55 protein-coding genes and 1 pseudogene (1 of these 56 only partly in view) are annotated in these 50338 nt (G+C 53.0%); 41 read left to right on the top strand and 15 right to left on the bottom strand.

Annotated features, from left to right (window positions below; all coding sequences use genetic code 11):
* The 13 genes from ACT3TJ_RS04690 to ACT3TJ_RS04630 form a co-directional block, all read left to right on the top strand.
* On the top strand, nucleotides 1–460 hold a 460-nt coding region (locus tag ACT3TJ_RS04690; protein WP_444622538.1), incomplete at its 5' end, for a PfkB family carbohydrate kinase.
* A gap of 512 nt (nucleotides 461–972) precedes the next feature.
* Nucleotides 973–1845 carry a transketolase gene (locus ACT3TJ_RS04685; protein ID WP_193054764.1) on the top strand — a complete coding sequence of 291 codons (873 nt, stop codon included), beginning with the start codon at nucleotides 973–975 and terminating at the stop codon, nucleotides 1843–1845.
* A 1-nt stretch (nucleotide 1846) separates the two neighbouring features.
* On the top strand, nucleotides 1847–2854 hold the full coding sequence (locus tag ACT3TJ_RS04680; protein WP_444622539.1) for a transketolase family protein: 1008 nt from the start codon (nucleotides 1847–1849) through the stop codon (nucleotides 2852–2854).
* Between the two features lie 60 nt (nucleotides 2855–2914).
* Nucleotides 2915–3895 (top strand): TRAP transporter substrate-binding protein, encoded by a 981-nt coding sequence (locus ACT3TJ_RS04675; protein ID WP_193054766.1) that lies wholly within the window; start codon nucleotides 2915–2917, stop codon nucleotides 3893–3895.
* A 19-nt stretch (nucleotides 3896–3914) separates the two neighbouring features.
* Nucleotides 3915–4478, top strand: coding sequence for a TRAP transporter small permease (locus ACT3TJ_RS04670; RefSeq protein WP_193054767.1), 564 nt, complete (start codon nucleotides 3915–3917; stop codon nucleotides 4476–4478).
* A complete protein-coding gene (locus ACT3TJ_RS04665) occupies nucleotides 4475–5734 on the top strand; it encodes a TRAP transporter large permease (RefSeq protein ID WP_444622540.1) in 1260 nt (419 codons plus the stop codon). Before ACT3TJ_RS04670 ends, ACT3TJ_RS04665 begins: the two co-directional genes overlap by 4 nt.
* 8 nt (nucleotides 5735–5742) lie before the next feature.
* Nucleotides 5743–6645, top strand: a complete 903-nt coding sequence (locus ACT3TJ_RS04660; RefSeq protein WP_444622541.1) for an NAD(P)-dependent oxidoreductase — start codon at nucleotides 5743–5745, stop codon at nucleotides 6643–6645.
* 8 nt (nucleotides 6646–6653) lie between these two features.
* Nucleotides 6654–7493, top strand: a complete 840-nt coding sequence (locus ACT3TJ_RS04655) for a sugar phosphate isomerase/epimerase family protein (protein ID WP_444622542.1) — start codon at nucleotides 6654–6656, stop codon at nucleotides 7491–7493.
* A gap of 15 nt (nucleotides 7494–7508) precedes the next feature.
* Nucleotides 7509–8261 (top strand): SDR family NAD(P)-dependent oxidoreductase, encoded by a 753-nt coding sequence (locus tag ACT3TJ_RS04650; RefSeq protein WP_193054771.1) that lies wholly within the window; start codon nucleotides 7509–7511, stop codon nucleotides 8259–8261.
* A gap of 59 nt (nucleotides 8262–8320) precedes the next feature.
* A complete protein-coding gene (locus tag ACT3TJ_RS04645; RefSeq protein WP_444622543.1) occupies nucleotides 8321–9040 on the top strand; it encodes a FadR/GntR family transcriptional regulator in 720 nt (239 codons plus the stop codon).
* 231 nt (nucleotides 9041–9271) lie between these two features.
* Nucleotides 9272–10327, top strand: coding sequence for an AbrB family transcriptional regulator (locus tag ACT3TJ_RS04640; RefSeq protein ID WP_444622544.1), 1056 nt, complete (start codon nucleotides 9272–9274; stop codon nucleotides 10325–10327).
* A gap of 18 nt (nucleotides 10328–10345) precedes the next feature.
* Nucleotides 10346–12214, top strand: coding sequence for an ABC transporter ATP-binding protein (locus ACT3TJ_RS04635; protein WP_444622545.1), 1869 nt, complete (start codon nucleotides 10346–10348; stop codon nucleotides 12212–12214).
* A 56-nt stretch (nucleotides 12215–12270) separates the two neighbouring features.
* On the top strand, nucleotides 12271–13278 hold the full coding sequence (locus ACT3TJ_RS04630; RefSeq protein ID WP_444622546.1) for a zinc-dependent alcohol dehydrogenase family protein: 1008 nt from the start codon (nucleotides 12271–12273) through the stop codon (nucleotides 13276–13278).
* A gap of 62 nt (nucleotides 13279–13340) precedes the next feature.
* On the opposite strand, the gene ACT3TJ_RS04625 is transcribed toward ACT3TJ_RS04630, so the two are convergent.
* On the bottom strand, nucleotides 13341–13607 hold the full coding sequence (locus ACT3TJ_RS04625) for a hypothetical protein (RefSeq protein WP_172117262.1): 267 nt from the start codon (nucleotides 13605–13607) through the stop codon (nucleotides 13341–13343).
* Nucleotides 13608–13770: 163 nt separating this feature from the next.
* Here ACT3TJ_RS04625 and ACT3TJ_RS04620 point away from each other — a divergent pair, with 163 nt between their 5' ends.
* Nucleotides 13771–14079, top strand: coding sequence for a hypothetical protein (locus ACT3TJ_RS04620; protein ID WP_444622547.1), 309 nt, complete (start codon nucleotides 13771–13773; stop codon nucleotides 14077–14079).
* On the opposite strand, the gene ACT3TJ_RS04615 is transcribed toward ACT3TJ_RS04620, so the two are convergent.
* Nucleotides 14015–14746 (bottom strand): YebC/PmpR family DNA-binding transcriptional regulator, encoded by a 732-nt coding sequence (locus ACT3TJ_RS04615; protein WP_444622548.1) that lies wholly within the window; start codon nucleotides 14744–14746, stop codon nucleotides 14015–14017. The two genes, ACT3TJ_RS04620 and ACT3TJ_RS04615, sit on opposite strands and share 65 nt — an antisense overlap.
* A gap of 201 nt (nucleotides 14747–14947) precedes the next feature.
* On the opposite strand from ACT3TJ_RS04615, the gene ACT3TJ_RS04610 reads away from it, so the two are divergent.
* Entirely contained in the window at nucleotides 14948–15571 is a 624-nt protein-coding gene (locus tag ACT3TJ_RS04610; RefSeq protein WP_444622549.1) for a LysE family translocator, read from the top strand.
* A gap of 102 nt (nucleotides 15572–15673) precedes the next feature.
* Nucleotides 15674–16159, top strand: a complete 486-nt coding sequence (locus ACT3TJ_RS04605; RefSeq protein ID WP_444622550.1) for a glutathione peroxidase — start codon at nucleotides 15674–15676, stop codon at nucleotides 16157–16159.
* A gap of 38 nt (nucleotides 16160–16197) precedes the next feature.
* Here the strand turns inward: ACT3TJ_RS04605 and ACT3TJ_RS04600 are convergent, their stop codons facing one another.
* Nucleotides 16198–16581, bottom strand: coding sequence for a DUF7079 family protein (locus ACT3TJ_RS04600; RefSeq protein WP_444622551.1), 384 nt, complete (start codon nucleotides 16579–16581; stop codon nucleotides 16198–16200).
* Nucleotides 16582–16738: 157 nt separating this feature from the next.
* On the opposite strand from ACT3TJ_RS04600, the gene fabV reads away from it, so the two are divergent.
* From fabV to ACT3TJ_RS04575, 5 genes are all read left to right on the top strand, one after another.
* Nucleotides 16739–17947, top strand: coding sequence for an enoyl-ACP reductase FabV (gene fabV, locus ACT3TJ_RS04595; protein ID WP_444622552.1), 1209 nt, complete (start codon nucleotides 16739–16741; stop codon nucleotides 17945–17947).
* Nucleotides 17948–18151: 204 nt separating this feature from the next.
* Nucleotides 18152–18403 carry a hypothetical protein gene (locus tag ACT3TJ_RS04590; protein ID WP_444622553.1) on the top strand — a complete coding sequence of 84 codons (252 nt, stop codon included), beginning with the start codon at nucleotides 18152–18154 and terminating at the stop codon, nucleotides 18401–18403.
* Nucleotides 18404–18562: 159 nt separating this feature from the next.
* Nucleotides 18563–19126 carry a PRC-barrel domain-containing protein gene (locus tag ACT3TJ_RS04585; RefSeq protein ID WP_444622554.1) on the top strand — a complete coding sequence of 188 codons (564 nt, stop codon included), beginning with the start codon at nucleotides 18563–18565 and terminating at the stop codon, nucleotides 19124–19126.
* 225 nt (nucleotides 19127–19351) lie between these two features.
* Entirely contained in the window at nucleotides 19352–19699 is a 348-nt protein-coding gene (locus ACT3TJ_RS04580) for a hypothetical protein (RefSeq protein WP_441678889.1), read from the top strand.
* Nucleotides 19700–19851: 152 nt separating this feature from the next.
* Nucleotides 19852–20691 carry a PRC-barrel domain-containing protein gene (locus ACT3TJ_RS04575; protein WP_172117255.1) on the top strand — a complete coding sequence of 280 codons (840 nt, stop codon included), beginning with the start codon at nucleotides 19852–19854 and terminating at the stop codon, nucleotides 20689–20691.
* 168 nt (nucleotides 20692–20859) lie between these two features.
* Here the strand turns inward: ACT3TJ_RS04575 and ACT3TJ_RS04570 are convergent, their stop codons facing one another.
* Nucleotides 20860–21447, bottom strand: coding sequence for a bactofilin family protein (locus tag ACT3TJ_RS04570; RefSeq protein WP_172117254.1), 588 nt, complete (start codon nucleotides 21445–21447; stop codon nucleotides 20860–20862).
* 201 nt (nucleotides 21448–21648) lie between these two features.
* Here ACT3TJ_RS04570 and ACT3TJ_RS04565 point away from each other — a divergent pair, with 201 nt between their 5' ends.
* From ACT3TJ_RS04565 to astB, 7 genes are all read left to right on the top strand, one after another.
* Nucleotides 21649–22209, top strand: a complete 561-nt coding sequence (locus ACT3TJ_RS04565; RefSeq protein ID WP_444622555.1) for a bactofilin family protein — start codon at nucleotides 21649–21651, stop codon at nucleotides 22207–22209.
* A gap of 199 nt (nucleotides 22210–22408) precedes the next feature.
* The gene (locus ACT3TJ_RS04560) at nucleotides 22409–23383 is read left to right on the top strand and encodes a GlxA family transcriptional regulator (protein ID WP_193054780.1); all 975 of its coding nucleotides are present in this window, start codon (nucleotides 22409–22411) and stop codon (nucleotides 23381–23383) included.
* A 175-nt stretch (nucleotides 23384–23558) separates the two neighbouring features.
* Nucleotides 23559–24773 carry an aspartate aminotransferase family protein gene (locus tag ACT3TJ_RS04555; RefSeq protein WP_193054781.1) on the top strand — a complete coding sequence of 405 codons (1215 nt, stop codon included), beginning with the start codon at nucleotides 23559–23561 and terminating at the stop codon, nucleotides 24771–24773.
* Between the two features lie 38 nt (nucleotides 24774–24811).
* Entirely contained in the window at nucleotides 24812–25894 is a 1083-nt protein-coding gene (locus tag ACT3TJ_RS04550; RefSeq protein ID WP_193054782.1) for an arginine N-succinyltransferase, read from the top strand.
* Nucleotides 25894–26922 (top strand): arginine N-succinyltransferase, encoded by a 1029-nt coding sequence (gene astA, locus ACT3TJ_RS04545; protein ID WP_087106373.1) that lies wholly within the window; start codon nucleotides 25894–25896, stop codon nucleotides 26920–26922. Before ACT3TJ_RS04550 ends, astA begins: the two co-directional genes overlap by 1 nt.
* A 17-nt stretch (nucleotides 26923–26939) precedes the next feature.
* Nucleotides 26940–28412, top strand: coding sequence for a succinylglutamate-semialdehyde dehydrogenase (gene astD, locus ACT3TJ_RS04540; protein WP_193054863.1), 1473 nt, complete (start codon nucleotides 26940–26942; stop codon nucleotides 28410–28412).
* Nucleotides 28409–29776 carry an N-succinylarginine dihydrolase gene (gene astB / locus ACT3TJ_RS04535; protein WP_287077661.1) on the top strand — a complete coding sequence of 456 codons (1368 nt, stop codon included), beginning with the start codon at nucleotides 28409–28411 and terminating at the stop codon, nucleotides 29774–29776. The genes astD and astB overlap by 4 nt, the downstream gene beginning before the upstream one ends.
* A 45-nt stretch (nucleotides 29777–29821) precedes the next feature.
* On the opposite strand, the gene ACT3TJ_RS04530 is transcribed toward astB, so the two are convergent.
* Both ACT3TJ_RS04530 and ACT3TJ_RS04525 read right to left on the bottom strand, forming a co-directional pair.
* On the bottom strand, nucleotides 29822–30418 hold the full coding sequence (locus ACT3TJ_RS04530; RefSeq protein ID WP_193054783.1) for a putative adenosine monophosphate-protein transferase Fic: 597 nt from the start codon (nucleotides 30416–30418) through the stop codon (nucleotides 29822–29824).
* The gene (locus ACT3TJ_RS04525) at nucleotides 30418–30582 is read right to left on the bottom strand and encodes a YhfG family protein (RefSeq protein WP_193054784.1); all 165 of its coding nucleotides are present in this window, start codon (nucleotides 30580–30582) and stop codon (nucleotides 30418–30420) included. Before ACT3TJ_RS04525 ends, ACT3TJ_RS04530 begins: the two co-directional genes overlap by 1 nt.
* A 175-nt stretch (nucleotides 30583–30757) precedes the next feature.
* Here ACT3TJ_RS04525 and ACT3TJ_RS04520 point away from each other — a divergent pair, with 175 nt between their 5' ends.
* Entirely contained in the window at nucleotides 30758–30949 is a 192-nt protein-coding gene (locus ACT3TJ_RS04520; RefSeq protein ID WP_444665480.1) for a hypothetical protein, read from the top strand.
* An 18-nt stretch (nucleotides 30950–30967) separates the two neighbouring features.
* Nucleotides 30968–31183, top strand: coding sequence for a GNAT family N-acetyltransferase (locus ACT3TJ_RS04515; RefSeq protein ID WP_444665481.1), 216 nt, complete (start codon nucleotides 30968–30970; stop codon nucleotides 31181–31183).
* Nucleotides 31184–31213: 30 nt separating this feature from the next.
* On the opposite strand, the gene ACT3TJ_RS04510 is transcribed toward ACT3TJ_RS04515, so the two are convergent.
* The gene (locus ACT3TJ_RS04510; protein WP_193054786.1) at nucleotides 31214–32140 is read right to left on the bottom strand and encodes a DMT family transporter; all 927 of its coding nucleotides are present in this window, start codon (nucleotides 32138–32140) and stop codon (nucleotides 31214–31216) included.
* A gap of 100 nt (nucleotides 32141–32240) precedes the next feature.
* Between ACT3TJ_RS04510 and ACT3TJ_RS04505 the strand changes: the two genes are divergently transcribed.
* A complete protein-coding gene (locus ACT3TJ_RS04505; protein ID WP_319022151.1) occupies nucleotides 32241–32738 on the top strand; it encodes a MarR family winged helix-turn-helix transcriptional regulator in 498 nt (165 codons plus the stop codon).
* A gap of 18 nt (nucleotides 32739–32756) precedes the next feature.
* Here the strand turns inward: ACT3TJ_RS04505 and ACT3TJ_RS04500 are convergent, their stop codons facing one another.
* On the bottom strand, nucleotides 32757–33635 hold the full coding sequence (locus tag ACT3TJ_RS04500) for a LysR family transcriptional regulator (RefSeq protein ID WP_193054787.1): 879 nt from the start codon (nucleotides 33633–33635) through the stop codon (nucleotides 32757–32759).
* Between the two features lie 88 nt (nucleotides 33636–33723).
* Here ACT3TJ_RS04500 and ACT3TJ_RS04495 point away from each other — a divergent pair, with 88 nt between their 5' ends.
* Both ACT3TJ_RS04495 and ACT3TJ_RS04490 read left to right on the top strand, forming a co-directional pair.
* Nucleotides 33724–34476 carry an NAD(P)H-dependent oxidoreductase gene (locus ACT3TJ_RS04495; RefSeq protein WP_193054788.1) on the top strand — a complete coding sequence of 251 codons (753 nt, stop codon included), beginning with the start codon at nucleotides 33724–33726 and terminating at the stop codon, nucleotides 34474–34476.
* Between the two features lie 99 nt (nucleotides 34477–34575).
* Nucleotides 34576–35025 (top strand): GNAT family N-acetyltransferase, encoded by a 450-nt coding sequence (locus ACT3TJ_RS04490; protein ID WP_193054789.1) that lies wholly within the window; start codon nucleotides 34576–34578, stop codon nucleotides 35023–35025.
* Between the two features lie 90 nt (nucleotides 35026–35115).
* On the opposite strand, the gene ACT3TJ_RS04485 is transcribed toward ACT3TJ_RS04490, so the two are convergent.
* On the bottom strand, nucleotides 35116–35958 hold the full coding sequence (locus ACT3TJ_RS04485; RefSeq protein ID WP_193054790.1) for a PhzF family phenazine biosynthesis protein: 843 nt from the start codon (nucleotides 35956–35958) through the stop codon (nucleotides 35116–35118).
* Nucleotides 35959–36061: 103 nt separating this feature from the next.
* On the opposite strand from ACT3TJ_RS04485, the gene ACT3TJ_RS04480 reads away from it, so the two are divergent.
* Nucleotides 36062–36994 carry a LysR substrate-binding domain-containing protein gene (locus ACT3TJ_RS04480; protein WP_193054791.1) on the top strand — a complete coding sequence of 311 codons (933 nt, stop codon included), beginning with the start codon at nucleotides 36062–36064 and terminating at the stop codon, nucleotides 36992–36994.
* A 131-nt stretch (nucleotides 36995–37125) separates the two neighbouring features.
* Here the strand turns inward: ACT3TJ_RS04480 and ACT3TJ_RS04475 are convergent.
* Nucleotides 37126–37777, bottom strand: a pseudogene (locus tag ACT3TJ_RS04475) (transposase).
* Between the two features lie 383 nt (nucleotides 37778–38160).
* On the opposite strand from ACT3TJ_RS04475, the gene ACT3TJ_RS04470 reads away from it, so the two are divergent.
* From ACT3TJ_RS04470 to ACT3TJ_RS04450, 5 genes are all read left to right on the top strand, one after another.
* Nucleotides 38161–38433, top strand: coding sequence for a hypothetical protein (locus ACT3TJ_RS04470; RefSeq protein WP_226912097.1), 273 nt, complete (start codon nucleotides 38161–38163; stop codon nucleotides 38431–38433).
* A 6-nt stretch (nucleotides 38434–38439) separates the two neighbouring features.
* Entirely contained in the window at nucleotides 38440–39168 is a 729-nt protein-coding gene (gene bluB / locus ACT3TJ_RS04465) for a 5,6-dimethylbenzimidazole synthase (RefSeq protein WP_193054792.1), read from the top strand.
* Between the two features lie 92 nt (nucleotides 39169–39260).
* The gene (locus ACT3TJ_RS04460) at nucleotides 39261–39734 is read left to right on the top strand and encodes a GNAT family N-acetyltransferase (RefSeq protein ID WP_193054793.1); all 474 of its coding nucleotides are present in this window, start codon (nucleotides 39261–39263) and stop codon (nucleotides 39732–39734) included.
* A 170-nt stretch (nucleotides 39735–39904) separates the two neighbouring features.
* A complete protein-coding gene (locus tag ACT3TJ_RS04455) occupies nucleotides 39905–40132 on the top strand; it encodes a hypothetical protein (protein ID WP_192527844.1) in 228 nt (75 codons plus the stop codon).
* Nucleotides 40125–41630, top strand: coding sequence for a sodium:solute symporter family protein (locus tag ACT3TJ_RS04450; protein ID WP_193054794.1), 1506 nt, complete (start codon nucleotides 40125–40127; stop codon nucleotides 41628–41630). The genes ACT3TJ_RS04455 and ACT3TJ_RS04450 overlap by 8 nt, the downstream gene beginning before the upstream one ends.
* A 97-nt stretch (nucleotides 41631–41727) precedes the next feature.
* Here ACT3TJ_RS04450 and ACT3TJ_RS04445 read toward each other — a convergent pair whose 3' ends face one another.
* The 3 genes from ACT3TJ_RS04445 to ACT3TJ_RS04435 form a co-directional block, all read right to left on the bottom strand.
* Nucleotides 41728–43518, bottom strand: a complete 1791-nt coding sequence (locus tag ACT3TJ_RS04445; protein WP_193054795.1) for a GGDEF domain-containing protein — start codon at nucleotides 43516–43518, stop codon at nucleotides 41728–41730.
* A 360-nt stretch (nucleotides 43519–43878) separates the two neighbouring features.
* Entirely contained in the window at nucleotides 43879–44937 is a 1059-nt protein-coding gene (locus ACT3TJ_RS04440; RefSeq protein WP_193054796.1) for an SPFH domain-containing protein, read from the bottom strand.
* A 2-nt stretch (nucleotides 44938–44939) separates the two neighbouring features.
* Complete coding sequence (locus tag ACT3TJ_RS04435; protein ID WP_441678920.1) at nucleotides 44940–45434, bottom strand: nodulation efficiency, NfeD-like protein; 495 nt, start codon at nucleotides 45432–45434, stop codon at nucleotides 44940–44942.
* 160 nt (nucleotides 45435–45594) lie between these two features.
* On the opposite strand from ACT3TJ_RS04435, the gene ACT3TJ_RS04430 reads away from it, so the two are divergent.
* Nucleotides 45595–46308, top strand: a complete 714-nt coding sequence (locus tag ACT3TJ_RS04430) for a trimeric intracellular cation channel family protein (protein WP_172117241.1) — start codon at nucleotides 45595–45597, stop codon at nucleotides 46306–46308.
* Here the strand turns inward: ACT3TJ_RS04430 and ACT3TJ_RS04425 are convergent.
* Nucleotides 46305–49259 (bottom strand): hypothetical protein, encoded by a 2955-nt coding sequence (locus tag ACT3TJ_RS04425; RefSeq protein WP_444621842.1) that lies wholly within the window; start codon nucleotides 49257–49259, stop codon nucleotides 46305–46307. The two genes, ACT3TJ_RS04430 and ACT3TJ_RS04425, sit on opposite strands and share 4 nt — an antisense overlap.
* Nucleotides 49260–49367: 108 nt before the next feature.
* Between ACT3TJ_RS04425 and ACT3TJ_RS04420 the strand changes: the two genes are divergently transcribed.
* On the top strand, nucleotides 49368–50075 hold the full coding sequence (locus ACT3TJ_RS04420; protein WP_172117239.1) for a DUF3581 family protein: 708 nt from the start codon (nucleotides 49368–49370) through the stop codon (nucleotides 50073–50075).
* 127 nt (nucleotides 50076–50202) lie between these two features.
* Here the strand turns inward: ACT3TJ_RS04420 and ACT3TJ_RS04415 are convergent, their stop codons facing one another.
* Nucleotides 50203–50338, bottom strand: partial view of a potassium/proton antiporter gene (locus ACT3TJ_RS04415; RefSeq protein WP_444621841.1) — the 3' portion only. The gene runs 1604 nt beyond the window's last position; 136 of the gene's 1740 nt are visible here — the last part of the coding sequence; its start codon lies off the right edge, out of view — the gene reads right to left on this strand; the stop codon is at nucleotides 50203–50205.

Below are 50338 nucleotides of genomic sequence, written 5' to 3'. Positions count from 1 at the left end.
CCGTGGTTGTAACGTTATATTTAATCCCGCACCCATGACCGCAGATATATCAAAACTACCCTTGGATCAATGCAAGTTACTTTTTTTTAATCGCACTGAAGCCGCTTCTTTATTAGAAATGCCGATAAAGTCGAGCGCATCAGATTTGCTCAGAAAGTTAAGGGATAAATTGGGCAGTACCGAGATAGTACTGACCTTGGGAAGCGAGGGCGCATGGTATTCATATAATAGTAAAACTTATTTTCAAGCCGCTTTACCGGTGAGAGCTATTGATACCACAGCGGCAGGTGATACCTTTGTGGGCTATTTTCTCGCAGCTCGCCAGGCGGGCGCTGAGCCACTTGAGTGCCTCAAAAGAGCAACGGCAGCCGCCGCGTTAGCCGTTCAGTACCGAGGTGCTGCCAGCAGTATTCCAAGGGCAGAAGAAGTCGATCGGTTGATGCGGCAAGAAGGGATATAAAGTGCTTTTTTAATATTTTGATGGCTAAGATTTATCCGCCCTGTGCACACGTAGGGATGCGGTTATTATGTGTATTGATGGCTAACATTAATTGGATGCGATGATATTCCGCTCGTTGGCTTTTTATTTTTTTCGCTGATCTTCCGGTCTTTTTCTTCCTCTCAGTATTTCCACATCCTGGGTTTGAGTGTGTGTTTATCTCGTACATGCTCAGACCTTGAGAGCACCCTGCCTTTCTCTCTGCGCTTCGCCATTGGTTGACCATTTGTCCATGGTTTTATTTATATTGCCTGCGGCTGTTGATACGGCATTGATTTGGCGCGTCTGTTTTATATAGTAAGGCAGTGTTTTTCGTTTATCTTTTTGTTTTTGTTGGGCTTTTATATGGTTTTTTATTGTTCTGTTTTTTATATTTATTAAATTTAATGTTATTTATCATAGACTAAAGTTCTGTTTCGAGGAATATAAATTGCCTTTATCTTCAATTGGTCAACCAATTGGAGGTGACTTGCATGAGTCAAACAGCTACCGCATCGAAAGCCAGTACCGTAAAAGCGCTTCGACAGCGGGCTTATAGTATTCGCCGCCACGCTCTTCGTATGGGCGAAGTGCAAGGTCAGGGCTATGTGGGTCAAGCTCTGGGAATCGCCGATGTGCTGGCCGTTTCCTACTTTCACGCTTTAAAAATCGACCCTAAAAATCCTGAATGGGAAGAGCGGGATCGCTTTCTGCTGTCCATTGGCCACTATGCCATCGCTCTTTATGCCGCTCTGATTGAGGCAGGCGTTATCAGTGAAGACGAAATTGAAGACTACGGCAGTGATGACAGCATCCTGCCCATGTCCGGCATGGCTGCTTATACCCCGGGCATGGAAATCACCGGCGGCTCCTTGGGGCACGGTTTAGGTATCGGTGTTGGCATGGCGCTTGGACTTAAGCGCAAACAGAGCACTTCACGGATTTTTAATCTGTTATCCGATGGTGAGTTGAACGAAGGCTCCACTTGGGAAGCGGTAGCCTCAGCGGCGCACTGGAAGCTGGATAACCTGATTGCCATCGTTGATGTTAACGACCAGCAAGCCGACGACAAGTCTTCAATGGTGCTTAATTACGAGCCCGTCGCAGATAAGTGGACGGCGTTTGGCTGGGAAACCTACCGCGTTGATGGCAACGATCTTGAAGCCGTACTTGAAGCCTTCGATAGCGCCTTGGCAAGTAACTCCGACAAGCCCCGCGTGATCATTTGCGACACCTTGATGGGCCGCGGCGTGCCTTTTTTGGAAAAACGGGATAAGAACCACTTTATTCGTGTGGATGAAAACGAATGGAGCGTGGCGCTCAAAGAGCTTGATGACGTTTACGGTATCCAGTCAGGGGAGAAATAAGATGAGCGCCAAGAAGAAGCTTAAAACATCGGCCATGATCGCCTCCATTGCGGGGGAAGACCAGCCGACTACCTCGGCGCCGTTTGGCCACGCGCTGGTCGAGGCCGCCGGTAAAAACGACAAGATCGTCGGTATGACCGCGGACTTGGGCAAGTACACCGACCTGAATATTTTCGCCAAGGCCTACCCGGATCGTTATTACCAGATGGGTATGGCCGAGCAGCTTTTGATGATGGCCGGTGCCGGTATGGCTCGCGAAGGCTTCATTCCCTTCGTGACCACCTATAGCGTATTCGCCTCGCGCCGCGCCTATGATTTTATCTGCCTGGCGATTGCCGAAGAGAATCTTAACGTCAAGATCGTCGGCGGCTTGCCTGGCCTGACCACCGGCTACGGCCCGAGCCACCAGGCCACCGAAGATGTTGCCATCTTTCGCGGCATGCCGAACCTGACGATCGTCGACCCGTGTGATGCGGTCGATATCGAGCAGTCCGTTCAGGCGATGGTGGATTTCAACGGCCCGGTATATCTGCGCCTGCTGCGGGGCAAGGTGCCGCGAGTGCTGGACCGCTTCGAAGGTTACAAGTTCGAAATTGGCAAGGCCAAGCAACTGATCGACGGTAAAGACGCCCTGATTATCTCCTCAGGCCTGATGACTATGCGGGCTATCGAGGCTTCCGACGAGCTCAAGGAGAAAGGCAAAGAGGTGGGCGTGCTGCACTGTGCCACCATCAAGCCGCTGGATACCCAGACTATTCTGGAAGAAGTGCGCCGCCACCCGGACCGCCCCGTCTTCGTCGCCGAGAACCACTCGGTAGTAGGCGGCTTGGGTGAAAGCGTGGCCTTGCTTCTAATGAAAGAGGGTGTGGCCGTCAAGTTCTACCAGATCGGCCTGCCGGATGAGTTTTTGGATGCCGGTGCGTTGCCCACCCTACATGACCGCTACGGTATTTCTACCAAGGAGGTAGTCAAAACCATTGAGCAACATGTTGCTGTAAACGTTAATTGATTCAGAAGCTTAATACGCTAGTTACAACTTACAACAAATAATCGAATTGAGAGAAACGTCATGAAAAAAACTGTTCTTGCTACTGCCATCGCCGGCGCTGTTTTCTTTGCAGGCAGTGCCACCGCCCAGCAGACCCTTCAGTTAACGCATAATGCGGCAGAGGGAAACCCCAAATGGGAGGCATCCGAGCTTTTTGCCGAATTGGTTGAGGAGAAAACCGATGGTGAGTTGATAGTTGATGTTGGTGGTAATGCCCAGTACGGTGACGATATGGAAGCCTTGACGCTCATGCGTATGGGGACTCTGGCGTTCAGTACCAATAGCCAAGGCGCAACCTCCAGCGTAGTGCCTCAATTCTCCGTGCTGGGTCTGCCTTTTCTCTTCGACTCGCTGCCCGCCGCTTGGGAGGTCATGGATGGTGAAGTGGGTGCGGAGCTGAAACGCTTGGCCGAAGAGCAGAACCTGGTACTGCTTGGGCTGTGGGATAATGGAATTCGTCACGTCAGCAACAACGTACGCCCGATTGAGACCCCGGAAGACCTGCGAGGCTTGAAGATTCGCACGCCGCCGGATGAAATGACGGTGGATATCTTTGAGGCGTTGGAAGCCAATCCTACCCCCATGAATTTCTCCGAGCTTTACATCGCGCTTGAACAGGGTGTGGTAGACGGCCAGGAAAATCCTTTGATGAATACCTACTCGTCAAGGCTCCATGAAGTTCAGGATTATATCTCGCTGACCGGGCATAAATATGAGTCCACACCACTTCTGATGAGCAAGATGATGTGGGACATGCTCTCTGCTGAGCAGCAGCAGGCGGTCCAGGAAGCGGCTGACGAGGCAGGTGAATTCAATCGCCAGGCTTCTCTTGAAGCGGATGAGCGGCTTCGTAGCTTGATCGAAGATGCCGGTGTGAATATTAATGAGGTTGATAAGGCGCCTTTTGTCGAAGCGACCTCCTCTGTTTACGATCTGTGGCGGGAAGAATATCCAGAGCTTGTGGATATGGTAGTTAACGCCGCTCAAAACGAGCAGCAGTAACGAACCGGAGGGGTTTTTCATGACGCTCTCAGACGAGAGCCGCAACAGCGAAGCCGGCTTACCGGCTTCGCTGTTAATCGGCTCGAAGAACTTGATTTATCAAGTATCCAAGTGGTTGGCGATCATTTCGATCGTGACCATTTTCGTGTCCCTGCTCTCTGGGGTGGTCGTTCGCTATCTTTTCTCGACAAACCTTGGCTGGGCGACGGAAATTCCCAACCTGTTCTTTCCTTGGTTAACGATGGGCGCCATTGTGGCGGCTGCGGCTAGAAACGAGCATATCGGGATTGAGCTGGTGGTGGAGAAGCTACCAAGGCTACCCCGGAAAGTTGTGACACTCACTGTGAATGTGATCGCGCTGGTGGCCTTCAGCACTATGGCTTATCACGGCTTGAATGTGGTGGAGATTGCAGGCGGACAGCGCTTTCCCATTACGCGTCTTGGCATGTCTTGGGCGTATTGGTCGGTGGTTGCTGGGTTTGCAGGGCTCGCGCTTGTCTCGCTGATCAATAGTGCATTGGTTCTGGTGGGCGGTGAGGAGCAGTCCGACCCGCAGGTATCGCACGGGGAGGAAGGAATATGACAGTTCAAATGCTAGTGGCGTTTGTTCTTTTCTTGCTGATGGCAATGCCCGTGGGGTATTCGCTAGTCATTAGCGGTTGGGCGGCATTGTCGGTCTTCGGGCCCATGCCTTCCAGTATGGCGCTGATGAAGATTTTTCAACCAACGCAGAGCTTCCCACTTCTGGCGATTCCTTTCTTCATTCTGTCCGGTAGCCTGATGATGTCGGGCAAACTCGGCCAGAAACTGGTCGGGTTGGCTTCGATGCTGGTGGGCAAGTATCCTGGCGGGCTGGGCCAAGTCAGCGTAGTTGGTTCGACGGTGTTCGGCGGGGTATCCGGCTCGTCCGTAGCGGAAGCTTCGGCGCTGGGTTCAATGCTCATTCCTTGGCAGAAACGCGAAGGCTACCCCGGTGCGTTCGGCGCAGCGGTCACCTCGGCTTCCTCGGTCATCGCCGGGCTAATGCCTCCGTCGATTCCACTGATTCTGTTTGCCACGGTGTCCAACAGCTCGATTGCCTCATTGTTTATTGCCGCTGTGATTCCCGCCCTGATGCTGGCGGCCGGTATGATGCTGGCTTGTTATTTTGTGGGCAAGCGCCGTGGGTTTCCTCGTCTTAAGCTCAAGCACACGCGTGCCGAGATGCGCAGCACGCTGTTTACCGCACTACCTGCACTGTTGATGCCTGTTTTTATTGTCGTACTGCTAAGAGCCGGTATTGCCACGCCCACCGAGGTCAGCATTATCGCTGTGGCTTACGCGCTGATGGTCAGCGGTATCATCTATCGCGACTTGACCGGCGAGCGGGTGATGGCCGCACTGGCCAATACGGTGATCACCACCGGTATCGTGATGCTAATAATCGCGGCGGCCAATATCATCGCCTATATCTTGACCTCGGGTGGTGTGCCGCAAGCCGTGGCCCAGTGGGCCGTCGAGTATCTTCAACATCCGATTCTGATCATTTTGGCGATCAATTTGCTCCTGCTGTTAATCGGCATGTTCTTGGATCTACCCGCTGCGATCCTGCTACTGGGACCCACGCTCGTTTCCATTGCCAACGCGATCGGCCTGGATCTGGTGCAGCTTGGCATCATGATGTGCGTGAATCTGAGTATCGGTCTGTTTACACCGCCCATCGGCACTACGCTGTTCGTCTCAGCGGCGATTGCCCGTGAGCGCATCGGCGCGGTCGTCAAGGAGCTCGCTCCGTTCTATCTGGTGGCCATTATCGTGCTGTTGCTGGTCTCTTATGTACCGGCACTGATCATCTACTGAGGTTTGGCATGCATAACATTGCTTTTGCAGGACTCGGCGCCATGGGGCGCCCCATGGCCACGAACTTGAAAAACGCCGGTTTCAGCGTGTTGGGGGTCGATGCCTTCGAGCAGGTGGAAACCGTCTTCAACGGCCAGGCCACGACAGATGAGACGAAGCACCGCCACTTGAGCGAAAGCGAGGCGCTTTTCATCATGGTGGTAAACGCCGAACAGGTACGCGCCGTGCTGTTCGGTAACCCAACGGATGACGAAGCTTCGAGCGTGATGAGTTCGCTGAAAGAGGGCGCCTGCATCGTGCAGATGTCGACCATCGCGCCGGACGACGCCGCGGGTATCGCCAGCGAAGTGGCGGCGGTGCGTCCAGACCTTCACTACGTCGACGCGCCGGTGTCCGGTGGCGTGGTGGGCGCTCAAGCCGGCCAATTGACCATCATGGCCGCTGGCAGCGAGGAAGCTCTTGGCCGATGCTCGAAAGCGTTTGATGTGCTGGGAAAGGCGGTGTTCGTCGCCGGGCCCACGCCGGGCCAAGGTGCGGCCATGAAAGCCGTCAATCAGCTGCTGTGCGGCGTGCATATTGCCGCGGCCGCCGAGGCGCTGTCGCTTGCTGAAAAGAGCGGCATCGAGGTGTCGGTCATGCTTTCGATGGTGCAGGGCTCGGCCGCTTCGAGCTGGATGCTGGGCGACCGCGGCCCACGCATGATTGCCGAACCCGGCGAGGTCACCAGCGTCGTCGATATCTTCTGTAAGGACATGGGCATTGTCTGCGACTCCGCCAAGGGCGCCAAAGCGTTCACGCCGCTGGCGGAAACCGCCCGGCAGATGTTCGTGGCAAGCTCCGAGCGGGGTGAGGGCAAGCTTGACGATAGCCAGGTCATCCGCACCTACCGACTGCTCAACGGCAAGGGATGAGGCGACCCATGGCAACGAGTTTTATATCCGTCAGTACCGCTGCCTACGATGGCTATGGGTTCGATGTGATCCTGCCTTCGCTTGCGCGGTGCGGGGTGACAAATATCGAGTTCGCGTTTATCGATGGGTACGTAGAGGCGTTTACTGATAGCGACTTTACCGAGTCATTTGCCAACGATTTGAAAAACGAAATGTGCCGCTATGGTCAGCAGTGTCATTACTTCTCAGGCCATATTGATCTTGGGCTTGAAAACGCGGCTGCCAGGCTCGAAGCGCGCTGCCGTTTTGCGGCTTCGCTAGGCGCGAGTTTTGTCATTACTAACGCGGCCACGTGTGAGCATGAAAGCACGTTCTTTAAGCAGGCCGCTACACTGGCCGCCATAGCGCGTGAGTATGGTGTGCGTATTTTGCTTGAAAACCCCGGTAACGGGGTGCCCAACGTGTTCGATAGCTCGGCGGATGCGTTGGCGTTACTTGAACGGTTGGGTGATGAGGCCTTCGGTATTAACTACGATATGGGGAATTTGCTCTCACACTGCCCTGGGCAGAATGCCCTTGTTGATGCCCGAGCGGCCATGCCTATCGCCGATCACTTTCATCTCAAGCCCTGTGCTCGACGCAGTGATGGGTTTGATTTTGTTTCATTTGGCGAAGGTGATACAGACGACAAAGCACTCGCTGCTGTGCTGCTTGACCAAGACAAGCCGTTCTCTCTGGAGCTTCCATTTCGACTGCATCGCGATGCTGGCGCTCAGCCGTGGCGCGATGAACAACCACTGCCGCTCGATAGAATCGAATCGCAGATTTTACGCTCCCTTGAGGAGCTGGCTTTACTTACCCAATATTAATAAAAGGAAAACGTCATGCTGCTTAAAGGTAAAGTATGTATCGTGACTGGTGCTGCAGGTGAAAAAGGCATTGGCCTTAGAACGGCGCGTCTCTTCTACGAGCACGGTGCTTCCATTGTTATTTCCGACATCAATGAGGCAGCCTGCGAGAAGGTACGCAGCGAGTTTGATGCTGACCGCTCGATGGTCGTAACAGGTAACGTGGTAAGCCGTGATGACTGCTTCAGCCTAGCGAAAGCCGTGATGGAAAGGTTTGGCAGAATTGATGTGTTGGTCAATAACGCTGGTATCACTCAGCCGGTTAAGTTTGAAGAGATTACGCCAGAAGATTACGACCGTATTTTGGACGTTAACCTGCGTGGCATGATGTATATGTCGCAAGCTGTCGTGCCGCACATGAAACAGAGCGGAGCTGGGTCTATCATCAATACATCATCGGTTTCTGCACAGCGAGGCGGAGGTATCTTCGGTGGCCCACATTATAGTGCGGCCAAAGCCGGTATGCTGGGGCTTGGCAAAGCCATGGCGCGCGAGCTCGGTGCATCTGGCATTCGCGTTAACTCCGTAACGCCTGGCTTGATTGCCACCGACATTACTGCTGGCAAACTTGATGATCAAATGAAGGCTAAAATTCTGGAAGGTATTCCGCTAGCTCGCTTGGGTGGGCCTGCCGATGTTGCCAACGCTTTCCTTTTCCTGGCAAGCGATCTCTCAAGCTACATGACAGGGACAACCCTGGATGTGAACGGCGGTATGCACATTCATTGACTATGATAAGCTACCCTTATGCTTAAAATACGGTATAGGGGTAGCACTTGGATGACGCTATGAGCCAAATGGATCCGAATCTTTTGGATAGGCTTAAGGAGTTTGTTTCTGTCTCCGAACTTTCCCGGGATGGCCGGTTAAAGATCCCGCCAGAAAGAGCGCTCTGTGAGCACTTTGATATGCATCGCTCATCGGTACGGAATGTACTTTCAGTGCTGCATAGCCTTGGGTTCATTGAACGCAAGCAGGGCAGTGGTACCTTCCTCAAAATGCCGGAGCCGGTGTTTATGCAGCTCTACTTTGAGCTGGCACTAAAGCTTAACTATATCTCTGTTGATCATCTGGAAACTGCCCGGGAAATGTTTGAAAAAGAGATTGTCCAGGCAGCCGCTGTCAACCATCAGGCCCATGAGCTAGAGCAGCTTGAAAGGCTCTGTAGCAAGATCGTTAATTCCACCGATGTACTTGAAGGTATTCAGGCGGATTACGAGTTCCATGAGCTGTTGGCGATTATGGCCAAAAATCCCGCTGTGTTGATTATTTTTCAAGGGCTGTCATCGGTGCTTAAAAAAGTACTCCATCAGCGCAGAGTTCTTGCCAGGCAGTCAAAGGGTGCACAAAAGAAAACCAACGAGACCCATATCGCGCTTGTTGATGCTGTTAAAACCCGTGATCGCGAGTTGGCACGCCAAGCCATGCACGACCATTTTGAGACTTGGAATCAGCAGACATTACGCTCCTTCCCCCAAGAGAAAGCGTCTGCTTTTTCGATAGAGTAAGCACTTATATTCCAAGGCGGCGGAGCTGTTTTGATAGCCAGCGTAGCGTTGCTGCCTGTCTGATACACGTCAGTGTCAGTCTCCACAGCGATGGCACTGGCAATTCTGCAAGCAGCTTCGGTCTCCTGGTTATTGGTGTCCTTGTATAGCCCAGTCAGTGATAAACTATCGATATATTTAGCGGGTTAACAAACCAACCCGCTGGGGTAGGTTGCGGTAGCGAGGGCTGGTGTGAAAGGTGTTGTAAGTACAAGAAGTGCAAAAGGACTGTTAACGTCGCTCATCGTTGGCGCGATAGGCGGCACGATTTTTCAACTTACCGGTTTACCGCTTGCCTGGATGCTTGGCCCTCTGGTTGCCAATCTGCTGGTTTCCTCTCGGGGCGTTAACGTTGTAGTGCCGGAGCGACTGCGCAATGTTTTTCTCGCTGTTATGGGGTTGGTGTTAGGCAGCCAGGTGACACCGGAGCTCGCTCAGCGGGTGGTCGATTGGCCAATATCAGCCGTGCTATTGCTGGCGGGCATTAGCGCCTCTACGGTAGTGGCCTCGGCCTGGTATCGGCGCTGTGGGTTTGATTCTGTCAGCGCCTGGTTTGCCGCCGCTCCTGGCGCCATGACGGCGATGATTATCCTGGGCGACAAATGTGGCGGTGACCCTCAGCGTATTGCTATTGCCCAGTCGCTTCGCGTGATTTTGGTGATTTTAGTGTTACCTCCTCTTTTTTGGGCCTACGAGGGCGGGGAGGGTGGCATGGCGTTGCGGGCCAATGAGTTTGAACATGCCTGGATGCTGTTGCTTATCCCTCTGCTACTGCCGCTCGGGCGCTGGCTACGCTTTCCTACCCCCGCCTTATTGGTACCGTTGCTTACCGCTGCACTGCTTTCAGGGTTTGATATTGCCAGTCTTCGCTTGCCCGACTGGGGAATGAACCTGATGCTTTGGGTATTGGGCAGCGCAATCGGATCTCGCTTTAAAGGCATGACGCGGCGTTTATGGGGGCGCTATTTATGGCAGTCAGGCATTGCCACGCTGTTGGCGCTTATGGTGTTGGCCTTGTTTGCCGAATTAATTCATCAGTTTGTGGGCGTTGGCCGTGATGTCGCTCTGCTGGCGCTGGCACCCGGCGGGGTTGGCGAGATGGCCATTTTGGCGGTGGCGCTTAATATTGACCCGGTATTCGTCGCATTTCATCACCTTCTTCGCATGGTGACGTTGATGGTTTTTGCGCCATTTTGGGCTCGTTGGCTTTTACGGCATCAGGCATCTAACCCTACTAATGATCGATAAGTAACGTAAGGAACGTTCATGTTTTCTCGTATGCTGCAGCCGCTATTTCGTTACTTTGAAACGCGCGTAGATCCTTACCCCATGGAGGATGTGCAAACACCGCCTAAAGGTCTGTTGCCCTTCATCAAGCACTTCTCGCGCCCGGTATTGCCGTTGCTGATTGCCATGACGCTATTTACTGCGCTGGTGTCATCTGCGGAGGTGGTTTTCTTTAACTATATGGGGCAACTGGTTGATTGGCTGGGCAATGTAGAGCGTGAAGGCTTTTGGGCTGCGAATGGGCTTTGGTTGACCGGGGTAGGTGTGTTGATGCTTGTGGGGCTGCCGCTGCTGGTGCTGGCTCAATCGTTGGTTACTCATCAAAGTATCTTCGGCAATTACCCGATGATTGGCCGTTGGCTCTCGCATCGTCATATGCTCAATCAAAGCCTGGCTTTTTATCAGGACGAGTTTGCCGGGCGGGTGTCCCAAAAAGTGATGCAAACCGCCCTGGCGATCCGCGAAACGGTCACCAAGGTGATGGGCCTTTTGGTCTATGCCATTGTGTACTTCACCGGTGCGGCGATTTTGTTGGGGCGGGCCGATTTGTGGCTATTGCTCCCTTTGGGGCTTTGGCTTATTGGGTATCTGGCCATCATGCGCTTTTTTGTTCCTCGGCTGCGTGATGTGTCCATGGCGCAGGCCGATGCCCGCGCGCAGATGACTGGGCGCGTGGTCGACAGCTACAGCAATATTCAAACCATAAAGCTATTTGCGGATACCGAGCGTGAGCAGCGCTATGCACGCGATGCCATGGAAGGGTTCATGGAAACCGTGCACCGACAGATGCGTTTGGTCACCATTATGAGTGTCAGCCTAACGCTGCTAAATACCGCGCTGCTGGTAGGCACGGCAGGTATGGCGATTAGCACCTGGTATTACGACGCCATTTCGCTAGGCGTATTAACCATCGCGATTGCGCTGGTGATGCGCATTCGCTTTATGTCTGACTGGATTTTATGGGAAGTGGCGGGCTTGTTTGAAAATATTGGTACGGTACAGGATGGCATGAACACTATTGCCCGCGAACCGACCATCAGTGATGTGCCCAATGCGCCCGCCCTCCATGTACCGGCGGGTAAAATTCATTTTGACGCGCTGCGCTTTGGCTACGAGCAGGCCAAAGGCGAAAGTCGAACCGTGTTTGATGGGTTGAACCTGACAATCGCCCCCGGTGAGAAAATTGGCCTGATTGGTCGTTCAGGCGCGGGTAAATCGACCCTCGCTAACCTGCTGCTGCGTTTTTATGATGTTCAGGGCGGGCGCATTCTTATCGATGAGCAGGACATTGCTCAGGTCACGCAAACCTCGTTGCGTCACCAGATTGGCATGGTGACCCAGGATACCTCGCTTTTGCACCGTTCACTGCGCGATAACATTCGCTACGGCACCCCACAGGCAGATGATGAAGCGGTATGGGCCGCCGTATGCCGTGCCCATGCGGATGCGTTCATTAACGACCTGGTGGACCCTCAGGGGCGTCGTGGGTTAGACGCACATGTGGGCGAGCGCGGCGTTAAGCTGTCGGGCGGCCAGCGCCAACGTATTGCCATCGCGCGCGTACTATTGAAAAACGCGCCTATTTTGGTATTGGATGAAGCCACGTCGGCGCTGGACTCTGAAGTGGAAGCCGCCATTCAAGAGCAGTTGGATACGTTAATGGAAGGTAAAACGGTTATTGCTATTGCCCATCGTCTCTCTACCATTGCAATGCTTGATCGACTGATCGTGGTCGAGCAGGGGCGTATTGTAGAAAGCGGCACGCATACCGAATTGCTCGCTCAAGACGGCATTTATGCGGGGCTATGGAAGCGCCAGTCGGGCGGCTTTCTTGGGGTCGATATGTGATGTTTCTGATCCTCTGCTAACGTGTTCCAGATGACAGCTAAACCAGGAGATCGACAATGCAAGTGATAACGCTACAGGCCCCAGGCGGGCTGGATAAACTTAATGTGCAGGATGCCACGGCACCTGGCGCACCTGCAGCGGGTGAGGTTCGCGTGCGCATTCATGCAAGCTCGCTGAATTTTCATGACTACGGCGTAGTGGCGGGCATAATGCCGACCGCTGACGGCCGTATTCCCATGTCGGATGGGGCGGGCATTGTTGAAGAGGTCGGTGAGGGAGTATCCGAGTTTTCAGTGGGTGATCGCGTGGTATCGACGTTCTTCCCCTACTGGTTGGAAGGCCCTGCACGCATTGCGGATTTTACGACAACGCCTGGCGATGGTGTTGATGGCTATGCCTGTGAACAGGTGGTTCGCCCGGCACAGTGGTTTACCCATCAGCCGAAGGGGTATAGCCATGCTGAGTCGGCAACGCTCACTACCGCAGGGTTAACGGCATGGCGTGCGCTTGTGGTGGATGGCGGCTTGAAAGCAGGCGATACGGTTTTGGTGCTGGGCTCTGGCGGTGTATCCATATTTGCGTTGCAGTTTGCACGCATGATGGGCGCCCACGTTATCGCGACGTCATCTTCCAACGCGAAATGCGAGCGGTTACGTGAATTGGGCGCTACCCATACGATTAACTACAAGGAAACCCCTGAATGGGGCAAGCAGGTTAATGAACTGACGGATGGTCAAGGCGTTGATCATATTGTCGAAGTAGGCGGACCTGGCACGCTACCGCAATCTATCGAAGCGATCAAAATTGGTGGGCATATCTCATTGATTGGTGTGCTGACAGGCCGCCAGGGCGACATTCCAACTGCGAAGCTAATGGCGAAGCAGGCGCGTTTGCAGGGCCTGATTGTGGGCAGTCGTCGCCATCAGATAGAGATGATCAAGGCTATTGAGGCTAACGATATGCGCCCCGTTATTGATCGGGAGTTTGCATTAGCCGAGATTGCGGAGGCTTTTCGCTACCAGGAGGCAGGCAAGCATCTAGGAAAAATTTGTTTAACGTTCTAAAAGCGTTGACGTGTGATCTTTACCAGCACTGCCCACAAGGGGGTGCTGGTAGAGCAAGGTGATTATTCTGCTAAACGGCTATACACGACGCCCTTGATTTCAAGCTCCCAGATATGCTCATAAGGCACGGTGATGCTATCCACCTCATCAGGATCATCGTGACTTTTGTGTAGCTGCTGTTCGGGAATGACCGTTGCATCCATTTTGCGGGCGAGCTGAATGCGCGCACTAAACCGGTTGCCAGCCTGGTCGATAAGAACGCGCTCTCCCGACATGCATTTTTCAAGCTTGGCGTAGAGCTCTGCCTCGCTAACATGAACAATACTCATGGTCGCCTCCTGCGTAACATGAAATGGTTGCGGATAATGGTTATCTCTGAAGATGTCATTTTAGTCGATAAGTTCGAATAGCTCCGCAGAGATTTATCCTCAAGATACTAACCTTGTTCTTGTGTAATGTATTGACCGTAAACCTCAGAGCGTTCGTTGTTTGATGGCGCCTACTTATCAAGCGTCTGTCCATACAGAGCGACAGCGTTTGGCGGTGTACTGCCGAGGCAGTGAGGTGTGGCAGCAGTTTTTGTTTATTACCGACCTAACCGTGCAGGGGAAGCAGGTGCTGAGCGATGCCGGTATTAACCCCGCGCTGTTGTCACAGAATGCTGCGCTGGGTGGTCATGCGGTATTGGCCGCCAGCAATACGCTGACGGCCACTTTAAACGTACCGAGCGTGCTATTTACGCTGTCTCTTCGGGTAGCTTTGCGCTATGAAAGACGTTTTGTACATCGTCCAGATCGGTGAGCATGCCCACAAATTTTTCAAATAGCGCCACGTCATCGCCTTCGAGCGGCGTGGTGTTTTGCGGCAGAAACTGAATCTCATCAATTTCAAAATCGAGCTCACCGAACGCATTCAGCAGGGCTTGCTTGGCTTTAGCATATTCGGTGTGTGGCGCATAAACCGTAATACGCGCTTCTTCCTGCTCAATGTCGGTCACATCAACATCGGCTTCCATTAGTGCTTCAAGCACCGCCTCTTCTTCCTGGCCGACAAACGCAAAAATCGCGCAGTGATCGAACATGTGGCTAACGCTGCCGGGGGTGCCAATCTTGCTTTTCGTTTTGGTAAAGCAACCGCGTACATCGCCAAAGGTGCGGTTAGGGTTATCGGTTAAGCAGTCGACAATCACCATGGCGTTACCGGGGCCAAAGCCTTCGTAGCGTGCTGGAGAGAAGTCTTCGCCACCTGCGCCGCTGGCCTTGTCTAGCGCTTTATCAATAACGTGCGAGGGAACCTGGTCTCTTTTCGCACGCTCTATTAAACCGCGCAGGGCAAGGTTACCGTTCGGGTCGGAGCCGCCTGCTTTTGCAACAACGTAAATTTCACGCCCGTATTTGCTGTAAACCTTGGTTTTTGCGTCGGCCGTTTTAGCCATCGATTCTTTACGGTTTTGAAACGCCCTACCCATATCGGAGTCCTTTATTAGCCGTGCCACGCCTGTCTTGACAGCAGGCGTCATTTTCATCGAAAAAGGGGCAAATTTTACCCAACAGCGTACCATGCTAACAGCGTTATTTAAGCGAGACGACGTTATACAGCAAGCAACTCAGCCGGTAACGGCATTGGCGCATGTAGACGATGATTCATTAATAAGTAAAAAGAGGAAAAAATGCCGTTCTCACTCTGGTTGTCACTCGCGGCTATCTGCGCCATGGGGGCGATGTCGCCCGGGCCCAGCCTCGCTCTGGTTTTAAAACACACGTTGGGCGGTGGGCGGTGGCCAGGCATTACCGCTGCTTTATTTCATGCGGCTGGCGTCGGATTTTATGCGCTTTTGACCGTCTGGGGGCTGGGCGCGTTAGTGACTCGTTCGCCTGACGTTTTTCAACTGGTTACCTGGGCGGGCGCCGCCTATTTAGCCTGGTTAGGCATCAAGGCGTTACGGGCTGGTAGGGCGGGGGCAATGAGTCAACAGGGGGCGGTAACCACTCGCCGTCAGGCGGCCAAAGAGGGGATGCTAGTAGCGCTGGGTAATCCCAAGCTGATTATCTTTTTTGTGGCGTTGCTGAGCCAGTTTGTTACTCCTGATATGAGTAGTATGGCAAAGATGATCGTCGTACTAACCGCTATGCTTATTGATGGTGGTTGGTACGTGCTGGTGGCGGTCGGCTTGTCGCATTCGCGGGTACTGCCTTGGTTGCAGCGCCATGCGCACTGGGTCAATCGATTAACCGGCGTGCTATTGATTGCGCTGGCGCTGCGCGTTGCCATGGGGCCAATTACCCTGGGTTAATAGGCCGTTGTGCTTGGCAATAATCGATATAAGGCGCTGGTGCCATCCCTGTAGCCGTGGCAAGGTAGTGTTTATATCGCCTGGAAGGTGTAAGGCTTAATAATGACGATTTACGATCAAGACTGTTACACCCACCAAGGGCAGCCGTTTAATTTACGCGCGCTGCGTGGGCAAGTGCTGTTGGTAGTTAATGTGGCCAGCCAATGTGGATTTACGCCGCAATTAAAAGAGCTTGAGGCGTTATACCAGCGCTATCGTGACCGCGGCTTCACCGTGCTGGGGTTTCCCTGCAACCAGTTTGGCCGTCAGTCGCCGGAAAGTGCTGAGGCATTTTGTACTTTTGGTGAGCAAACGTACGGGATAAGCTTCCCATTGATGGAAAAAGTCAGTGTTAATGGCAGCCACGCACACCCGCTATTTGTCATGCTGAAACAACAGGCGCCCGGGGTCTTGGGCACTCAAGTCATTAAGTGGAATTTTACCAAGTTTCTGGTTGGACGCGATGGCAGGGTCATTGCCCGTTTTGGCCCGCGAGACCATGGGCAACCCTTACGCTTGGCATTGGAAGCGGCGCTGGATCGTGAATAGGTCGTTGGCCATCAACGAGTCAGAGTGCTGACGGCGGCTTAATGCTCTCCACGGGCAACCTTAACGCGGTTCATAAGCTCGACCCAGCGGTGGCGTACCATCATGGTGGTTAGCCCGGAAAAAAGCGCCCAGCCTTTGCGCCGCCACCCCTTTAAGCGCAGGTTATGACTCACCAGCTGTTGCATCAGCTTATGGTCATCAAACTTTCGCCATTCGCTGGCAATCGAAAGTTGATGGCGTGACATCACCGGGGCTAGCTCCAGGCGAAACATCCACTCAAGCTCCATCAGCGGCATGTCGTGCTGGTTAATGACCTCGACCATGCTGGCGTAATCCCGTTCGCTGGGTTCGCGGTCTAGCCATAAGGGGGCCAAGGCAAGCCAAAGGTCGCCGCGCTCGTCGACTAGTTGCTGTGCGTTCATGATGGCCTCGCAGGCATTTAAAAGAAGGGGCACTATCCTGCCGTGAAAGGCAAATAAGCTCAAGAGCGGACAGCGCCCGCTTGGCAAGCTAAAATAGCCGCCATGCTTACAGCATTGTCATGCTGATAATGAAACCAATCCGATAGTGAGGTTCGATGTGATTATTAAACCCAAAGTACGCGGCTTTATCTGCACGACTACTCACCCTAAAGGCTGCGAGCAAAACGTGCTTGAGCAGATTGAAGCAACCCGCGCGCGTGGTTTGGATAAAAGCGCCGGCCCCAAAAAAGTGTTGGTGATCGGGGCTTCCAGCGGTTACGGCTTGGCTGCTCGGATTACCGCTGCCTTTGGTTACGGTGCCGATACGCTGGGCGTGTTTTTTGAAAAGCCCAGCAGTGACACCAAAACCGGTACGGCGGGTTGGTACAATAGCGCAGCGTTTGACAAGTTTGCCAAGCAGGAAGGTCTTTACAGCAAGTCGATCAATGGCGATGCGTTCTCTAATGAAGCGCGTGAAAAAGCCATTGAGCTGATCAAGCAAGATATGGGCGAAATCGACCTGGTGGTGTACTCACTGGCATCGCCTGTGCGCAAGCTGCCGGATAGCGGTGAGCTCAAGCGCTCAAGCCTGAAGCCGATCGGTGAGACCTACCGCGCCACGGCCATTGATACCAATAAAGACCGGATTATCGAGGCAGAAGTGGAGCCTGCCACCCAGCAGGAAATCGACGATACCATCACCGTGATGGGTGGTGAAGATTGGGAACTGTGGATGGACGCACTGGACCAGGCGGGCGTGCTGGCCAAAGGCGCACGCAGCGTGGCGTTTAGCTATATCGGTACGGAAATTACCTGGCCGATTTACTGGCACGGCGCCTTGGGTAAAGCCAAGGAAGACCTGGATCGTGCGGCCACGGCGATTGATGGCAAGCTTAAAACTAGCGGCGGCGGCGCTAATGTCGCGGTACTCAAATCTGTTGTTACCCAGGCCAGTGCAGCTATTCCGGTGATGCCGCTGTATATCGCCATGGTGTATCGCATCATGAAGGAGCAGGGCGTACACGAAGGCACCATTGATCAGCTCAATCGACTCTTTGGTGAACGGCTCTATGCCGCAGAGCAGAGCGGCGACATGGCCACGGATGATAAAGGCCGTCTGCGTCTGGATGATTGGGAGCTGCGCGACGATATCCAACAGGCTTGCCAGGATCTGTGGCCGGAAGTGACTACCGAGAATCTATTTGATATCACCGATTACGCTGGTTATAAGCATGAGTTCTTAAAACTGTTCGGCTTTGAGCGTGATGATGTCGATTACGACGCCGACGTGAACCCTAATGTTGAGTTCGACGTGGTTAATTTATAAACCGTTAAATCGGTAAGCGACTTGCTTACCGCTTTAACGAATTGTCGGGCTTTTGTGCCCGGCAATTTGCGTTTGACGCGTAAAGTCCGCTAGCGGCAGGCGCAAAATCAATCACTGTTAAATGTTTACTGCTGGATACGCAAGTCCTTGAAGGTTCTGCCATGGTAAAAGCAGAGTGTTACTCGCTTTTACCATGGAGGAAATATGACCCGTACCGCACGAGTGGAGCCAGTTAGCGAAGACCAGGGCGACGCGATCATCGTATCGGGTTGGCGCGTTGTCGATGTTACCGAGCCTGATGCCCCTCAAGAAATATCCCGCCACGACACTGAGCCACAAGCAATTGATGCAGCGCGCCGCTTTGAAGCCGAAACTGCCCACGAACCTGGTTCAGCGCCTGATGATACTCAGGATTACGATGCGTCTGATCCCAACGCAGGCAAAGACGTTTCGTAATAGAGTCGTTTCAGCTGCGGGCCAGAAGGTGCCATGCACAAACGATGTCATGAAACTGATTGGATAAACAGGCAGCGATTATCCCGCAACTGGCGGGTATTGGTGATTTTCAATTCGGTCAACTAACTTGTAAGAGTGTGGCACTCAAGGAGAGACAGCATGAAACGGACTACATTAGCTATTGCAATTGCAGCTCTTTGCACTGGAATGTCCAGTGGCGTGTTTGCTGAGGATAACCAGCAAGAAAATGGTCAATCAGAAGGTGCGCTGGAACAACAGGAAGAGGCGGTCGATGAGCAGGACGACGCTCAGGATGAGCAGCCCGCCGCTATGACAGGTGGCAACGCGGCGTCTTCTTCGGATGTTGACCAGGAGGAGAGTGATGATCCGAACGACCTGATGTCTCGCCAAATAAGTGATATCGAAGGCATGACAGTGGTCAACATGCAGGATGAAGAAATTGGCGGTATTGACCGGATCGTTGAGCATAAAGAGTCTGGCGAACTGTATGCGGTTATTTCCATTGGTGGCGTATGGGGAATCGGTGCCGATGAAGTGGCGCTGCCATTAGATGAAATTGAGATGAAGGACGACCAACTGGTTACCAACACCACCTACGGTAGTGAAGAGATAGAAGCGACGGCAGAACAGTATGACGAAGACAATTTCAGCCAGATAGATAACGGTATGACCGTAACGCAGGCCCAGCAGCATCCTGATTAAGATACTGTCATGAGAATGGCCATCTAATGCCTGAAAGGCCATAACACTTTGTTCATGAGTTCGCCTTGCCTTGTATAATGAGGCAAGGCGTTTTTTTGGTCGTTAAACGATTATTAAGATCGTTATTAACTTTCATACAAGTTTTAAGAAAGATGGTTTTTTATTGTTACTTTTTTCCTCCGTTGGCTAACGTTTGAAGAGTGACTCATCCAAGGAGGACAGCATATGAACCGGACAATAGTAGCCATTGCTATCGGTGCTATCTTTACGAGCATTTCAGCAGCCGTGTTGGCCAATGAAAATGATGCATCACAGAGCGACGGTCAGATGACCCAGCAGCAGGACAGCTCAACAGCCGGACAGCAGCAAAGTACGGACACTCCCCGTAATCAGGAACAGGGTGATACCGAGCGTGAAACCGGCACTCAAGGGCCTCAACAGAGCTCTGAAAGCGACGACCTGGATATGCCTGACCAGGCCGATATAGACAGCGACGATACGCAGAATGAACAAGGTGGTAACCGCTTGGAAGTTTTGAAAGATGAGGATGCCGACCAGACCACTGTTGAATAATGTAAAACCTCACCATTGTTTCTTGACGAGTCTTACTAAGTAAGCGGTGATAATATACGTGTTAATTTTTATTATAATTCATCGTTAGCTTTGCTCTTAGGCGCTTAGGTCTACTAGCTTTTTAAGTGCAAGCCAACACAAGGAGCAATATTATGAAACGGACAACACTAGCCATTGCTATTGGTGCGATTTGTGCAGGACTTTCAGGCGGCGCTCTGGCTCAAGACGCTAACCAGAACGACACTGACAATGCCGATCAAATGACGCAGCAGCAAGATGCTACGGCGCAAACGCAGCCACAAGGCACAGCAACTGACAGCCGTGCTCAGTCTCAGCCTAATGGCGACGAAACGATGGACGTTGAAGTCGACCAGGAGCCTGCTGAGGTAAAAGTTGAACAAGACTCTCCCAACATTCGAGTAGAGCAGTCAGAGCCGGACGTGACGGTCGAGCAGCCTGAACCCAACGTGACGATTGAACAGCCCGAGCCCAACGTTACCGTTGAAGACGCTGAGCCTAACGTTACTGTTGAGCAGGGTGGCGAGCCTGACGTTAACGTCGAGCAAGCCGATGATGCACAGGTCGACGTTAATAGCGATGACGATCAAGAACGCCAGCAGGCTGCCCAGGATAATCGTAACGACCAGGATGGCAATAATTCATTGATGTCTCACCCGGTTAGCGAGCTGGAAGGTATGGCCGTCATTAACCAGGATGGCGAAGAGATCGGTGATATTCAACATATCGCTCAACACAACGACTCTGGTGACCTGTTTGCCATTATCTCCGTCGGTGGTATCTGGGGCTTCGGCGCGACAGAAATCGCTTTGCCGATGGATGAAGTGGAGTTCCAGGATGAACAGCTCATCATGAATACCACGTATGGCAGTGACGAGATTGAAGCGTCCTCAGAGGATTATGTCGAGGATAATTATACGCAGGTCGATAGCGATATGACGCTATCCGAAGCGAAGCAGAATCAAAACCAATAAGCGATTTGATCGATAAGCGGCTTAGATGCTGACAGGAAGGGCAGGGCGTTCGCGCCTTGCCCTTTTTCTATTGATGGCTCTGTTATCAATACGATGTATCGCTATGCCCATCACTTCGGCCCTCAGCTGCGATCAGCACTAGCCAGGTGCGACTGTGCGTTTCGATACTTAGGCTTTTACCTCTTCCTGCTCTGCAAGGCTGGCCTTTTTGTCAGCAGATGACTCTTTGGTGGTCGCTCGCGTACTAACACCTGACGCATTGCCTTTCGCCGGTAACGTTTTGGTATGGGTGGGCGCGTCATTAAAGCTGTTTTTTAGCATTTCATTGTCGGCGCTCATATCAATGCTGCCGTGGAAAACGCTGCCATCTTCAAGCACAAGGCAGGGCGATACGATGGTGCCAGTCACTTGGGCGCCCTTGTGGATCGTTGCGCGGTGTAAAGCAATTAAATTACCTTCTACTTCGCCGGATACGTGCAAAGTATGAGCAAACACATCGCCTTTAAAATAGCTATTTGCGCCTAATGTGACGGTGTGCTGTTTGCAGGTGATAGTGCCGCTAACACGCCCTTTTACGGTCAAATCCTCATCACTATTGATGTCGCCTTCTACTTGCGTATGGCTACCGATAATGGAGGTGCTGGGGCGCGCATTGCTGCTGGTTGGCGTGCTCGATAGAAGCGTGTCACTTGAGTCTGGTGAGCTGGGCGGCGTCGTTTTTTGCTCGGCAGTTGCATTCTTGGCTTTATTAAACATCGTTAACTCCTGGTAAATGTCGGCCTGGCGCTTTTAAGACGTACGCGTTGAGCATAAAAAGTCATTGAATACTTTAATCTGCTTAACGGCTGGATAAAGCTCAGAATTAAGCCGAGTGGGGGAGGTTATTCGCGCCGCCATAAAAATAAATCGCGTATAACCTTAGTCTGGGCAAAATATTGACAGTGGCGGGACCGGTGTATGGGTATTCAAGCATGGTTTATTCTTATTGGTGTTAGCGCAATGACACTGATTGTATGGGATGGCAGGCGCCGTAAGGCAAGGCAGCGCGCTGAAGGCTCATACTCTTCAGGTGACGTGCCTCAACCGTCGCCTGCTGTCTCTCTCGTTTCTGACATCGCTGTTGAACAGTCACCACCTAAAGCCACCGTTACACCACTGGTGGCCCCGTTAAAAGAGGGCAGCCGAATTGGGGCGGCCACATCGATTACGGGGAATATCACCGCCAACGAGCCCGTGCTGGTTAAAGGGAACGTGCAGGGCAGGGTCGTCGCGTCGCAGCATTCTTTAACGGTGAATGCATCAGGGCAAGTAGCACCCTATATAGAAGGTGGTTTTGTCACCGTTGATGGCCATGTTTCAGGCACGCTGAAAGCGCATGCCAGGGCCACGCTACTGCCACAAGCAACTGTACAGGGTGTGATTGATACGCCATGTTTAGAGTGTGAGGCGGGTGCCTGGCTTCAAGCAAATGTTAGGCATCGCGCCGTTCAGCAGAACGTTACTGCGATGGTTTCCTAAGACGTTTTCCCAGAACGGGCCTCAAGACCGTTTTAAAGAGTAGGCTATTGATCGCTACGGCCTCCCGGGCCTCAGCTCTTTATCTTCATAGCCTAAGCCCAGCGTACGGCGACACCTTTTTCTATTGGGAGCTATCAGGCACTGCCCAAAACGTCACAATTGGGTAAGATGACGTTTCATTTACTGATGGCGTTTTGGCATGCAGCTCAGCTCTTTGTCTCCCCCGTTAACACTTGCGCGCCAGCGCATTGGGGTATTACTGCTGCCTGGCTTTTCCATGCTCTCACATGCCAGTGCCGTCGAGCCGCTGCTGATGGCTAATCAGCTTAGCGGCCAGGTGCTCTATCAGGTGTTTACGCTCAGTACCGATGAGCAGCCGGTGCGAAGCAGCGCTCAATTATCCTGTCATGCTGACTACACCCTGGAAGGGGCACCGCCTCATCTGGACATGGTGCTTATCTGCGCGCCTTCGCCTCTGCCCTATGCGTTACCGGCCAAACTAATGGAGTGGCTGCGCCACCAGCCAAGCCGAACGATGCTGGGCGGATTGGCGGGAGGGGCTGAGGTGTTGGCCCGCACGGGATTGCTGGAAGGCTATCGAGCGACCTTACCTTGGCAACGTTTTGCAGCCTTTTCCCAAGCGTATCCTCAGGTGGCGCTGTCGCAACAGCTTTTTGAGATCGACCGCAACCGGATCACTTGTGCCAGCGGTACGGCGGCCATGGACATGATGCTGACGCTGGTGCGCCAACAGCAGAACAATCATCTGGTTGAACAGGTGTCAGAGCACTTTATGTGTGAGCGAATTCGCATGGCCGATGAGCGCCAACATGTGCCGCTGCGCCACCGCTTGGGTCACGCCCCGCAGAGCCTGGTAGACGCTGTGACGCTGATGGAAGCCAACATAGAAGAGCCGCTTTCGACCCTGGAGCTGGCTGAGCATTTAGGCATTTCCCGCCGCCAGTTGGAGCGCCTGTTTAAAAAATATCTTCAGGCGGTGCCTAGCCGCTATTACCTCAATTTGCGTTTGCAGGATGCCCGTAAACAGTTGCGTGAAAGTGATCGCTCGGTAGGCGATATCGCGTTTGCGACGGGGTTTTCCTCGGCGGCTCATTTCTCAACGGCTTACCGCAATCATTTTGGATTAACCCCACGGGAAGAGCGTTTGAGCTGATGCACGCCCACGTCGCAAAACCTGCAGTAACGCATTAGCACCAGAGACCTCCCTTCAGAAATAATCTGAAATATGGGCAGCATTACATAATTTACCGTCACATTACTGAAAGCGGGTGAGCTTGCTCGCCCCGTATACTGATATAACTGATTGACTCAACGAGAGGGACTGACCCATGAGCACGACCCCAACCCGGCAGGATTTTGATCACTACATGACTCCCAACTATGCGCCGCAGCAGATTATTCCGGTGCGCGGAGAAGGCAGCCGCTTGTGGGATCAGCAGGGGCGTGAATATATTGATTTTGCGGGCGGTATCGCGGTGAACTCGCTGGGTCATTGCCATCCCGTGTTGGTGAATGCCTTAAAAGAGCAGGGGGAAAAACTTTGGCATCTCTCCAATATCTATACCAATGAACCCGCGCTTAAGCTGGCTAAAAAGTTGGTTGAACGGACCTTCGCTGACAAGGTGTACTTGTGCTCTTCTGGCGGTGAAGCCAACGAGGCCGCACTGAAGCTGGCGCGCCGTTACGCGGTAGACCATTACGGCGAAAAGAAAGACAAGATCATCTCCTTCAACCAATCCTTCCATGGCCGCACGCTGTTTACCGTGAGCGTGGGTGGTCAGCCCAAGTACTCCCAGGGGTTTGGTCCAGTGCCTGGCGGTATTTTGCACGCTGAGTTTAATGATCTTGACAGTGTGCGCGCTCTAATGGGCGATGACACGTGTGCGGTGATGGTCGAACCCATGCAGGGTGAAGGTGGTATTTTGCCCGCGACGCCCGAGTTTCTAGACGGCCTGCGCGAGCTGTGCGATCAGCACAATGCGCTGCTGGTATTTGATGAAGTGCAAACCGGGGTTGGCCGTTGCGGTACGTTGTATGCCTATGAGCGTTATGGCGTAACGCCCGATATTCTCACCAGTGCCAAGTCGCTGGGTGGCGGCTTCCCGGTTGGCGCGATGCTGGCAACTGACAGCGTCGCCAAATCCCTCGCGTTTGGAACCCATGGTTCTACCTACGGCGGTAATGCCTTGGGCTCCGCGATTGCGTTGGCTGCGCTGGAATTTATCGATACGCCAGACGTACTGGAAGGCATTCAAAAGCGCCACGACCTGTTCCGTGAGCAGTTGGAAACCATTAATCGCAAGCATGGCGTGTTTAAAGAAATTCGTGGCATGGGACTGTTGATAGGTGCCCAGATGTCGGACGCCTATGAAGGCCGCGCCAAGGATATTCTGCCGCTGGCCATCGAAGAAGGCGTAATGGCACTGATTGCAGGTCCTAACGTGCTTCGCCTGGCGCCTTCACTGGTGGTGCCGGAGGCAGACATTGCTGAAGGTATGGCCCGTTTGGAGCGTGCGATTGAGCGCCTTGTTGCCAACGCATGAATTCGACCACGGCGACATTGAGAGAGGGGGCGTCAAGCATGCTGGTCATTCGTCCGGTAAAAATGGCGGATCTCGAAGCGCTGGTCGTGTTGGCAGAGCATGCGACGCCCAAGCTTACCAACCTGCCCGCTAACCGCGAACGTTTAGAGGAGCGCATTGAGCGCTCCCTGGCGGCGTTTAATGATGAGATCGAGTTTCCGGGTAACGAGCACTACACCTTTGTGCTTGAAAATAGCGCGCTGGTGGATGAGGCGGGGCATGGTGAAATACTGGGAACGGCCACTATTCGTGCCCAGGCGGGCGCCAATGAGGCCTACTACACCTACCGCCAGGAAACGTTGATTCATGCATCTCAACAGCTCAACGTACGTCGCGAAGTACAAACCCTGGCGCTCTCTCATGAAGTTTCTGACGCTACGCTGCTGTGCGCGTATTCACTAAATCCGCGTTACAAGGGGACCAGCGCCGAAAGCCTGTTGCGGCGTGCTCGGCTGATGTTTATTGCCCAGTACCCCGAGCGCTTTTCGCGCATATTGGCCGTGGCGTTTCCCGGTTACCTGGATGCGCAGAACGAATCGCCCTTTTGGGAAAGTGTGGGCCACCACTTTTTTGCGCGCAGTTTTCACGATATCAACCACATCGCAGGTGTGCGCTCTAAAAGCTTTATTGCCGAGGTGATGCCTCAGTTCCCGCTCTATTTGCCGCTGTTGACGCCACCGGCCCGGGCGGCGATTGGCCGGGAGCATCCTGCGCATGAAGAAGCTTTGCAGGAGATGCTTGCCGAAGGCTTCGTGCGCTCGCGCCATGTGGACATTTTCGACGCGGGGCCGCTTGTGAAAGCCGAACGCGAGCGTTTGGCGACATTCAACCGTGCCGCTTGGCATCCGGTACGCCTTCGCCCGGACGAAACGCTTCCCGATGCCGAACCTGCCTTGATCGCTAATCAGGCGCTGGGTGATTTTCGCTGCATTGTCGCCCGTTACGCGCTTTCAGCCACTGGGCAACTGATGCTTTCAGAGGCGGATGCCAAACGCTTGGGAGTAGAGGAGGGGCGAGCTGTATTTGCCGCACCACTTACTCTGCCCAGCGCGGTGGATGCCTTTGATGAAGGAGAAATATGATGCGCATTCGTCCTATCGCCCGTGCAGATGTTGATGGGTTGCTGGCGCTTGCGCAGCAGGCGGGCGTGGGCTTTACCTCGCTGCCCAATAACCGAGAATTTCTGGCAGAAAAAATTGAAACGTCTGTCCGCGCGTTTGAAGAGCGTACCCCGGTTAACAATCGGCTCTACTTCTTTGTGCTGGAAGATGAGGCTAATGGCGAGCTGGCCGGCTGCTGTGCCATTGAAGGCCAGGTAGGGCACGAAGTGCCTTTTTATAACTATCGGTTGGGTACGTTGGCGCACTCGTCGGTACAGCTGGATTTACACCGCACCATCGATACGCTGTTTTTAAGCTCTGACCATACCGGCGATGCCGAAGTCTGCTCACTGTTTTTGCGCCCGGAATACCGGGGTGAGGCCAATAAACACCTGCGTAACGGTGCGCTGCTCTCCAAGGCGCGCTGGCTGTTTATTGCACAGTTTCGTGATCGTTTTCCTGAGAAAGTGCTCGCTGAAATGCGCGGCGTGTTCGATGAGCAGAACCGCAGCCCCTTCTGGGAGAGCCTGGGAAAACACTTTTTTCCCATGGATTTCAGTGAAGCCGACCGCTTGACCGGTCTTGGGCAGAAAAGCTTTATCGGTGAATTAATGCCGCGCTTTCCCATTTACACCACGTTTATGGCCGAGGAGGCGCGCGCGTGTATTGGTCAAGTGCATCGGCATACCCGGCCTGCGCTTGAAATGCTTAAAAAAGAGGGGCTGCGCTGGGAAGGCTATATCGATATTTTTGACGGTGGCCCGACGGTTGAAGCCTATATCGACGATGTGCGGGCTGTGCGCAATTCGCAGCTATATCACGTTGAAGTATCGACCAAGGCACCTGATGAGAGCGTTAGCCGCTGGTTGGCTGCGACCACCACCATGCAGGCCTTTACCGCCGCGTGGATAGGCCGTGCACCCACCCGCGATACGATTGTTTTAAGCCACACAGAAGCTGAGCGCCTAGGGGTTACCACAGGTGATGCCGTGCGGCTTCTGGAAACCTGAACAGGTAGGAGAGCATGATGCACGCCCAACAACAGCAGCTTATCAACGGCGCCTGGGTGAATGGCGCTGCAGCATCGTTTAGTAAGTTTGACCCCGTCTCAGGCGGGCTGCTCTGGCAAGGGGCATCAGCCAGTGATACGCAGGTTGAAGAAGCGGTAGCCGCTGCGCGTAAGGAGTTTCCAGAATGGGCAAAAACGCCCTTTAGCGAACGCCAGGCGTTGGTTGAGCGTTTTGCTGAGGTACTTAAATCGCGCAGTGAAGCGCTGGCTGTCGCCATTGCCTCTGAAACCGGCAAGCCGCTTTGGGAGGCGCGTACGGAAGCGGGCGCTATGGTGGGGAAAATAGCGCTCTCGCTCAAGGCGTACAAGGAGCGCACCGGCGAGCGCGAAAAAGCTGTAGGCAGTGCCAAAGCGGTGCTGCGCCACCGTCCGCATGGCGTGATGGCGGTGTTTGGCCCCTATAACTTCCCGGGCCACTTGCCTAATGGCCACATGGTGCCGGCTCTCTTGGCAGGTAACACGGTGGTCTTCAAACCGAGCGATCAAACACCGCTAACCGCGGACTTGGCGCTGCAGTGCTGGCAAGAAGCCGGGCTGCCTGCTGGCGTCATCAATCTTGTTCAAGGCGGTGTGCCGGTGGGGCAGGCACTCTCTGCACACCCTGGGATCGATGGCCTGCTGTTTACCGGCAGTGCAAAGGTTGGCGGCATGCTGCAACAGCAGTTTGCCGGGCAGCTGGATAAAATCCTCGCGCTGGAGCTTGGGGGCAACAATCCGCTGGTGGTCAAGGACGTGGATGATGAGCGCGCCGCCGTGCTGGCCATTTTGCAATCCGCCTTTCTGTCTGGCGGCCAGCGCTGCACTTGTGCACGCCGTTTAATCGTACCCCAGGGCGAGGTTGGCGACCGGCTAATTGACGCGCTTTCCGAAGCGATTGCCAGGCTTCATGTGGCCGGGCAGTTTGATGAGTCGCCCACACCGTTTTACGGCGGCCTGGTGAGTGTGGCGGCGGCTGATGGCCTGCTAAAAGCACAGGATGCGCTGGAGGCGTTGGGTGGCACGGTGATTAACCGTATGCAGCGTGTTAAAGACAATACCAGTCTGCTCACGCCTGCGTTAATCGACGTGACGGGCCTGGAAGTGCCTGACGAGGAGTACTTTGGCCCGTTATTGAAGGTGCACCGTTACCACGATTGGGACGAGGCGTTAACGCTTGCCAATAACACGCGCTATGGCCTCTCGGCGGGTTTGATTGGCGGCGAAAAGGCCGACTGGGACGATTTTCTGTTGCGCATCCGTGCGGGTATTGTGAACTGGAATCGCCAGACTACCGGGGCTTCGGGTGATGCGCCGTTCGGCGGCGTCGGCGACAGCGGCAACCATCGCCCCAGCGCGTACTATGCGGCGGACTACTGCGCCTATCCGGTGGCTTCCATGGAAGCCGAGGCGTTGGAGATGCCCGATACTCTGCCGCCGGGAGTTAGTCTGTGAGAATACCTGTGATCAGTAACGTTAGGGAAGTCAATTTCGACGGCCTGGTAGGCCCGACGCATAACTACTCAGGGCTCGCCGTAGGCAATGTGGCTTCCATGAGCCACGGCGGCCTTGAGTCCAATCCTAAAGAGGGGGCGCTACAAGGGCTTTTAAAAATGAAATCCTTGATGGAGGCAGGCTACGCCCAAGGTGTTCTGCCGCCTCAGCAGCGCCCGGATATCGGCGCGCTGCGCGACTTGGGTTTTAGCGGCAGCAATCATGATGTGCTGGCCCGTGCTGCCGCCGATGCACCGCAGCTGTTGCGGGCCGTTTGCTCGGCTTCCAGCATGTGGACGGCCAATGCGGGCACCGTTACCCCCAGCATCGACGCGCCGGACCGCCGGGTGCACTTCACTCCGGCCAACCTGCAATCAAGCTTTCATCGCTTTCTTGAGCCGCAAACCACGGGCCGTGTGCTGCAAGCCATTTTTCACAGCGAACAGCACTTCGCCCACCACCCAGTGCTGCCCGCCACGCCGGCGTTTTCCGATGAAGGTGCTGCCAATCATACTCGCCTGTGTGGTGAGTACGGTGAGCCGGGCGTTCATCTGTTTGTGTATGGCCGCCAAGCGTTTGGTGACGTGCGTAGCGGCGAGCGCGAGCCTGTTCGTTACCCCGCCCGCCAAACGTTGGAAGCCAGCCAAGCGGTAGCCCGCCAGCATGGGCTTGTTGAGTCGCAAACGGTATTTGCTCAGCAGCATCCGGACGCTATTGATGCGGGCGTATTTCATAACGACGTCATCGCCGTGGGCAACGGCCCCGTGCTGCTATATCACGAAATGGCTTTCCTGGACGAAGAGGGCACGCTCGACGAGCTGCGCCGCAAGATGACGACGCCCTTGATTCCTGTCCGCGTACCCATCGAAGCAGTGAGCCTGGAAGATGCAGTGGCGTCGTACCTGTTTAACTCGCAGCTGCTTTCCAACCCTGATGGCACCATGACGCTAGTCGTGCCCAGCGAATGTCAGGAACGTGAAGCCGTCTGGCGCACCGTTCAAGACTACCTGCTGGCAGGCAATAACCCCATCAGTGACGTGGTGGTGAAAGACGTCAAGCAAAGTATGCGCAACGGCGGCGGCCCCGCCTGCCTGCGCCTGCGCGTTGCTCTTTCAGAAGCCGAGCGCGCAGCACTGACCGGCCGCGTATTGCTCACCAATGATCTTTACGAAGACCTTACTGCTTGGGTCAACCGCCACTACCGGGATCGCTTGGCACCTGATGACCTCGCTGATCCGCAGTTGGCAGAAGAGTCGCTCAGCGCACTGGATGAGTTAACGCAGCTTCTGCAAATAGGGTCGGTTTACCCGTTTCAGTTGGGGTAGGGGGTAAGGCAGAAATAAAGTAGAGCGTCAGGCATTACCCTGACGTTAGCCTGTCAGAGGTGAGCCGATGCAGCGCTCAAAAATGGATGCTAACGGTTGATAGTCGCAATAGTAGCTGGCGATATTGGCCGCTATCCATTCATTCTGCTCGAGTGGGTGCCATGAAAGGTGATAGCCACAGTTGATGATGAGATGTTCAAAGAGTAATCGCTGTGCGCGACCGTTACCTTCTCTAAAGGGATGAACAACGTTTAAATCACCATACAATTCAGCGCACGCCGGTATGAGTTCTGCTTTCTCAAGCTGAATAAAATAATCGTGTTCTGCAAGTTTGGTAAACAGCTTTTCAGCTTCGGGAATGATGCGATTAACGTGGCAAAATCGCGTATCGCCTTTGGCTATATCAATAGTGCGCACACTACCTGCCCAATCATAGAGGTCATGGAATAGCTGATGATGAAGGTGTTTCAAGTACGCAAAATTATAGGGTGGCTGCAAAAACTCAATGCTATCCGCGTTAATAAGCGATAGATCGCGCTCCGCTTCTTCAAGCTCAGCCGTGTCGGAAATGTCCAGCTTATTACGCAAGATATCAGTGCCGGGATAGCAATAAGGGTCTTGGCCGACGCCGTACTTATCCATTAGCAATTTTTATATTTTGTATATTTAACTAATACATCGGTTTTATTGGTTTTAGACGCCTGAGAATCAACGATAATCCCTTCCAGTGCCATGCTCGCCTGGTAATTTGAACGCCTGACCTGTGCATAATAGCGGCGCTTTGCTTCCAAAGAGACGTTGTTCATACTCCCTCCTTCGTTATTTATCTACGCTACTGCCTAGTATAGCGGATTAAGGGGGCGGTTCTCACCTTAACAGCGGAGTCATATTGTAAACCGCTGGCAACGTAATGATTTATGATGTCAGCTTCTCCAGGAACAACATTCGCAACAGGTGCCGACAGGAGCGCCGGGAGTAAATATGGAGCCGCTCATTCAGCCGACTAACAATAAGGATTATGCAGAGCAACTGATCCGCCAGAATATGTCCGGCTACTATGAACAGCTGGATATGCACTGGGACAGCGCTTTGTTTGAAAATGAGTGGCGCACCCTAGAGAGCTATCAGTTGGTCATCAATACGCACCCGGTGGGCTTGCTGTGTATCAACTAGGCTACCGAGGCTTGCTATATTCGCGAGCTGCAAATCGCGCCGCAGTGGCAGCGTCAGGGTTTTGGTACGGCAGCCATTCACCATATGGTACACAGGGCGCGGCAATCGAATATCGATACGCTGCGCCTTCGGGTGTTCTGCATTAATCCTGCCGTCGCGCTCTATGAACGCATGGGCTTTCACATTCGTAAAACGGAAGGCAATACTCACTACATGGAACGGCGTATTGTTTAAGTGATACCTGCCAGATATGCCTTTGTTTATTTAGGAAATTTGCCTGGCTTTGCCGATGTTAAGCAGAGCGATACCTGTGCCTATCAGCAGGGCGCCGGGTAGTAAGCCCTCCGGCGCGGCTTCTCCTTGGAGCACTATCGCCACCGGAACGCCAACCACGGCGCCGACGGAACCCAACAGGCTGAGAAGCACTGGCCCGCCGGTTTTCTGAAGCAGGAATAGCAGTAAAAACTGGCCTGCAAATACCATTGATTGAAGGGCAATTAGGAGAAGTGGAAGGCGTTGCCCACTTGGAATACCAAGCGAAAATCCAGGCAGCAGGCTGACGCTGAACAGAAGGGCTGCCGCAGCGACTAGCATACCGGGCGCAAGAGCGTCGCCTGAGACACCCGCTGGCCAGCGCAACGTTCGGTAAAGATTGCCGATGGCCAACAGTACCGGCCCCGCCAACGCCAGCAAAATCCACACATAGTCGGCATCAGGCGCGGAAAGTTTGTGAGCTGCCAAAGTGACGGCGCCCGCAAGCGCTGACATAACGCCTATCGCCCGCGTCATCTGAAAGCGTTCCAGCTTTACTATCAGCGCACCAACGTAGGTAAGCAACGGCGGCAATGTAATCACAAGGGCGACAAAACCTGCGCCAATATGCGGAATGGCCGAGAAGAAAATCAGGTTAGAACCCGCCACGCCGATAAAGGCCGAAACCAGGTAATACTCAAGCGTACGACCCGTGACAGGCGGCAAATTGCTGCGTAGTGCTGCTACGACCAGCAGAATTAAAGCCGCGCCAGTAATCGACCAAAATAGAAAGGCGAGAGGCGACAGCTGCGCATCACCGGCCAGTTTGGCCACGTTGGTCGAAAGTCCCAGCAGCGCGCCACCTGCCAAAAGATAGATAAATGCGGCAAGTCGCTTCTGTTTGGGAAGTGCCCCTGATCTTGCCTTGGATGGTTGCATAGTGTGGCTCTTGTGGTTGATCTTTAATATGATTCTCAAAATAGCTTGACGTCAAGGTATATGGCTTTTTACCTTGACGTCAAGCTAAAAAGCGGTAAGCATGAACCCCATGGATCATGTCGATAAAATACTCACACAGTGGCAGCAACAGCGGCCCGACTTGAACGTGGCCCCAATGGGCACGCTGGGCCGACTCAAACGACTGAATCATAGCGTGATGCGGCGCATGGAGCAGACGTGGGCGGCGTACGGCCTTAACGACTCAAGCTTTGACGTACTGGCCACGCTGCGCCGTGAAGGCCCACCTTACGCGCTTTCTCCCAGCGACTTAATGGCCTCCACCATGGTGACGTCCGGCACCATGACACATCGGCTTCAGCAGTTGGAAAAAGCGGAGTTGATTGAGCGTGTCAAAAACCCCGCCGACGGGCGAGGATTTCTGATTTCGCTATCTGAGAAAGGGTTTGCGTTAATTGATGAAGCCGTTGCTGCTCATGTGGCGACACAGGAAGAGCTGGTCAGTGGTTTGAGTGATGACCAGCGGGCGCAGCTTGATGAACTGCTCAAGCAGTTTTTGGCAGGGCTTGAGCCAATATAAGGCGTATTAGCTGTTTGGTTAGTCTGTCTGCTCGCGCACTGCTTCCGTTATCGCTTTCATGAAAACCTGCACTCTGGCCGCATAGCGCAAATCGGGGTGAGTCAGGAACCAGAGCTGGGTAGTCAGTTCTTCCACTGGCTTGGTAAGCCTGATTAGCTCCTCGTCACTATCCCCAAGGTAGCAAGGAAGTACCGCGATACCTGCTCCCTGACGCACTGCCAGTTGTATTCCCAGCATGCTATCTAATTTGTAGCCCGTGCTTTTACCCATCATCCATTTTTCGAGCGTTGCGTCGCCCATATGCGTATCTGGCCCTATCCAGCTTTCACCGTCGAGCGATGTAGGATCCAGCGGTACAGGTGCCATTTGCCAACGGTTTTTCTGGCCGTAAATGGCTAAGCGGATATCGCTTAGCTTGCGGCCTACAAGAGTTTCCGGTGGGCTGAGTGTCGGTCGAATGGCAATGTCCGCTTCTCTTCGCGATAGGCTTTGCAACTGGTTTGAGATCACCACTTCCAGCGTAATATCAGGATACTGTTGACGAAACTTTGTTAATAGAGGGCATAGCCATCCTGCAAAAAGCGTGTCGGTAGTGGTGATGCGAAGGCTTCCACAAAGCTTCAGATCTTGCCCAATAAGGCGGCGTTCAGCGCTATCAACCTCTATTTGAACACACGTTGCCGTTGCCGCCAGATCTTCTCCTGCCAGTGTCGGGGTATAGCCATGCCGATGACGCTCAAACAAAGTGACGTTCAGGCGTTTTTCAATCGCGTTGAGACGGCGAAATACGGTGGCGTGGCTGATACGCAGGTGCCGGCTGGCGCCGGATAAAGAGCCTGTTTGAGCGATAGCCAATATCACTTGAAGATCGTCCCACTTTAGCTGCTGTTCATTCATGCAAAGTTAATTCTCATAATTAGGGGGTTTTTGAGCAAATATGAACAGGGTAGCCTGTCATTCAATCCAGCGACAGGTGTGAAGCTTCATGAACGCATTGATTGTCACGGCTCACCCAGAGCCACATTCGTTTAATGGTGGGTTGGTCGATACCGCCGTCAATCAATTGAAAAAAGCAGGGCATTCGGTTGATGTGGATGATCTTTATGCTGAACGCTTCAACGCGATAGAGCACGCCGAACACTATTCCCAACGAGTTGATCAAGACTATTTCGCACCACTAGATGAGCAGCGCCATCATCACAAAAATGCAGCACTGCCCGCGGATATCCAGCGCGAGTTGGCAAGGCTGGAGTGGGCCGATCTGGTGATCTTTCAGTTCCCGCTATGGTGGCATGCACAGCCTGCTGTACTAAAAGGATGGTTTGATCGGGTATTGGTTTATGGCGGGCGCTACACAAGTCGCATGCGTTACGATCAAGGTTACTTTAAAGGTAAACGCGCCATGCTGTCGGTGACCGCAGGCTCACCGGAAGCCGCTTTTCAACCCTTTGGCCGGGCGGGCAATATGGCGGCCTGGCTATGGCCCATTCACTCATCGCTTTATTACGTAGGGTTTGACGTACTGGCGCCTCAACTGAGTTACGGCGTGCAGGGTGGCGGCATTAAGTATCAGAATGAGGAAGCTCTACGCAAACATCTCAATGTCTGTAAACAGCGCTGGGCCGAGCGTCTAACGCACTGGGAGCGTGAAAAGCCGATACCGTTTGCTGGATGGGAAGACTGGGATGAAGAAGGCATGCTAAGTAAAACGGCACCTCTTCGCTGGCGGCTAGGCTAGGTACATATACTGGGCGATGTCCGTGCTAAAGGCTTCGCTACTTAATCTTGTGTACACTTGGCGTTCGCAAAATAACGCCACGGGTAAAAGGTAGCTGGTATGTCCTTGGATTTTCGCTGGTCACGGTTTGATGAGCTCAGCACGCGCGAATTTTATGAAATCGTAAAGGCACGCATAGCGGTGTTTGTGGTGGAACAGCGGTGTGCCTATCAGGAAGTTGATGAGCTGGACCCGCTTGCCTGGCATCTTTCCGCAACGGTTGATGGTCAGCTCGCGGCGTATATCCGAGTAGTGGGGCCGGGTGATAAGTTTTCTGAGCCCTCAATTGGCCGGGTGATGACCCTTAAGGCTTTTCGAGGGCATCAGTATGGCCGAGCGCTTATGGGCGAGGCGATTCGTTTTACCGAGCAAACCTATCCTGGTATGGGCATTAAGATCGGCGCACAAGTCTATTTAAACGCTTTCTACGAGTCGTTTGGGTTCGAGCGCATCAGTGAGCCCTACGATGAAGACGGCATACCACATATTGATATGGCAAAACCGCGATAATACCTGTTGCTATCGACCGCTCTGTTCCGTCTCGAAGATGGTGTTGCTGGGTATCGCTGGAGCAACATCACCGTAGGGCTGCGTAGTAGACTATTGAGTAGTAATCTCTACGGCTGTGCCAGCCACTACGACTCCTCCTTGCACTGGTACTTCAACTTGCAGAAGACTTAACCGTCCCATTTCTTCACCCTGCTTTATAAGAAATTTCTCAGGAGCGTTAATCAGCTTGGCTTCGCGTAGATATCCTCCTAGCGCTGCAGCCGCAGCTCCAGTCGCCGGGTCTTCTACTACGCCACCGACTGGAAAGGGGTTTCGCGAATGGAAAAGGTTATTACTCTCGCGGAAAACAAGCTGTAGCGTTGTTAGCCCTTCTCGTAACATCAGAGATTTCAGCTCATTAAAATCGTAATCAAGTTGACTTAATGTGTGTCGAGAACCAACTGCCAGCACAAGATGCCATGCTCCTCCATAGGCTAAAGCTGGAGGGATAGATGGATCCATTTTGTCAAGAGACCAATTAAGCCGTTCTAATACCTCATTAACAAGCTCTACAGGAGCAGGCCTATGGTCAGGTTCAACTGAGGTTAACGCTGCCTGAATTTGACCATCGATCATATCGACTTTCACTGGCACGCGCCCCACCGATGTATTCAGTTGATAAATGCCCATACCACTTAAGCGGCCCAGCATTACGGCGCTTGCAATCGTTGCATGCCCACAAAAGCTAACTTCTGCCAGTGGGCTATAGTAACGAATAGTTCTAACTTCTCCTGTTGATGGTGCAATAAATGCTGTTTCCGAGTATCCAACCTCTGCAGCGATATTTTGCATTTCCTTTTTTTTAGGTAGCTCATCTCCAATCCATACTCCTGCAGGGTTACCACCAGAAGGAACATCAGAAAAGGCAGTTAATCGATATAACAGGCTACTCATGAGGCTTTTCCTCTTGAAGGTGGGGAAGGTAGTATCATTTTGACGTCAAAAAAAATAATGGAAACTTCTTTTTTCTCACCTATAGGGTTACTAAAATTTAGCCATGAGTAGTGTCAATTTCCCTCCTTTAAACGCTCTTCGCGCCTTTGAAACTGCTGCACGATTAGGCAGCTTTGCCTCTGCTGCTCAGGAGCTTAACCTGACACCAGCCGCTGTTAGCCACCGTATAAAAGAGCTGGAAAGTAGGCTCGATATTTTGTTATTTGTACGTCAACCCCGTGGAGTAGTTCTGACAAATGCAGGACGTCGTTACTATGAGCGTTTATCGAGTATTTTTACCCAAATCGAACGAGCAACAAAAGAGCTTAGACAGGAGGGGATTGATGGTCTGTTGACGCTATCAGCACCTTCTTCTTTTATCCGTTGCTGGCTGATTCCGCGGCTTGCAAGCTTCCAGGCTCTTTATCCTGGTCTGCAACTGAAGTTGCGCGGTGAAAGTGATTTATTGAGCTTTCGAAATAATCAGGCAGATATTGGAATTCGTTTTGGTACAGGTAACTACCCAAACCTACATACTGAACAGCTAATGAGCGATGCCGTGACGATACTGGCTCCTTCAAAACGAGTAAGCGGCCTTCGCGATATTCGTCCTGAAAGTTTATTGCGTACTCAGTTTTTGTTGGAAGATAGTAGTATTCAACCAACAGAACCCTGGAATACATGGCAGCCTTGGCTCCGTGAAATTGGGGTTGAGTTTCATCCATCCCTACGTAAATTACAGTTTTCTGACAGTAATCTGACCTTGGCAGCCTGTGCTGAGGGGCTTGGCCTTTGTATCGGGCGTTACTCTATTGTTAGTCAGCTTATTTTGGATAGAACAGTACAAGCAATTATGCCATGGCGTATACATGAGTTTGCCTATTATCTAGTTTTAAATCCGGCTGAAGTTGAAAATCTTCGTGTTATCGCATTTAAGCAGTGGTTAATGGGGCAGGTTGAAAGTTTTGAAAGTATGCGCGCAGATAATAATATTTGAAAAAAACAGCTATATTTATTTGGATGACGAAAATATAGGGCCAGGTTATTGATTTGTCTAAAAGTTAAAAACGTTGTTGGGTATGTGGGGGTATCCTGCATCTCTATAAAAGCGTGTCGCATACTAATTGCTTATTCAAAACTAATCGTGCGGTCAGTTTCATAGCTATCCAATAGCCGGTGTGTACCTCTTCACAGAGGTGGCCAAATAAAAGGTAAGCACTCAACGGCAGCCATGCGTACTTCATCTAACGCCACAGTATCCCAACCAGACTCAGCTCCGGCGAGTAGGCCGACAGGTAAAATAGATGCATACGGTGTGACATCCACTCTATTATCTTTCGCCGAAGGCCTGCGAGCGATGCATGCTGGCATTTTCGAGCAACACAACAGCGAAGGTATCCGGTTTTTCTGTACGTCAAACGCTTCGATAACCGTCTCGGAGGTCACCGATACGGTAGTGGTTCGGTAGATTTGTTTTCCAGTGCGGCTGAGGAATCCCAATGTGTTCAGACTTCGGCCGGGTGAGTGGACGGTCACCTCAAAGGGCTGTTCGATAGGGCTCCACGCATAGGGTATCGATGACGATTGTGAAAGCCGGACTCACCAAAGTAATAGAACTCATGCTCACCCAGGTTTGTTTTAGCCATCGTGATATGGCGTCGCGGCGAACCTGTAGTATCTGGCTGATTTGACTAATTGTATGACCCTGATTGCTCAGCAGGATGGCATGCGCACGACGGCGTAGTGCATGTTTCTCACTGTAGTGGTAGGCGGAAGACAGTGCGCTCTATTCAGGGTCAGTAAGCGGAGCAATGAAGCGTTTTAACATGGCTTCATCCGTGATAGCTACCTGACAACACGACACTTCAGATCAAGCACTTAGTACAGAACAATTGCTGCTTGATTCTCGTTCAGCGTGTAAAATGTTAACAAAGTTAAGCGTTTGTTGTTAGGTGGCTTTTCTTGTTGGCAAAACTATTAACGCTGCACCCATTTTATTCAGGCTAGTAACTACTTATTTATGAGAACCTTTGATCCACAACATTATGTTTTAGCTGGTCGCGGCTGGATGAATTAAGTACGTACGTTTTTTATGACATCGTAAGGGCACGTGAAGCGGTGTTAGTGGTGGAGCAGTAATGTGTCTATTAAGAGGTTGATGATTTGGATCCGCTTGCTAGGTATCTTTCCGCTACGGTTGATGGCCTGCTTGTGGCGTATATCCGGGTGGGGCGGCCGGGTGGTAAATTCGCTGAGCCTTCTATTGGATGGGTGATGACACTTAAGGCTTTCCGGGGCCGCCAATATAGCCGGGCGTTTATGAGCGAAGCTATCCGTTTCACCGAAAAAAACTATCCTGGCATGGGCATCAGTGAGCCCTACGATGAGGACGGCATACCGAATATTGATATGATCAAACCCGCCGCCCACGCTTAAACCAAAATGCGAGAGGAGTTGATACCCGTGACCGCTTCAGATGCCTGCTTTTCAGAGAGTGAACGCCACGGGCTTTATCGTGCCATTTATGAGCGCCGTGATGTGCGTTCACAGTTTCTTCCTGACCCGATTCCCGCTGACGTGCTGGCGCGTCTATTGCAGGCTGCCCACCATGCGCCTTCGGTAGGGTTCATGCAGCCCTGGGATTTTATGGTCATTGAAGGTGACGAGGTCAGGGCGTCTATCCTTGCGTTATTTGAGCAGGAAAACCAGAAAGCCGCTGAGCGTTTTGAGGGTGAGCGTAATGATCTTTACCGTAGCCTCAAGCTTCAAGGGATTGTCGAAAGCCCGCTGAATCTATGCATCACCTGCGACCGCAGCCGGGGTGGACCACACGTGCTAGGCCGCAACAGTATTGTCGAAACTGACTTGTTCAGCACGTGCCTAGCGGTGCAAAACCTGTGGTTGGCTGCGCGGGCCGAAGGGGTTGGCGTTGGCTGGGTAAGTATTATTGATCAGGCTCAGTTAAGTGCCGCCTTGAACCTGCCTGAACACGTATATCCCGTGGCCTATCTATGCCTTGGCTATGTCAGCGAGTTTCTGGATCAGCCGGAGCTTGAAGCCAAAGGCTGGCGCTCCAGGCTACCGTTAAGTGAGTTGGTACATGGCGATAGCTGGGGGAAGCTGCTTGAGAATGGTCCTCTTGATGCGCTGCTGCGCGATTCGTCACGCTAATCGCCGCAGGTGCGAGCTTTTGCATGATGGTGCGAGGTGGGCTACAGGATTGCCGTGACGGTGTTAATTTCAGCAAAATAAGGTAAATAGTGATGCGGGACACCACTATCCAGCGACTTAGCGCAGATAGTCCTCATCTTCCCACCGTAGTGCGCTGGACGTTTGCAGCGTGGGGGAATTTATACCCAGGGCTAACGCTAGAAGAAGCCATTGATGACACAATGTCTGAGTGCGGTATCTTAGGTGTACCCTCCGTATTTATTGCTTTGCAAGACGACGTACCTGTCGGCACTGCCTGCTTAATTGACGATGATATGAGCATTCGGCGCGAATTAACGCCGTGGCTGGCCTCTGTTTTCGTAGCGCCTGAGTGGCGCGGGCAGGGTGTTGCTTCCGCGCTGGTGCAACGCGTGGAGGCAGAAGTGCGCAATAGCGGTATTCACCAATGTTATCTCTATACCCCTGACCAGCAGTCGCTTTATCAGCGGCTAGGTTGGCAAGCGATAGAAACGCTTGAATACCGAGGCGAAACCGTGACGCTCATGCGACGCCTCTTAACGGAGTAAAGACGTTGATGACGCAGTGGACGCGGAGTGTACTACTTCGGTACCGTCGCACGCTGCCGCTTTGGAATACCTGGCGACAAGTCGTTGATCGGCCGACGATTTGCCGATCACACAACATGAAAATAGGTAGGCCAGTGGTACGACGGCTAACAAAATTTTAGGGAATCACCATGCGGCGTTTACTGGTACTGCCCACCTCGCGTGCGGGTTGGGGTTTATTAATTGCGTTTTTAACACTCATCGCTATGGGAACGTGGCCGATGATTGGTTGGGTAAACCGGGCAACATTAGTGCTAGGCCTGCCCTTGATGGTGGTATGGAGCTATCTGGTTATTTTTTCTTGCGTGGTAGTTATGCTGATAGGCAATCGTATCGTAGAGCGAGATAACCATGAATAGCCTCTGGCCTCTGCTGATTACGCTTATCTATGTGGCCATTGCCATGATGATTGGCTTACGCGCCCGCGGTGGTCAGGCCACCCGTGCCAATATGAATAGCCTGGAAGAGTGGGGGGTTGCTGGGCGTAGCATGGGGCCGGTCACGCTGTATCTGCTGATTGCCGCAGGGAGCGTCAGTGCTTATACCTTTATGGGCGCACCGGGCTGGGCTTATTCGAAGGGGGTCGCGGTCTTTTACGTCGCTATCTATTTGGCATATCTGGCCCTGATCGCTTGGTACTTTGGCCCAAAGGTATGGCAGTTTGGCGCTGAGTTTGGCCACGTTACTCAGGCAAGCGCGATTGCTGACCGTTATCAAAGCCCTGCCTTGGGGGCGCTGGCATCGCTGGTAATGGCGGTTGGCTCAATTGCTTACGCGGTGCTTCAAACGGTTGGTTCGGCCTATATTCTGTTTGTGATGAGCGGCGGTATCATTCCTGTCTGGTTAGGCGTTGTGTTGGTACTTGCCTCTATTGCTGTCTATTTGTACGCCAGCGGTCAGCGGGCGATTGGGCGTACCAATGCCTTTCAGGGCGTATTAATGTTGGTCGTTGCCTGGGCTGTAGGCTTGTGGGCAGTGCATAGCGCCACCGGCGGTTTAAGTTTTGCAGCGGTATTTGAGCGTATTCAGGCTGAGCATGTGGCGTTTTTAACCCTACCAGGGGCTGGCGGGGATATGAGTTTTAGCTTCTGGACCACCTCGATTATTGTCTCGATGTTCTCGTTTATGCCCCCGGTATGGACCCAGTGGATGAGTGCGTCTTCCGCACGCACTATCCGGCGCAGCGCTACCTGGCTGCCAACGTACTATGTGGTGATTTTACCCATGGTGGTTGTGGGCTTTATCGGTATTTACTCGCTACCTGACCTGGCGCGGGCAGACACGGTGGCCCTTGAATATGCCATGCAGCATTTGCCTGTTGTGCTGGTCGGGCTACTGGGGGCGGGTACCCTGGCGGCTTCCATGTCATCAAGTGAGCCGTTTATTCATTCGGTGTCGCTGTCATTAAGTAAGGATGTACTGCAACCGCTGTTAAAGCTTTCAAATGCTACTACTGGTCGACTTGCCAGGCTTATGATCTTACCCATCATGGCCTTGGTGATTGCACCGCTCGCGATTGCTGAACCGGGCAGTCTGGTGATGATTTTGCTGGTAGGGCTGGGGTTTGCCTCGCAAGTCTTGCCTGCTTTTGTTGGCATGTTCTTCTGGCCGCGCGCGTCACGCTTGGGCGTTATGGCGGGCATTGTGGCAGGTTTTTTGGTTACCGTGGCGTTTACTACGCTATGGCCACACCCGCTGGGAATCCACGCGGGGTTCTGGGGGCTAATCATCAACTTGCCGATATTTGTGGGAGTGTCGTTAGTGACTCCGGCCACACAAGCGGATGTCGTGGAGCGTTTTTTTCGTATTGCGGCGCCGCGTGGTTTAACCCGGCTTGGGAAAAAGGCAGCACTGTAGCGTCTCAGGTCATATCAACCTGTAGCATGGCGTGTTTACTGATTGCTTTTTGGCAATCAGCTTATCGCTGGACAGCGAGAGGGGGGGTTATGCTGGGCTACGACTGCCCCAGCATAAAATCGCGCGTTTTAGGCGTTTCAGGCCACACAATGCAGCGATTGCGGCCGCCGTTTTTAGCTTGATATAGCATCTCATCAGCCATTTTTAGCAGTTTGAATGGGTCCTGGGTATGGTCTGGATAAGTCGCTACTCCGCAAGAAAGCGTCACTTTTGTTAGTGGCGCTCCCTGGTATGCTAGAGAGAGTTCTGATGCCAGTGTCAATAGCGCGTTAGCACGAGACTCGGCAGCATGAACTGATGTCCCAGGTAGTAGAGCAACGAACTCTTCGCCTCCAAACCGACAAACGATATCAAGGCCACGAAAGTGATGCTTTAGCAGTTCCGCCATTTCCACCAGCACGCTATCGCCTGCATCATGGCCAAAGTGATCGTTGATCTGCTTAAAGTGGTCAATATCCAGCATGAGTAGCGATAGTTGGCTGGCGTTTTGCTGCGCGCGGAGGCATTCATGCTCGAACACTCTATCAAAATGACGTCGGTTATATAGGTTAGTGAGGGGGTCTTTAAAAGAGAGGTTTTCTAGCTCCTGGACGAGGCGGCCAAGCTTCTTGGTCCTTGATGCCACTTGATATTCCAGAGTTTCATTCGCAAGTGACATCTGCTGCTGAGTATGCCGGTAGTGCCAAAGAAAGATCGCCGCGTTAGCCAGTGAAAAGATCAGCGTGCCGTAGCTTAATGGTATGGTGCGCCAGGCAATAAAGCCGTGGGCTACCAGCATATCGGTCAATAAGAGTGGTATGAAAAAAGTGAAGCAAAGTGCTAATAATCGCTGCTCAGTACTTAGTTCTCGGAACCTAAACAGGGCGAGTATTAGCATGGTGGGCAGGGTGACGGTGAGTAATGCATCAAATACGGGAAAAGTGATAGAAAGGCTAACAAACCCTAATTGAACCAGGCTGATCGCTATGGCGAGATAGGCTAAGTGTAGCGCCCAAATACTGGTCAGCCAGCGCTTTGTTTTTCCGTTAAACCAATGGCTTAGTAGTAGCCCAAGAGCAATGGGTAGCGTGTAGTAACTGCCCGCGCGCAATGTATCCCAAGCCAAGGCATTATCAACGATCAACTGGCGAGCTGGCGCTTCAGCCAGCAACATTAGGCCAGAAGCATAGGCAAACAGAGCAATAGCTGAAAAGCCGCGCCTTTCAGGGCCAATAACGGCGAATATAGTTGCTATAAACGCTAAAACAAATACCAGGGCACTGACTGCAAGGTCTTGGACGGACATATGGATGATACTTTCCAATACCTCAAGACGCTCCATGACCTTTACTTCGCCCCACAGGCCGATATTGGTGTAATAGGAAAATACTCGGATGTTGAGCGGTTTGCCGGAAAAATCCTCAGGCAGTTCAACCATGTGCCACGGCCAGCCTGCAAAATCTCCCCGCCCTTGGGCATCGAATTCGCCGTACTGGTAGATCAGTGCATCATCCAGATAGATCTGGCCAATCAGGTTAATACTGGTGATGTAGAGTACGGGGTCATTCCAGTTACCGTCTGGCAATACACCGCGGAACCATACCTGTTCCTGGCCGTTTCTTTCCGGTGGGTCGGCAGGAAAGTTGATAGGGTTCCAGGTGAGTGATGTATCGGGCGGCTGGGAAAGAGTGCCTTGAGTTCCCGCAGGAAGGTCTCCCCAGTGGTACTCCCAGCTATGCAGAGGTTGGGGGGCTGAGTCAGCCTGTAAAACACCCGAATACAGCACCCACACGCAAAGTGTAATGCTCCACAGAATAGCCTTATATTTGCCATCCCCAAGCGGCAACAAAATTCTGTCCTGGTCGCTGTTATGCGGCTGTTAAACGCATCATCACTGATGATAAGTCAATGAAGTGATGCTAAAACCCGCTCGGCCAGCCAGTGTATACATAGTGAAAGCGGCTGATGATGCTCGGCTTGGCAGGGGGAGGAGCCCCCTGCTAGCTTAAAAACCGGCTGATAAACCTCATTTCCTCGTGGTGAAATGAAGTTGGTCATTCTGCGGGCTGTATAAAAAGGCGCGTATCGAAGTTTTGTTATTGCGCAAATTAAAGCAACTTTATGTCATGTTGGCTACGGAAAAAAGTCGGGTTTATTGTTACCCGACTTGGCCTGGTCTTTTTTAATGAGTGTTATCAGCTAATCGTTATTAACTGCTAATACTTCCGCCTACCACGCCGCTGCGAAAACTGTTGGATGGGTTGGTATTGTCGGTGCGGTGTTTTAGATGTTCTCCTACCGCATCCTCAGGTGAGCCTGCCAGTTCGCGGAACATGCCCATGGAACCCAGCAGAGCAGAAGATTCATAAGGCACAAAAACGCGCTCGCCGTCTTTCGCCATGTTGGGCAAACCCTTGATATAGCTCTGGCCGAGTAAATAACCCACCACGGTGCGTTTGTTTTCCTCGCTGTCGCCAATAGCATTCAATACCAGTTTGATGGACTCCTGCTCGCCCTGGGCGCGCAGAATGGCCGATTCCTTATCACCTTGGGCGTTGAGAATGGATGATTCACGCTGCCCTTGGGCCATGGCGATAGCCGCAGATTTTTCACCTTCTGCTTCGGTCACGGTAGCGCGGCGTTTACGTTCGGCGGCCATTTGCAGGCGCATGGCGGTTTCTACTTCTTCGGGCATGGCGATGTCCTGTACCTCGACGCGAGATATTTTGACCCCCCATTTGGATGCAGGCTCTTCCATGGCAGCCTGAATCTCATTGTTCACTTCCGCGCGGGATTCAAATAGTTTATCCAGCTCCATTTTACCGACCACCGAGCGTAGCGTGGTTTTCGCCAGAACCTCGACGGCCTGGCTCATGTTGACGACTTCGTAAACCGCGCGCTTAGGATCAATAATTTGATAATAAAGCGCGCCATTGATACGAACCGTTACGTTATCGGTGGTCACGACCGGCTGGCCGGGGAAATCCATCACCGTTTCACGGCGGTCAATGCGAATCTCATCCGTGGTAATTGCCTGGTACTCTTCGCCCATTTTGCGATAGCGCAGCATGGTGATCGCGCGGGGCTGCTCAATAAAGGGAACGATGATATTGATGCCACTTTCGAGCACACGATTAAATGAGCCGAGGCGCTCAACTACCATTACTTCCGACTGACGTACAATCACCAGCCCTTTGGAAATAATCACAATGCCGATAACGACAATAATCAGGCTTATTAATAAACCGGGGCTAATAGGTAAATCCATTATTAAGGCTCCTTGCGTAGGGTGGTATCGTCTTGCAAAGGGTTAGGGGCTGACGAGGGGAGGGCAACCAGCGCTGTGGTGCCTTCAAAGCGCTGAAAGATAACGGACGTATCGGGTGGAAGTTCTGTGGCACCTGTGTCCATAACGCGCAAGCGGTAAAAGTCGCCGTTAATTTTGATACCGGTCGCATCGTCATAATCGCGGCGCAACGTATGGTAATGATTGCCTTTTTCGACCCCAGTGCCGGTGGTGCCGTAGGCAACGCCGCGAGGAGAAAAGCGCGGACGAATCACCATCACACCCAAGGGAACTAATAGGCCAGAAAAAATGCCCATGCTCAGCAATTGCCAAGGTAGAGAGAGCCCAAGGGCAGTGACCGCCGCGGTAAGCGCGGCAGCAATACCCAGTGCCAGTAGTACCATTGCACCAGAGGTTAACTCCCCTAAACTGAGAAGTAGCGCCAGTACTAACCATGTATAAGCAGGGTTCCAATCCATAGCACCTCCTTTTAAAAAGTTCTCACAAGCGTACCCTAAGCCACGGCGTTAAGTCGGGTTAATTAGCGAATGAGCAAGCGATAGGCGAAAAACGCATTAGTGGTATTCTGCCTGCTTTAAGAAACCGCTTTAAAAAACATAGCGCACAAAGGGGAATCACGTGACGGGTGTGGTGTATTGGTTGGACATGATGGGTGTGATTGTTTTTGCGCTATCGGGCGTTATCCTTGCGTGTCGGTCAAAAATGGACCCGTTTGGCATGCTGGTGTTGGCCGCTGTGACCGGTATTGGTGGCGGTACACTGCGTGATTTAGTGCTGGGCTTGCGGCCTGTCTTTTGGGTCGCTGATCCCACTTACTTATGGGTTATCCTGGCAACGGTGGGCATTTCGCTGGTGGGGTTCCACTATATTCATCGCTTGTCGCGAAGGTTTTTGCCGATTGCGGATGCCTTTGGCCTTGCCTTGTTTACGGTCATCGGCACCCATAAAGCGCTGTTGCTGGGAACCTCCGGTGTAGTGGCGGTATTGATGGGCATGATGACCGGTGTCGCCGGCGGAATGATCCGCGACATGCTGGCTCAGCGCGTACCGATGGTGCTGCGCGAAGAGATCTACGCTACCGCTGCCATGGCTGGCGGCACTGTATATGTCGCGCTGAACACCTTGAATACGCCGCTGAGCGTTAGTATCGCCATGGCCTTGGCGATTACGCTGGGGCTGCGGTTAGCCGCGATTCGCTGGCACTTGGCATTGCCGGTGTTTGCTTGGGTCACTTTGCCGCCCAAAGAGACGGGTTCAGCAGCGCCGCTTTCGACGCCGGCTAAAGCCAGAGAGCGGGTCAGGATGATTCGGCGCCAGCGCAAAAAGCGCTAATCAGGACGAGGGTAACGAACCGCTTGCCGCCAGCGGTCAAACCACCGCTTGGGTTGCAGTACGTGTAACCTGGGTTCGCTGTTAACAAGCTCCACGCCTATGCCAAGTGCGCCAAGGCGGGCATAGAGCGCGCCATTGGCGCTCTGCTCTTCAAGCGTGACATCGGAAAGCAGCAGTAGAGGGCCGCCGGTGAGTACCAGGTTGCTCAGTTGGATACGTTCGCCATTAAGCGCAAGTTCAGCGGTGCCATTAACATTGTGCACGTTGAGTAGCCTGCCGAGCCAGTCGCTTTCTCGGGCACGGGCTAAAAACAACCTGGCGACCAAGCCGGTGTCGCGCATGGCCAGACGCAGCTGTGTGGACAGGCGAATGGGGTCATCCCAGGTAAGCTGTGCGTCATCCATGGAGAGCTGCACCCACCAGCCTGCGTCCTGAGCGCCTTGCTCGCTTATGCGGAACACATTTTCCAAGCGCAGAAATGAGTCATTAGCCGTAAAACGCCGTGCCTGTAAATCACCTTCAGTAAGTTGTAAGTAGAGTTCGATATCGCCACGTAGCCGCTGATCAAGAAGGGCGAGGTCGGCGCCAAACGCACGTAGGGTCATGTTGCCTTGGGCGCTCATCCCCTCCAAGAGCCACTCGCTGCCCAGGCTTGCCTGACCGCCAAGCAGGCGAAGGCCTGCATCTGCAGGCAAGTAGCGGTTATAGCGAGTAAAGTCCGGCACTTCGGTAATCGGCAAGTCTATTCGGGTAACAAAGTATTCTGCTTCTGGCGATATGAATACTTTGCTGAGCTGGTCTGTCTGGGTGGTTAAGGCAAAGTGACGCCCCTCTACATGAGGTTGGTCATCACCGTTACGCTGTAGCGAAAAGCGCGGAATACCCAGCGAAAGTTGTGCCTGTTCGGGGCTGTCGATTTGCGCGGTTAGCTCGCCGCGCCCGCTGGCCTGGTAGTCTAAAAAGGTGACTTCAAGCTGGTTGGCATCGATACGCAGCCGAGTAGGTGCCAACAGGCGCTTACCGCTAAAAGAGCCTTGGGCGAGCAGTTGCCCATTGCCAGACAACGAAACGCCGTGATCTGTGGGTAAAAAGGCGTTCAGAAAACTCAAGCGCTGCACGCTGCCCTCTAGCTGAAACTGCCCACTGGGAATCTCGCCACGCCGTTGAAAGCGGCCTTCGCGAATCACCAAGATACTTTCCAGGCGCTCTTCGGGCTGTGTGTCATCAGCGACCTGCCAGCGTAAACGGCTACCACTGATATCAACGCTTGTGCCATCGGTAGCGGCCTCGCGTAGTTGCAGTGAAAGCTGCATATCGCTAGTGAGCAGGGTGCTTTGCTCATCACGCTGCCAGCGGGTAGTGAGCGAATCGCCGGTTAAGGTAAGCGCTCCGCTAAGCTGTTCAGGGGTAATATGGAGCGTTCCATTACTTTGCGCTTGGCCGCTGACCAGGCTAAACGGAGCCGGGTCCGGCAGGTAGGTGGCAATATACGGTTGCAGGGCGCTAATACTGGCCATGCGGGCGTCCTGCCAGTGAAGTGTCGCGGTGGCGTGGCTGCGGGCTAATACGGGTTCGATAGGACTTTGTGCTACCAAGTCAAGTGTCGCGTCGTTAAGCAGTGTTTGGTCAGCGTGGGAGAGTGTTGCCTGGGAGAAACCAAGTGTCGCGTCCACCATCGAGGCGTCCTTTAGCTCAGCGTTAAGTATGCCTTGCCCTTGAGCGGTCATATCCAGTGCGTTGACCGCGATTGCGTCTGCCTCGACCCGCAAATGGGCGCTATGGGCGTGAGTGTCGCGAACGCTAACCCTAGCCTCTAAACGGCCATTGCCGGATAAGCGAATGCCCTGACCCTCCAGCGTATTGGCGAGGTAGCGGTCCATCATGTCCAGCCGGGTAATGGTGCCTTCAAGCGCCAGCTCAGCATCCGTGGGTGGAGTTAGTTGGTCCAGGCGCTGGTTGGCCATATCGCTTTTAAGGCTTAAGGCGGTATTTACCGCATAGGGCTGTGTATCTGCCAGCGTGACATCCTGCAGGCGAGTCTCAAAATCAATGTGGTGATCGGCTACGCGTAGCTGGACGCTTCCTCTACCGGTTGCTGTGTGGCGTGGGGGCGGTGCATCTGCCTTTCTCCAGGTCGTTGGTTGATCGTGCTCTAAAAGCGTTCGCTCATCCAGCGTTAAACGTAATTCAGGTGCCTTCAAAGTAAGCAGGCTGCCTGGTTTAAGTGTGCCTGAGACCAGTTCAATATAGCCCTCCAGTGCGCCGCGGCCGTCCAGGAAAAGCCACGGAATGGCCTCCAGGTAGGGCATGAATACATTCCAGGCATCTGCCTGCGCCTTAATATCAAGTGTTGCGGAAAGTGCCGCTAGCAGTTCAGGGTTAAGTGCACCCGTGGCCGGGTCCGTGGGCGTGATCTCATCAAGTGTTGCGGTGGCTTCAAGGGTTATGGCGTTAACCAGTGTGGCGTGGTCACTTGGGCGTATCAGGCGGCCTTCTGTGATTGCCAGGTTCACATGGGGTATGGCCAGGTTTTCACGGCTAAGGGTTGTATCAGCCACCTCTAGCGTGCCCTGCGCTTCAAGGGCGATATCACCCACCGTTAAGCGGCGAATTCCTTCGGCCTCTAATGCCTTGATATGTAACTCGCCGCGCAGTAGCGACCATAACGAGAGTGTGAGCGTGGCATGCTCGGCCTCAATTGCCATCGGTAGCGCATCGTCTTCACGGGCAAGATAAAGGTTGTCTACTTCCCAGCGTCCAGGGTGGCGGCTAGTTCCTTGGCTCCAGCGAACCTCAATACCTTCAAACTGAGAAATTCTTTCCGGTAACCACTGACTATTCAGCAACCAGTAGCTGCCCACCAGCCAAACCGTTATGATAAACAGGCTACTGATCAAGGTAGCCAATACAACGCGGGATAAGCGCTTTTTAGTAATGTTCGTGTTTGACATACTCGCTTCCTGGCAGGTGACTCCTGTTGGCGCGCGTTTTATGGCATTATGCGCGACGCTGGATAGTTATGGGTTTTCGATTTCAACGCTAGGCAGGCAGCAAACGCCATGTTCAAGGATTTTTACGCGCAACACGGAGAGTATGTAGTGGTCTCCGCCGAGCAGGCCAGCCGTTTCGCTAAAGGCGTGGCAGGTGATTACAACCCGATCCATAATCCGGGTGCGCGACGTTTCTGCGTGCCTGGTGACCTGTTGTTTACGCTAATACTGGTAAAGTTCGGGCTGTCGCGGCAAATGGAGTTTCGCTTCACCAATATGGTAAGTGCTGATACGCCACTGCTCTTTAGTGAAGCAGAAAATGGCGAGCTTCACGTAAGTGATGAGAGTGGAAAATGTTATTTACAGGTGGTTCGTGATGGCGAGACGACCCACGATAGCGCTGCTATTGAAGCCTTTGCTCGCTGCTATGTGGCGTTCTCAGGCAAAAATTTCCCGCATTATTTAAAGCCGCTAATGGAAAAGCATGGGGTAATGTTTAACCCTAAACGCCCTTTGGTTATCTACGATAGCATGGGTTTTTCATTAGAGCGTTTGGATGGGTTTACACCAGGCCTCGCCTTAACGCGCTCATCGCTGGATGTGCAGGGGAAGCGAGCAGACGCATTGCTTGAATTTTCCATTGAATCGAAGGGCGCTGCAATCGGTGTCGGCTCTAAAAAGCTGGTGGTCAGTGGCCTTTGTCATTATGACGCCGCTGAAATGGCCGCCATTGTTGATGAGTTTTACCGGCTTAAAGCCGCCTACGAAGCTGCCTGAGTTGTTTCTGCAGAGCTAACCCAGCAGAACTGGTTCTGAAATGCGATTCTTGCAGAACATTTTTGCAGCACGTTGAAGTGTTTCTAAAGGCCACCCGTTAATAGCGGGTGGCCTTTACGTATGGGGATCAGGCGGGGTGTTGCTCTACAGTGAGTTCTGGCTGACTGATGACCAAACCTACCGTGGTAATGCGCCCATCAAGTACGCCTTGAACGGAGAGGGTCACGTTTTCCAACGTTATTGAGTCACCTATGCGCGGTTCG

The sequence above is a fragment of the Halomonas sp. AOP30-A1-24 genome, assembly GCF_052378165.1.
GTDB classification, from domain to species: Bacteria; Pseudomonadota; Gammaproteobacteria; order Pseudomonadales; family Halomonadaceae; genus Vreelandella; species Vreelandella citrativorans.
The sequence above is the reverse complement of the archived record's forward strand: the minus strand, read 5'-3'. Positions and strand labels throughout refer to the sequence as shown.

Excerpts from the sequence above, each read along its gene's own strand:
- ACT3TJ_RS04685 (WP_193054764.1), top strand. The coding sequence starts at position 973 with ATGAGTCAAACAGCTACCGCATCGAAAGCCAGTACCGTAAAAGCGCTT.
- ACT3TJ_RS04680 (WP_444622539.1), top strand. The coding sequence starts at position 1,847 with ATGAGCGCCAAGAAGAAGCTTAAAACATCGGCCATGATCGCCTCCATT.
- ACT3TJ_RS04675 (WP_193054766.1), top strand. The coding sequence starts at position 2,915 with ATGAAAAAAACTGTTCTTGCTACTGCCATCGCCGGCGCTGTTTTCTTT.
- ACT3TJ_RS04670 (WP_193054767.1), top strand. The coding sequence starts at position 3,915 with ATGACGCTCTCAGACGAGAGCCGCAACAGCGAAGCCGGCTTACCGGCT.
- ACT3TJ_RS04665 (WP_444622540.1), top strand. The coding sequence starts at position 4,475 with ATGACAGTTCAAATGCTAGTGGCGTTTGTTCTTTTCTTGCTGATGGCA.
- ACT3TJ_RS04660 (WP_444622541.1), top strand. The coding sequence starts at position 5,743 with ATGCATAACATTGCTTTTGCAGGACTCGGCGCCATGGGGCGCCCCATG.
- ACT3TJ_RS04655 (WP_444622542.1), top strand. The coding sequence starts at position 6,654 with ATGGCAACGAGTTTTATATCCGTCAGTACCGCTGCCTACGATGGCTAT.
- ACT3TJ_RS04650 (WP_193054771.1), top strand. The coding sequence starts at position 7,509 with ATGCTGCTTAAAGGTAAAGTATGTATCGTGACTGGTGCTGCAGGTGAA.
- ACT3TJ_RS04645 (WP_444622543.1), top strand. The coding sequence starts at position 8,321 with ATGAGCCAAATGGATCCGAATCTTTTGGATAGGCTTAAGGAGTTTGTT.
- ACT3TJ_RS04635 (WP_444622545.1), top strand. The coding sequence starts at position 10,346 with ATGTTTTCTCGTATGCTGCAGCCGCTATTTCGTTACTTTGAAACGCGC.
- ACT3TJ_RS04630 (WP_444622546.1), top strand. The coding sequence starts at position 12,271 with ATGCAAGTGATAACGCTACAGGCCCCAGGCGGGCTGGATAAACTTAAT.
- ACT3TJ_RS04625 (WP_172117262.1), bottom strand. The coding sequence starts at position 13,607 with ATGAGTATTGTTCATGTTAGCGAGGCAGAGCTCTACGCCAAGCTTGAA.
- ACT3TJ_RS04620 (WP_444622547.1), top strand. The coding sequence starts at position 13,771 with ATGGCGCCTACTTATCAAGCGTCTGTCCATACAGAGCGACAGCGTTTG.
- ACT3TJ_RS04615 (WP_444622548.1), bottom strand. The coding sequence starts at position 14,746 with ATGGGTAGGGCGTTTCAAAACCGTAAAGAATCGATGGCTAAAACGGCC.
- ACT3TJ_RS04610 (WP_444622549.1), top strand. The coding sequence starts at position 14,948 with ATGCCGTTCTCACTCTGGTTGTCACTCGCGGCTATCTGCGCCATGGGG.
- ACT3TJ_RS04605 (WP_444622550.1), top strand. The coding sequence starts at position 15,674 with ATGACGATTTACGATCAAGACTGTTACACCCACCAAGGGCAGCCGTTT.
- ACT3TJ_RS04600 (WP_444622551.1), bottom strand. The coding sequence starts at position 16,581 with ATGAACGCACAGCAACTAGTCGACGAGCGCGGCGACCTTTGGCTTGCC.
- ACT3TJ_RS04590 (WP_444622553.1), top strand. The coding sequence starts at position 18,152 with ATGACCCGTACCGCACGAGTGGAGCCAGTTAGCGAAGACCAGGGCGAC.
- ACT3TJ_RS04585 (WP_444622554.1), top strand. The coding sequence starts at position 18,563 with ATGAAACGGACTACATTAGCTATTGCAATTGCAGCTCTTTGCACTGGA.
- ACT3TJ_RS04580 (WP_441678889.1), top strand. The coding sequence starts at position 19,352 with ATGAACCGGACAATAGTAGCCATTGCTATCGGTGCTATCTTTACGAGC.
- ACT3TJ_RS04575 (WP_172117255.1), top strand. The coding sequence starts at position 19,852 with ATGAAACGGACAACACTAGCCATTGCTATTGGTGCGATTTGTGCAGGA.
- ACT3TJ_RS04570 (WP_172117254.1), bottom strand. The coding sequence starts at position 21,447 with ATGTTTAATAAAGCCAAGAATGCAACTGCCGAGCAAAAAACGACGCCG.
- ACT3TJ_RS04565 (WP_444622555.1), top strand. The coding sequence starts at position 21,649 with ATGGGTATTCAAGCATGGTTTATTCTTATTGGTGTTAGCGCAATGACA.
- ACT3TJ_RS04560 (WP_193054780.1), top strand. The coding sequence starts at position 22,409 with ATGCAGCTCAGCTCTTTGTCTCCCCCGTTAACACTTGCGCGCCAGCGC.
- ACT3TJ_RS04555 (WP_193054781.1), top strand. The coding sequence starts at position 23,559 with ATGAGCACGACCCCAACCCGGCAGGATTTTGATCACTACATGACTCCC.
- ACT3TJ_RS04550 (WP_193054782.1), top strand. The coding sequence starts at position 24,812 with ATGCTGGTCATTCGTCCGGTAAAAATGGCGGATCTCGAAGCGCTGGTC.
- astA (WP_087106373.1), top strand. The coding sequence starts at position 25,894 with ATGCGCATTCGTCCTATCGCCCGTGCAGATGTTGATGGGTTGCTGGCG.
- astD (WP_193054863.1), top strand. The coding sequence starts at position 26,940 with ATGCACGCCCAACAACAGCAGCTTATCAACGGCGCCTGGGTGAATGGC.
- ACT3TJ_RS04530 (WP_193054783.1), bottom strand. The coding sequence starts at position 30,418 with ATGGATAAGTACGGCGTCGGCCAAGACCCTTATTGCTATCCCGGCACT.
- ACT3TJ_RS04525 (WP_193054784.1), bottom strand. The coding sequence starts at position 30,582 with ATGAACAACGTCTCTTTGGAAGCAAAGCGCCGCTATTATGCACAGGTC.
- ACT3TJ_RS04520 (WP_444665480.1), top strand. The coding sequence starts at position 30,758 with ATGGAGCCGCTCATTCAGCCGACTAACAATAAGGATTATGCAGAGCAA.
- ACT3TJ_RS04510 (WP_193054786.1), bottom strand. The coding sequence starts at position 32,140 with ATGCAACCATCCAAGGCAAGATCAGGGGCACTTCCCAAACAGAAGCGA.
- ACT3TJ_RS04505 (WP_319022151.1), top strand. The coding sequence starts at position 32,241 with ATGAACCCCATGGATCATGTCGATAAAATACTCACACAGTGGCAGCAA.
- ACT3TJ_RS04500 (WP_193054787.1), bottom strand. The coding sequence starts at position 33,635 with ATGAATGAACAGCAGCTAAAGTGGGACGATCTTCAAGTGATATTGGCT.
- ACT3TJ_RS04495 (WP_193054788.1), top strand. The coding sequence starts at position 33,724 with ATGAACGCATTGATTGTCACGGCTCACCCAGAGCCACATTCGTTTAAT.
- ACT3TJ_RS04490 (WP_193054789.1), top strand. The coding sequence starts at position 34,576 with ATGTCCTTGGATTTTCGCTGGTCACGGTTTGATGAGCTCAGCACGCGC.
- ACT3TJ_RS04485 (WP_193054790.1), bottom strand. The coding sequence starts at position 35,958 with ATGAGTAGCCTGTTATATCGATTAACTGCCTTTTCTGATGTTCCTTCT.
- ACT3TJ_RS04480 (WP_193054791.1), top strand. The coding sequence starts at position 36,062 with ATGAGTAGTGTCAATTTCCCTCCTTTAAACGCTCTTCGCGCCTTTGAA.
- bluB (WP_193054792.1), top strand. The coding sequence starts at position 38,440 with ATGCGAGAGGAGTTGATACCCGTGACCGCTTCAGATGCCTGCTTTTCA.
- ACT3TJ_RS04460 (WP_193054793.1), top strand. The coding sequence starts at position 39,261 with ATGCGGGACACCACTATCCAGCGACTTAGCGCAGATAGTCCTCATCTT.
- ACT3TJ_RS04455 (WP_192527844.1), top strand. The coding sequence starts at position 39,905 with ATGCGGCGTTTACTGGTACTGCCCACCTCGCGTGCGGGTTGGGGTTTA.
- ACT3TJ_RS04450 (WP_193054794.1), top strand. The coding sequence starts at position 40,125 with ATGAATAGCCTCTGGCCTCTGCTGATTACGCTTATCTATGTGGCCATT.
- ACT3TJ_RS04440 (WP_193054796.1), bottom strand. The coding sequence starts at position 44,937 with ATGGATTTACCTATTAGCCCCGGTTTATTAATAAGCCTGATTATTGTC.
- ACT3TJ_RS04435 (WP_441678920.1), bottom strand. The coding sequence starts at position 45,434 with ATGGATTGGAACCCTGCTTATACATGGTTAGTACTGGCGCTACTTCTC.
- ACT3TJ_RS04425 (WP_444621842.1), bottom strand. The coding sequence starts at position 49,259 with ATGTCAAACACGAACATTACTAAAAAGCGCTTATCCCGCGTTGTATTG.
- ACT3TJ_RS04420 (WP_172117239.1), top strand. The coding sequence starts at position 49,368 with ATGTTCAAGGATTTTTACGCGCAACACGGAGAGTATGTAGTGGTCTCC.